48 protein-coding genes, 1 tRNA gene and 3 pseudogenes (2 of these 52 cut by a window edge) are annotated in these 57671 nt (G+C 73.2%); 31 read left to right on the top strand and 21 right to left on the bottom strand.

Annotated features, from left to right (window positions below):
• Positions 1–1387 carry the 5' portion of a GAF domain-containing sensor histidine kinase gene (locus HOP40_RS36370; RefSeq protein ID WP_172156967.1) on the bottom strand. The gene continues 560 nt to the left of window position 1, outside the view, so 1387 of the gene's 1947 nt are visible here — the first part of the coding sequence; its start codon is at positions 1385–1387; the stop codon falls past the left edge of the window.
• A 136-nt stretch (positions 1388–1523) separates the two neighbouring features.
• Here HOP40_RS36370 and HOP40_RS09995 point away from each other — a divergent pair, with 136 nt between their 5' ends.
• Complete coding sequence (locus HOP40_RS09995) at positions 1524–2114, top strand: hypothetical protein (RefSeq protein WP_172156965.1); 591 nt, start codon at positions 1524–1526, stop codon at positions 2112–2114.
• 16 nt (positions 2115–2130) lie between these two features.
• Here the strand turns inward: HOP40_RS09995 and HOP40_RS09990 are convergent, their stop codons facing one another.
• On the bottom strand, positions 2131–3147 hold the full coding sequence (locus HOP40_RS09990; RefSeq protein ID WP_172156963.1) for a helix-turn-helix transcriptional regulator: 1017 nt from the start codon (positions 3145–3147) through the stop codon (positions 2131–2133).
• Between the two features lie 62 nt (positions 3148–3209).
• Here HOP40_RS09990 and HOP40_RS09985 point away from each other — a divergent pair, with 62 nt between their 5' ends.
• Complete coding sequence (locus tag HOP40_RS09985) at positions 3210–4352, top strand: epoxide hydrolase family protein (RefSeq protein ID WP_172156961.1); 1143 nt, start codon at positions 3210–3212, stop codon at positions 4350–4352.
• 11 nt (positions 4353–4363) lie between these two features.
• Here the strand turns inward: HOP40_RS09985 and HOP40_RS09980 are convergent, their stop codons facing one another.
• Positions 4364–5935, bottom strand: coding sequence for an FAD-dependent monooxygenase (locus tag HOP40_RS09980; RefSeq protein ID WP_172156959.1), 1572 nt, complete (start codon positions 5933–5935; stop codon positions 4364–4366).
• Positions 5936–5981: 46 nt separating this feature from the next.
• On the opposite strand from HOP40_RS09980, the gene HOP40_RS09975 reads away from it, so the two are divergent.
• Positions 5982–6806 carry an IclR family transcriptional regulator gene (locus HOP40_RS09975; protein ID WP_172156957.1) on the top strand — a complete coding sequence of 275 codons (825 nt, stop codon included), beginning with the start codon at positions 5982–5984 and terminating at the stop codon, positions 6804–6806.
• Here the strand turns inward: HOP40_RS09975 and HOP40_RS09970 are convergent.
• Positions 6757–7440: an FCD domain-containing protein gene (locus HOP40_RS09970; protein WP_172156955.1), complete on the bottom strand. Its 684-nt coding sequence runs from the start codon at positions 7438–7440 to the stop codon at positions 6757–6759. The genes HOP40_RS09975 and HOP40_RS09970 overlap by 50 nt on opposite strands.
• 168 nt (positions 7441–7608) lie before the next feature.
• On the opposite strand from HOP40_RS09970, the gene HOP40_RS09965 reads away from it, so the two are divergent.
• The 6 genes and pseudogenes from HOP40_RS09965 to HOP40_RS09945 all read left to right on the top strand — a co-directional run bounded on the left by HOP40_RS09965 (position 7609) and on the right by HOP40_RS09945 (position 13627).
• Positions 7609–8430, top strand: a complete 822-nt coding sequence (locus HOP40_RS09965; RefSeq protein WP_338053054.1) for a fumarylacetoacetate hydrolase family protein — start codon at positions 7609–7611, stop codon at positions 8428–8430.
• A gap of 37 nt (positions 8431–8467) precedes the next feature.
• Complete coding sequence (locus tag HOP40_RS09960) at positions 8468–9406, top strand: VOC family protein (RefSeq protein ID WP_172156953.1); 939 nt, start codon at positions 8468–8470, stop codon at positions 9404–9406.
• Positions 9403–10383 (top strand): annotated as a pseudogene (locus tag HOP40_RS36755) (AMP-binding protein); the annotation flags it as partial. The gene HOP40_RS09960 and the pseudogene HOP40_RS36755, both read left to right, overlap by 4 nt.
• 103 nt (positions 10384–10486) lie before the next feature.
• Entirely contained in the window at positions 10487–11437 is a 951-nt protein-coding gene (locus HOP40_RS35400; RefSeq protein WP_205347143.1) for an AMP-binding enzyme, read from the top strand.
• A complete protein-coding gene (locus tag HOP40_RS09950) occupies positions 11434–12369 on the top strand; it encodes an alpha/beta hydrolase (RefSeq protein ID WP_172156951.1) in 936 nt (311 codons plus the stop codon). The genes HOP40_RS35400 and HOP40_RS09950 overlap by 4 nt, the downstream gene beginning before the upstream one ends.
• Before the next feature lie 43 nt (positions 12370–12412).
• Complete coding sequence (locus HOP40_RS09945) at positions 12413–13627, top strand: cytochrome P450 (protein ID WP_172156949.1); 1215 nt, start codon at positions 12413–12415, stop codon at positions 13625–13627.
• A gap of 28 nt (positions 13628–13655) precedes the next feature.
• Here the strand turns inward: HOP40_RS09945 and HOP40_RS09940 are convergent, their stop codons facing one another.
• Positions 13656–15317: an AMP-binding protein gene (locus HOP40_RS09940; RefSeq protein WP_172156947.1), complete on the bottom strand. Its 1662-nt coding sequence runs from the start codon at positions 15315–15317 to the stop codon at positions 13656–13658.
• 25 nt (positions 15318–15342) lie between these two features.
• Complete coding sequence (locus HOP40_RS09935) at positions 15343–16836, bottom strand: FAD-dependent monooxygenase (protein ID WP_172156945.1); 1494 nt, start codon at positions 16834–16836, stop codon at positions 15343–15345.
• Between the two features lie 70 nt (positions 16837–16906).
• Here HOP40_RS09935 and HOP40_RS09930 point away from each other — a divergent pair.
• Positions 16907–17200 (top strand): annotated as a pseudogene (locus HOP40_RS09930) (maleate cis-trans isomerase family protein); the annotation flags it as partial.
• A 195-nt stretch (positions 17201–17395) separates the two neighbouring features.
• Here HOP40_RS09930 and HOP40_RS09925 read toward each other — a convergent pair.
• Positions 17396–18145 (bottom strand): TetR/AcrR family transcriptional regulator, encoded by a 750-nt coding sequence (locus HOP40_RS09925; RefSeq protein ID WP_172156943.1) that lies wholly within the window; start codon positions 18143–18145, stop codon positions 17396–17398.
• 24 nt (positions 18146–18169) lie between these two features.
• Positions 18170–19633, bottom strand: coding sequence for an aldehyde dehydrogenase family protein (locus tag HOP40_RS09920; RefSeq protein WP_172156941.1), 1464 nt, complete (start codon positions 19631–19633; stop codon positions 18170–18172).
• Positions 19634–19755: 122 nt separating this feature from the next.
• On the opposite strand from HOP40_RS09920, the gene HOP40_RS09915 reads away from it, so the two are divergent.
• The 5 genes from HOP40_RS09915 to HOP40_RS09895 all read left to right on the top strand — a co-directional run bounded on the left by HOP40_RS09915 (position 19756) and on the right by HOP40_RS09895 (position 25477).
• Positions 19756–21102: an MFS transporter gene (locus HOP40_RS09915; protein ID WP_172156939.1), complete on the top strand. Its 1347-nt coding sequence runs from the start codon at positions 19756–19758 to the stop codon at positions 21100–21102.
• A 35-nt stretch (positions 21103–21137) separates the two neighbouring features.
• Positions 21138–22604, top strand: coding sequence for a GMC family oxidoreductase (locus HOP40_RS09910; RefSeq protein ID WP_172156937.1), 1467 nt, complete (start codon positions 21138–21140; stop codon positions 22602–22604).
• 131 nt (positions 22605–22735) lie between these two features.
• Entirely contained in the window at positions 22736–23926 is a 1191-nt protein-coding gene (locus HOP40_RS09905; RefSeq protein WP_172156935.1) for a cytochrome P450, read from the top strand.
• Positions 23927–23930: 4 nt separating this feature from the next.
• Complete coding sequence (locus HOP40_RS09900) at positions 23931–24248, top strand: 2Fe-2S iron-sulfur cluster-binding protein (protein WP_172156933.1); 318 nt, start codon at positions 23931–23933, stop codon at positions 24246–24248.
• Entirely contained in the window at positions 24245–25477 is a 1233-nt protein-coding gene (locus HOP40_RS09895) for an NAD(P)/FAD-dependent oxidoreductase (protein WP_172156931.1), read from the top strand. Before HOP40_RS09900 ends, HOP40_RS09895 begins: the two co-directional genes overlap by 4 nt.
• Positions 25478–25607: 130 nt before the next feature.
• Here HOP40_RS09895 and HOP40_RS09890 read toward each other — a convergent pair whose 3' ends face one another.
• From HOP40_RS09890 to HOP40_RS09855, 8 genes are all read right to left on the bottom strand, one after another.
• On the bottom strand, positions 25608–28217 hold the full coding sequence (locus HOP40_RS09890; protein WP_172156929.1) for a flavin-containing monooxygenase: 2610 nt from the start codon (positions 28215–28217) through the stop codon (positions 25608–25610).
• A gap of 56 nt (positions 28218–28273) precedes the next feature.
• Complete coding sequence (locus HOP40_RS09885) at positions 28274–30508, bottom strand: LuxR C-terminal-related transcriptional regulator (RefSeq protein ID WP_172156927.1); 2235 nt, start codon at positions 30506–30508, stop codon at positions 28274–28276.
• A 50-nt stretch (positions 30509–30558) separates the two neighbouring features.
• The gene (locus tag HOP40_RS09880) at positions 30559–31269 is read right to left on the bottom strand and encodes an alpha/beta fold hydrolase (protein ID WP_205347142.1); all 711 of its coding nucleotides are present in this window, start codon (positions 31267–31269) and stop codon (positions 30559–30561) included.
• A complete protein-coding gene (locus HOP40_RS09875) occupies positions 31266–32480 on the bottom strand; it encodes a CaiB/BaiF CoA transferase family protein (RefSeq protein WP_172156925.1) in 1215 nt (404 codons plus the stop codon). Before HOP40_RS09875 ends, HOP40_RS09880 begins: the two co-directional genes overlap by 4 nt.
• Positions 32477–33238: an enoyl-CoA hydratase/isomerase family protein gene (locus HOP40_RS09870; RefSeq protein ID WP_172156923.1), complete on the bottom strand. Its 762-nt coding sequence runs from the start codon at positions 33236–33238 to the stop codon at positions 32477–32479. Before HOP40_RS09870 ends, HOP40_RS09875 begins: the two co-directional genes overlap by 4 nt.
• 20 nt (positions 33239–33258) lie before the next feature.
• The gene (locus tag HOP40_RS09865; RefSeq protein WP_172156921.1) at positions 33259–34272 is read right to left on the bottom strand and encodes an acyl-CoA dehydrogenase family protein; all 1014 of its coding nucleotides are present in this window, start codon (positions 34270–34272) and stop codon (positions 33259–33261) included.
• A complete protein-coding gene (locus tag HOP40_RS09860; protein ID WP_275691345.1) occupies positions 34269–35405 on the bottom strand; it encodes an acyl-CoA dehydrogenase family protein in 1137 nt (378 codons plus the stop codon). The genes HOP40_RS09865 and HOP40_RS09860 overlap by 4 nt, the downstream gene beginning before the upstream one ends.
• A gap of 91 nt (positions 35406–35496) precedes the next feature.
• On the bottom strand, positions 35497–36222 hold the full coding sequence (locus HOP40_RS09855; protein WP_172156917.1) for a GntR family transcriptional regulator: 726 nt from the start codon (positions 36220–36222) through the stop codon (positions 35497–35499).
• A gap of 421 nt (positions 36223–36643) precedes the next feature.
• Here HOP40_RS09855 and HOP40_RS09850 point away from each other — a divergent pair, with 421 nt between their 5' ends.
• The 3 genes and pseudogenes from HOP40_RS09850 to HOP40_RS35825 all read left to right on the top strand — a co-directional run.
• Positions 36644–36895, top strand: coding sequence for a hypothetical protein (locus tag HOP40_RS09850; RefSeq protein ID WP_172156915.1), 252 nt, complete (start codon positions 36644–36646; stop codon positions 36893–36895).
• The gene (locus HOP40_RS09845) at positions 36867–37307 is read left to right on the top strand and encodes a type II toxin-antitoxin system VapC family toxin (protein WP_205347141.1); all 441 of its coding nucleotides are present in this window, start codon (positions 36867–36869) and stop codon (positions 37305–37307) included. The genes HOP40_RS09850 and HOP40_RS09845 overlap by 29 nt, the downstream gene beginning before the upstream one ends.
• 444 nt (positions 37308–37751) lie before the next feature.
• Positions 37752–38081 (top strand): annotated as a pseudogene (locus HOP40_RS35825) (transposase); the annotation flags it as partial.
• Here HOP40_RS35825 and HOP40_RS09835 read toward each other — a convergent pair.
• A complete protein-coding gene (locus tag HOP40_RS09835) occupies positions 38032–38712 on the bottom strand; it encodes a TetR/AcrR family transcriptional regulator (RefSeq protein ID WP_172156911.1) in 681 nt (226 codons plus the stop codon). The pseudogene HOP40_RS35825 and the gene HOP40_RS09835 overlap by 50 nt on opposite strands.
• Before the next feature lie 339 nt (positions 38713–39051).
• Between HOP40_RS09835 and HOP40_RS35395 the strand changes: the two genes are divergently transcribed.
• The 8 genes from HOP40_RS35395 to HOP40_RS09795 all read left to right on the top strand — a co-directional run bounded on the left by HOP40_RS35395 (position 39052) and on the right by HOP40_RS09795 (position 50272).
• Entirely contained in the window at positions 39052–40767 is a 1716-nt protein-coding gene (locus tag HOP40_RS35395) for an SMP-30/gluconolactonase/LRE family protein (RefSeq protein WP_205347140.1), read from the top strand.
• A complete protein-coding gene (locus HOP40_RS09825; protein WP_172156909.1) occupies positions 40764–42131 on the top strand; it encodes a spinster family MFS transporter in 1368 nt (455 codons plus the stop codon). Before HOP40_RS35395 ends, HOP40_RS09825 begins: the two co-directional genes overlap by 4 nt.
• Positions 42132–42237: 106 nt before the next feature.
• Positions 42238–44025 carry an SDR family NAD(P)-dependent oxidoreductase gene (locus HOP40_RS09820; protein ID WP_172156907.1) on the top strand — a complete coding sequence of 596 codons (1788 nt, stop codon included), beginning with the start codon at positions 42238–42240 and terminating at the stop codon, positions 44023–44025.
• A gap of 1 nt (position 44026) precedes the next feature.
• Positions 44027–44878: an SDR family NAD(P)-dependent oxidoreductase gene (locus HOP40_RS09815; protein WP_172156905.1), complete on the top strand. Its 852-nt coding sequence runs from the start codon at positions 44027–44029 to the stop codon at positions 44876–44878.
• A gap of 143 nt (positions 44879–45021) precedes the next feature.
• Complete coding sequence (locus HOP40_RS09810; RefSeq protein ID WP_172156903.1) at positions 45022–45369, top strand: hypothetical protein; 348 nt, start codon at positions 45022–45024, stop codon at positions 45367–45369.
• Positions 45370–45457: 88 nt separating this feature from the next.
• The gene (locus tag HOP40_RS09805) at positions 45458–46399 is read left to right on the top strand and encodes an alpha/beta hydrolase fold domain-containing protein (RefSeq protein WP_172156900.1); all 942 of its coding nucleotides are present in this window, start codon (positions 45458–45460) and stop codon (positions 46397–46399) included.
• A 130-nt stretch (positions 46400–46529) separates the two neighbouring features.
• On the top strand, positions 46530–48296 hold the full coding sequence (locus tag HOP40_RS09800; protein ID WP_172156898.1) for an aromatic acid exporter family protein: 1767 nt from the start codon (positions 46530–46532) through the stop codon (positions 48294–48296).
• A gap of 47 nt (positions 48297–48343) precedes the next feature.
• Positions 48344–50272, top strand: coding sequence for a heparan-alpha-glucosaminide N-acetyltransferase domain-containing protein (locus HOP40_RS09795; protein ID WP_172156896.1), 1929 nt, complete (start codon positions 48344–48346; stop codon positions 50270–50272).
• 361 nt (positions 50273–50633) lie between these two features.
• On the opposite strand, the gene HOP40_RS09790 is transcribed toward HOP40_RS09795, so the two are convergent.
• Positions 50634–50708: transfer RNA gene (locus HOP40_RS09790), tRNA-Thr, on the bottom strand.
• Between the two features lie 13 nt (positions 50709–50721).
• Positions 50722–51177 carry a MarR family winged helix-turn-helix transcriptional regulator gene (locus HOP40_RS09785; RefSeq protein ID WP_172156894.1) on the bottom strand — a complete coding sequence of 152 codons (456 nt, stop codon included), beginning with the start codon at positions 51175–51177 and terminating at the stop codon, positions 50722–50724.
• A 42-nt stretch (positions 51178–51219) separates the two neighbouring features.
• Here HOP40_RS09785 and HOP40_RS09780 point away from each other — a divergent pair, with 42 nt between their 5' ends.
• From HOP40_RS09780 to otsB, 4 genes are all read left to right on the top strand, one after another.
• On the top strand, positions 51220–52425 hold the full coding sequence (locus HOP40_RS09780) for a multidrug effflux MFS transporter (protein ID WP_172156892.1): 1206 nt from the start codon (positions 51220–51222) through the stop codon (positions 52423–52425).
• 61 nt (positions 52426–52486) lie between these two features.
• A complete protein-coding gene (locus HOP40_RS09775; RefSeq protein ID WP_172156890.1) occupies positions 52487–53899 on the top strand; it encodes a threonine/serine exporter family protein in 1413 nt (470 codons plus the stop codon).
• Between the two features lie 39 nt (positions 53900–53938).
• Entirely contained in the window at positions 53939–55330 is a 1392-nt protein-coding gene (locus HOP40_RS09770; RefSeq protein ID WP_172156888.1) for an alpha,alpha-trehalose-phosphate synthase (UDP-forming), read from the top strand.
• Positions 55327–56070, top strand: coding sequence for a trehalose-phosphatase (gene otsB, locus HOP40_RS09765; RefSeq protein ID WP_172156886.1), 744 nt, complete (start codon positions 55327–55329; stop codon positions 56068–56070). The genes HOP40_RS09770 and otsB overlap by 4 nt, the downstream gene beginning before the upstream one ends.
• Here the strand turns inward: otsB and HOP40_RS09760 are convergent, their stop codons facing one another.
• Entirely contained in the window at positions 56071–56454 is a 384-nt protein-coding gene (locus HOP40_RS09760; RefSeq protein WP_172156874.1) for a DUF3291 domain-containing protein, read from the bottom strand.
• A gap of 80 nt (positions 56455–56534) precedes the next feature.
• Here HOP40_RS09760 and HOP40_RS09755 point away from each other — a divergent pair, with 80 nt between their 5' ends.
• Positions 56535–57068 carry a TetR/AcrR family transcriptional regulator gene (locus HOP40_RS09755; protein WP_240157769.1) on the top strand — a complete coding sequence of 178 codons (534 nt, stop codon included), beginning with the start codon at positions 56535–56537 and terminating at the stop codon, positions 57066–57068.
• 23 nt (positions 57069–57091) lie between these two features.
• Here HOP40_RS09755 and HOP40_RS09750 read toward each other — a convergent pair whose 3' ends face one another.
• A protein-coding gene (locus HOP40_RS09750) for a LacI family DNA-binding transcriptional regulator (protein ID WP_172156870.1) crosses the window boundary here: on the bottom strand, positions 57092–57671 show its 3' portion. The gene runs 524 nt beyond the window's last position; only the last 580 of its 1104 coding nucleotides appear in the window; its start codon lies beyond the right edge, outside the window; its stop codon occupies positions 57092–57094.

Genomic DNA, 57671 nt, shown 5'->3' with positions numbered 1-57671 from the left:
GGCGCCGGGCCTCGTCCCCGGCCGCGACCAGCCGCTGGGCGCTCGCGCGCAGCTCCAGCACCAGCCCGGCCTGGGCGGCCAGGTCGGTGAGCAGCCTGCGCTCACCGCTCGTCAGCGAGCCCCGCGCCCCCGTCGTCACGGCGAGCGCCCCGACCGTCCGGCCGCCGTGCGCCACCGGCACCGCGGGCCCGCCGACCGTCAGCTCGTCGAGGGTGCGCACGTCGTCCGGGACGGGGGCGTCCGCCGGCCACACCGACGCCGCGCGGAGCTCGTCGTCGGCACCCGTCCACAGCACGACCCGCCGGGCGCCCGTGCCCTCGGCGACCGTGGCGCACAGCCCGTCGAACAGGCCGCTCGACGGCCCGGTCAGCTGGGCGGACAGCCGCGACAGGGCCTCGTAGGGGGTGGCGCGGCTGCCGTAGACGATGCGGTCGGCCAGCCGCTGGGCCCGCAGGCGCAGCGGCTCGAACGCCACCGCGACGAGCGCCGTGGCGAGCAGCGCCAGCAGGGTGCCCGAGCCGCCGACCAGGCTGCCGACCCCGACCACCACGACGGCGTACCCGAGCGTCACGACCGCCGCCATCGCGCCCCACACCAGGGTCGTGACGATCACCGGGTCGATGTCGTAGAGGCGGTACTTCAGGATGGCGGCGCCCGCGGCCACGGGCACCAGCGGCACCGCCAGCAGGCCGGGCACCGGCGTCCCCCACCCGACCAGGCCGACGACCATGACCGCCGCCGTCGCCGCGACGGCGTAGACGAACCACCGCAGCTGCCGCACCTCGTCGCCGCGCGCGCGGACCAGCCGGACGACCACGCACACCACCCAGACCGCCTGGAACGCCGGGTAGCCGATCGCCGCCGCCCACCCGTGGACCGCGGCGGCGGTCGCGGCGCCCGGGAGGTCCAGCGGGTGCGGCGCGGCCAGCGGCACCCGCTCGTACTCGACCGGCCACAGCGCCGACACCGCCGACAGCCCGACCCCCAGCACGGCCAGCGCCCCGACGACCGGACGCCAGCCGGGCGAGGGCAGCCGCCCGGTCGGGAAGCTCATCAGCGTGACCGCGGCCAGCACGAGGACCAGCGGCAGCGGCCACACACCGAGCCAGCCGATCCATCCCGCGCCGGGCAGGGCGGGCACGTGGAGGCCGTACTGCCGGGCCGCGTACATCGCCGCGTGGACGACCCCGGTGGCGACGAACAGCCAGGCCTCGCGGTTGCCGGGCCGCTGCCGGACCACGTAGAGCCCGACCGCGGTGAAGGCGACGGCGAGCAGTCCGTTGTGCAGGTTGCCGAGCTGGAACCCGAGCGCGGACCCGCCCGCCACCAGCACGGTGACGCCGGCGCCGATCGCCGGCCCCGAGACGTGCGCGGGGATCCGGGGCATGGCCGCATGGTGCACCGCGCGCGCAGCCGGCGGAACCGGGACAACCCTGCGATCCCGCCGGGTCGGCTCGGATGTGGCCCCGGCGCGCGGGGGCCACCGTGGCCGTACCGATCCGCCCCACCCCTGGAGGTCCACCGTGAACACCGTCCCCGGCTCGCACGTCGACCGGCTGCTGACCGCCTCGCTCGTCGTCGCGCCCGCACTCTCCCTGGTCTCCGCCGTCCTGTACGCGCTGGGCGGATGGGAGTCCGACCCCGCCGGCGCGGTCTTCCACGTGCTCGGCGCGCTCGCCTTCACCCTCGTCGTCGTGCGGGTCGCGACCTGGGCGTCCGACGGCATCGCCGCGGTGCTGCTGGTCGTCGGCTCGATCGGGGTCGCCGGCAACGTCGCCTACGGCTTCGACGCGATCCACGTCGGGCTCGGCGACGTGTCCCTGGTCGACCAGGGCGGCGCGGCCGTCCTGATCAAGCCCCTCGGGCTCGCGTTCCCGCTTGTGCTGCTGCTGTGCGCGGTCGCGCTGCGCCGGGTCGCGCCGCGCTGGGTGGTGGCCCTGATCGGTCTCGGCGGCCTGGCGTTCCCGATCGCGAACATCGGCAACATCCCGGCACTCGGGGTGGTCGTCTGGGTCCTGCTGGCCGTGGGCTTCGGCGCCCTCGCCGGCCCGCGGAGCCCGTCGGCTCAGGCCGGACGCACGCCCGCACGAGCCGTGGAGGAGTCGCCGCGGTAGGGCGTCGTGCGGCCCCTCACCGAGACCCGTGCCGTCCCCCCGACCCGTGCGCTGCGGAGGACCCGCTCGCACGGGTCGCGGTCGTGCCACCCGCCGCGCGGCGGAACCTCGTCGCGAGGCGGTCGAACGCCGCCGCGAGCTCGTCCCCGTCGACCACCTCGACGTCGACGCCGAGCTGCGCCAGCACCAGCGCGAGCCGATCCGGGTCGCCGGCACCCAGCTCGACACGGCAGGTGGACGCGTCGACCACCTCGACGTCGACCACGGCGGGGATCGTCGCGGCGACCTCGGCGGCGGGGGCGTGCACGAGCACCCGGGCGCGGTACGTCCACGCCGCCGTGCTGACGCGTCCGACGACGTACGCGACGACGGCGTCCTCCGGGAACGCGCGCGGCGCGAACCGCGCGCCCGTCGGTGCGTGCGGGACCATGCGGTCGACGCGGAAGACCCGCCAGTCGTCACGGTCGAGGTCCCACGCGAGCAGGTACCAGAGCCGCCCCCAGCACACCAGCCGCTGCGGTTCGACGTGGCGGGCCCCGTCGCCGCCCCCGGACTTCGTGTACCCGAACCGGAGCCGCTCGTGGCCGCGGACCGCGGCGGCGACCGCACCCAGGACCGAGAGGTCGAGCGGCCGCTCGACCCCGGGGACGACGCTCGTCGATCCGCGCACCGCCTCGACGCGCCGGCGCAGGCGCGCGGGCAGCACCTGCTCCAGCTTCGCGAGCGCGGTCAGCGAGGTCTCCTCGACCCCGAGCCTCTGCGTCGCGACCGCACCCAGTCCGACGGCGACGGCGACGGCCTCGTCGTCGTCGAGCAGGAGCGGCGGCATGGCCGTCCCGGCGGCCAGCCGGTACCCGCCCGCGGCGCCGGGACGCGCGTCCACGGGATAGCCGAGCGACCGCAGCCTGGCGACGTCGGCGCGCACGGTCCTCGTGCTCACGCCGAGCCGATCGGCGAGCTCGGAGCTCGTCCGGTCGCGCCGGAGCTGGAGCAGCGACAGCAGTTCGAGCAGGCGGGCGGAGGTCTCCAGCACGGCCCGATCCTCCCAGCCATTGCGGAAGCTTCTCTGCCGCATCTCCTGACACCGTCGTCGTCATGACCGAGGACACCGCACTCACGCCGTTCCGCATCGACGTCCCGCAGGCCGACGTCGACGACCTGCGCGACCGGCTGGCGCACACGCGCTGGCCGTTCCCCGTGCCGGGCCGCGACGACCGCACCGACTTCAGCCGCGGCATCCCGCAGGCGTACCTCCAGGAGCTCGCCGCGTACTGGCGCGACGGGTTCGACTGGCGGGCGCAGGAGGCGGAGCTCAACGCGTACGAGCAGCTCACGACGGTCGTCGACGGCCAGACCTTCCACGTCGTCCACGTGCGGTCGGCCGACCCGCAGGCCACCCCGCTGGTCCTGAACCACGGCTGGCCGGGCTCGTTCGTCGAGTACCAGCGGCTCGTCCCGCTGCTGACCGACGCGTTCCACGTGGTCATCCCGTCGCCGCCCGGTTTCGGGTTCTCCACCCCGCTGTCGGGGACCGGCTGGGAGCTGGCGCGGACGACCGACGCCTGCGCCGAGATCATGACGAGGCTGGGCTACGAGAGGTTCGCGGCCCACGGCACCGACGCCGGTGCGGGTACCACCGGCCGCCTCGCCGCGCTGCACCCGGAGCGCGTCATCGGCGCGCACCTCGGCGCCGACCCCCGGTGGCTCGGGCTGGTCGGGGACAAGTTCCCGTACCCGGCCGGCCTGTCCGACGACGAGATCGCCCGGATCGAGGCGGTGCGCGCCGAGGACGCGGCCGACCGCGGGTACCTCGAGGTGCAGAACCACCGTCCCGACACCATCGGCCCGGCGCTCACCGACTCGCCGGTCGGCCTGCTCGCGTGGATCGCCGAGAAGTTCCGGAGCAGGGCCGCCGGGGACCACCGGACGCCGGACGAGTCGGTCGACCGCGACCAGCTGCTCACCACCATCAGCCTGTACTGGTTCACCCGCAGCGGGGCGTCGAGCGCGCAGTTCTACTACGAGTCCGAGCACTCCGGGCTCGACATCCTCATGCCGTCCGGCGTGCCGTACGGGTACGCCGTGTTCGACGCCCATCCGCTCCTGCGCCGCGCGATGGACCCGGGGAAGGCGGCCGACCACTGGAGCGAGTTCACCGAGGGCGGCCACTTCCCCGCGATGGAGGTGCCGGAGCTGCTCGCGGAGGACATCCGCACCTTCTTCCGCGGCGTCTCCTGACGGACACGGGATCAGCTCCTCTGCGCGGTGGCCGGGGGCCGGCCGAGCACGCGCGTGAGCACGGAGGCGTCCGGCTGCTCGCCGCGCCAGGCGATGTGCTGGTCGGGGCGGACCAGGAGGTACGGCTCGTGCGCCAGCGCGGTGGGGGCGGGCAGCACGGTGAGCGGGACGCGCAGCACCGCTGCCCCGGCCGCGAACGTCGTGGCGTCGGCGGGGTCGGCTCCCGGCGGGCAGAGGAGCGTGAACCCGCGGCCGAGGTCGTCGAAGAGCGAGTGGCCCGGTCCGATCCAGGTGTGCGGCAGGCGGGAGCCGGGCGTCGTCGACGGGGTGTAGGTCACCACGTCGACCGGCGGGGCGTCGCCGGCGCCGACGACCGCGGGCGAGCCGTGGTAGGTGTAGCCGAGCACCAGGCCCAGCGAGTGGAACTCCTCGAACTTGGTCTCCTGGATGCGCTCGGCGGTCCGTGCGATCCCGGCGCCGGACGACGCCATGTTGCGCACCGCGGAGTCGATCGTGCGCTGCGCGACGTCCCGCCGCTCGACCTCGTAGGAGTCGAGGAGTCCGGGATCGGCCCAGCCGTGCAGGACGGCGGCGAGCTTCCAGCCGATGTTGACCGCGTCGCCGACACAGGTGTTGAAGCCGTGGCCCCCGAACGGCGGGTTCACGTGCGCGCTCTCGCCCGCGAGGAAGACACGGCCGGCGGCCCACCGGTCCGCGATCAGCGCCCGCGGGACCCAGGGGTCGGTGGCGAGGAGCTCGATGTCGGTTCCCGGCTGCCCGGTCAGGGCGGAGATCAGCTCCACCGCGCGCTCCGGGGTGCACGTGGCGTCGACCCCGCCGAGCCCCGCCCACCAGGTCCCCTCGAGGTCGAGCCGGCCCATGGTCGCCTTCACCTCCGGGCCGATCACCCAGTAGTGGACGGCGTCGCCCATCGCGGGGCGCAGCCCGGGAGCGCGGAAGACGGTGTTCAGGTTCGAGCGGGTCGCCGACGACCCCACCAGCGTGGCGCCGATGGCGTCGCGCGTGACGCCCTTCGCGCCGTCGCAGCCGACGACGTACGACGCCCCGGCCCGGTAGGTCGATCCGTCCGCGCGCTCGATCTCGCAGGTGACCGCGTCGCCGGTCGCGCGCAGCGCCGTGACCCGCTCGCCGAGCCGCAGGTCGACGAGCCCGGTCGAGAGCAGGTGCTCGCGCAGCACCTCCTCGACGACGGGCTGCGCCACCTGCTGTCCCCCTTCGGCGACGAGGTCGCCCGGCTCGGCGCGCAGCCCGAAGACGTCGTCGAAGCGGGTGACGACCTCGCCGTCGAGGGTCTCGCAGAACACCACCGTCCGGGACCACGCCGGCGTGAGCGGCGCCCGCTCGCGCAGGGTGTCCGCGACCCCCCACCGGCGGAGGATCTCCATGGTGCGGGCGCTCGTCGTCTTGGCGCGCGGCCGCGAGTGGGAGACGGCTGCGCGCGGCTCGACCAGGACCGAGCGGATGCCGTGGTGCGCCAGCTCCGCGGCCGTGGCGAGCCCGGCGGGGCCGCCTCCGGCGATCAGGACCGGGGCGTTCGAGGTCGGGCTCGGCGAGTCGGGCACCTGCGTAGGATCGGCGCGCCATGGCTCACCCGCGCGGGAGATTCCGATGAGTGGCACGGAGAGCGCTCCGCGACCGTCGGGGCGCCCGCCCGTCGGCGAGCCGATCGTCGACCGGGCGTTCCGGTTGCTGCGGACCTTCGCCGCCGCCGGTGAGAGCCTCTCGCTGCAGGCGCTCGCCGCGCGCTCCGGCCTGCCGAAGAGCACGGTGCTGCGGATCGCGGGCCAGCTCGTGCACGTCGGGGCGCTCGAGCGTCGCGAGGACGGCGAGTTCGTCGTCGGGCTCGGGCTGCTCGAGATCGCCTCGTTGGCGCCCCGCGGGCACGGGCTCCGTGCCGCGGCGCTGCCGGTGATGGAGGACCTGCACCACGTCACCCGCCAGCACATCCTGCTGGCGGTGCGGGAGGGCGACGAGGGCGTGCTGGTCGAGCGGCTCAGCGCCGCGGACGCGACGCCGGTCAAGTACCGGGTCGGGGGCCGGATCCCCCTCGGCGAGACCGGCATCGGGATCGCGCTGCTTTCCGGCGCGCCCGACGACGTGCGGCAGGGGTGCCTGGCCCGGGCCGCGGAACCGGACCGGCTGCGGGACCTCCTGGCGATGGTCCGCAGGGAAGGTGTCTGCGCCCTCACCGCCTCCAACCCCGTGACGGGTGGCCCGGACGTCATCTCCACGGTCGCCGCCCCGATCCCGGGCGCTGCGGGAACGGTGATCGGCGCGATCTCGCTGGTGGCCCCCGGTCCGGACGGGACGCAGATCGCCCACCGGGTCGCGATCCGCACCGCGACGCTCGCCATCGCCCGCGCGGTGCGCGGGCGCGACCCGGTCAGACCGGCGCAGCGGCCGGCCGGGACGCGATCAGCAGCTCGGTGGTGAGGCGGATGTGGCGCTCGCCGAGGCGGACCGCCAGATCGGCGTCACGCCCGATCGTGGCCTGCATGATCGCGCGGTGCTCGCCCTCGACGTCACGGTGCGTCCGACGGTGCTCCGCTGTGGACCAGCACCGGTAGACCACCGAGATCGACCGCAGGCGCGCGGCGGCTCCGTAGAGGTAGCTGTTGCCGCAGCCGGCGAGGATCGCGAGGTGGAAGGCCTCGTGCGCCGCGTGCCAGGCGTCGGAGACCTCGTCGCCGGTGACCGTGCGCCCGACCCGCTCCAGGGTGTGGTGCCTCGCCACGACCTCGGACTCCCAGGCGATGTCGCCCGTGGCGATCGCGTCCCTGATCACGATGCTCTCGAGCACGACCCGCGCGTCGGTGAGCTGCATGAGCTTGTCGACCGACACGTCGACGACGCGGAAGCCCAGCTGGGCCTCCGAGGTCGCCAGACCCTGCTCGACCAGGCGGGGCAGCACCTCGCGGAGCACCCCGGTGCTGACCTCGTAGCGCTCGCCCAGCTCGGCGAAACCGAGCTTCGACCCCGGCGCGAGGCGTCCGTTGAGGATGTCCCCGCGCAACCGGCGCAGCACCGCGCCCGCCCTCGTGTCGGAGCCGGAGCTCGCCCGTGCCATGCGACGCACTGTAGTCGATGATGTCGAAACATCGCCGCCGACCGACGTGCTCACCGAATTTCGAAATAGCATTGACTTGCCGAACGTCACCGTGGTTGCGTGGGCGCCACACCGGACGAGAGGCAGGCACGGATGCGCGTCGGTTCGAGAGCGGGACGAGCGGTTCTGGTGTCGCCCGACGCCACCGCGGTGATCGACCTCGCCACGGCGAGCGGCGGACGGTTCGGCCCCGACCCGCGGGACGTCTTCGACGCCTGGGACGAGGTGGTCCGCTGGCACGCGACGGCCGACGTCGACTACCCGGCCCACGGCGACGGGGTCGAGCTCGCCGAGCTCGATGCGCCGTCACCCGCCCCGCGGCAGGTGTTCGCCATCGGGCTCAACTACCGGGACCACGTCGTCGAGTCGGGTCTCACCCTCCCCGAGGCGCCGACGGTCTTCACGAAGTTCGTCGGCAGCTTCGCCGGGCCGGTGGGGGACCTCGTGCTGGCCGGGGAGACCGTCGACTGGGAGGCGGAGCTCGTCGTCGTGATCGGGAGGGCCGCCCGCGACGTCGCGATCGAGGACGCGTGGTCGCACGTCGCCGGGCTGACCGTCGGACAGGACTTCTCCGAGCGGACGGTCCAGCTCGCCGGCCCGGCGCCGCAGTTCTCGCTCGGCAAGTCCTTCGCCGGCTTCGCCCCGCAGGGTCCCTGGCTCGTCACCCCGGACGAGCTCGCGGACCGCGACCGGATCCCGATCGCGTGCACGGTCAACGGCCGGACCGTCCAGTCGAGCTCGACCGGGCAGCTGGTCTTCTCCGTGCCCGCGCTCGTCGCGCACCTGTCGTCGGTGCTGGAGCTGTTCCCCGGCGACGTGATCTTCACGGGCACGCCGGCGGGGGTCGGCGGAGCGCGGAAGCCGCCGTGGTTCCTCGCGGAGGGCGACGTCGTCGAGACCACCATCGGTGGGATCGGCAGCCTGCGCCAGGTGTGCGTGCAGGCCACGTAGAGCCCGACCGACCGACCGAGCGAGGACAGGGACCGCCATGGCACTGCACCGACTGACCGGCATCACCATCGGCGTCCCCGACGTCGCAGCGACGGCCCGGTACTACTCCGAGTTCGGGCTGACGCGGATCGCGGCGGACGCCGGCGACCCGGTGGCGCGCTTCGGCACGCAGGACGGTGGCGAGCAGCTCGCGCTCCGGCGCACGGACGTGCGACGGCTCCTGGACCTCGGTGTCGGTGCCGACGACCCCGACGACCTGGACCGGGTCGCCGGCAACCTGCGGCGGATCGGGGTGGCCTTCGAACGGACCGGAGGACGGATCTCCGCCGTCGACCCGGGGACCGGTGTCGTGGTCCACGTCTCGATCGCCGGCCGCATCGAGTCCGCGCCCGCTCCGGCGCAGCACTACAACGCGCCGGGGCGACCCGTGCGCACGAACGCGCGTGCGGAGGCCGTCCTGCGCGAGGGGCCCGTCAGGCCGCGCAAGCTGGGCCACGTCGTCGTGGGCACGACCGACTACGCCGCGACCGAGCGGTTCTTCGTCGAGGGCATCGGGTTCCGGACTAGTGATCGCGTGTCCGACGTCGCGGCGTTCCTGCGGTGCTCGACCGACCACCACAACCTCCTCGTGCAGAAGGCACCGGTGTCGTTCCTCCACCACACGTCGTGGATGGTCGACGACGTCGACGAGATCGGCCGCGGAGCCCGTTCCATGCTCGCCGCCGACCCCGCGCGCCACGTCTGGGGCCTCGGACGCCACGCCGTCGGCTCGAACTTCTTCTGGTACCTCAGGGACCCGGCCGGCAACTTCTCCGAGTACAGCTCCGACATCGACTGCATCGTGGACGACGCCCTGTGGAAGCCCGAGGTGTGGGAGGGGGTGCGGGCGCTGTACGAGTGGGGCCCGCCGCCGCCGGCGTCCTTCCTGCGCCCGGACGACCTGGCCGCGCTGATGGCGGGCGCGCACTCGTCATGAGCGGACCCGTGGCACCCGAGGGACTCGCCGAGGCACCGTTGGCCCGCGGCACGAGGATCGGGGAGTTCGGCGCCCGGGCCGCCCGGCGGCACGGCATCGTCCTGGACGACTACTGGCAGCTGCACGAGTGGTCCGTCACCGAACCGGAGCAGTTCTGGGCGGAGGTCTGGGACCAGCTCGGCGTCGTCGCGTCGGTGCCGTACCGGTCGGTCCTCGACCGCCGCACGATGCCCGGAGCCCGGTGGTTCGACGGCGCCCGCCTCAACTACGTCGACCAGGTGCTGCGGTTCGCCGACCGGCCCGGCGCCGCGCTCGTCTCGATCGCCGAGGACGGCGGACGCACCGAGCTGAGCTGGTCGCAGCTGCGGTCGGCCGTGGCCGGCGTCGCGTCGGCGCTGCGGCGCCTCGGCGTCCGGAAGGGCGACCGGGTCGTCGGCTACCTGCCCAACGCGCAGGAGTCCGTCGTCGCGTTCCTCGCCACGGCGGCGCTCGGGGCGGTCTGGGCGGGATGCGCGCCGGACTACGGGGTCCCGGCCGCGGCGGGCAGGCTGCGGCAGCTCGAGCCCGCCGTGCTGGTGGCCGCCACCGCGTACGCCTTCGCCGGGAAGGTGCACGACCGGCGCACGGAGGTCGCCGCGCTCGTCGAGGAGCTCGGGGTGCGCGCAGTGGTCACCGTGTCGCGGCCCGGGCTCGACGTCGGGCCGGGCGCCTTCGGCCCCGTGCCCCACGAGCGCTGGGGCGACGTCTGCTCCCCGGACTCGACGGCGGAGCTCGTCACCGAGCAGGTGCCCGCCGACCACCCGCTGTGGGTCCTGTTCTCCTCCGGCACGACCGGCGTCCCGAAGGGGATCGTGCACGGCCACGGCGGCGTGGTCGCGATGAGCCTCGCCTCCACCGCGCTGCAGAACGACCTGGGGCCGGGCGACACCTTCTTCTGGTACACCACGACCAACTGGATGCTGTGGAACAGCGTCGTCTCCAGCCTGCTCTCGGGCGTCACCGCCGTGACGTACGAGGGCAGCCCCACCTTTCCCGACGGCCGACCGGCTGTGGCAGATCGTCGCCGACGAGGGCGTCACCGTGTTCGGCACCAGCCCCGGGCACCTGCTGGCCTGCTCGTCGCAGGGCCTGCGGCCGGGCGAGCGCCACGGGTTCCCGCGGCTCGCGCGGATCATGGTCAGCGGAGCGCCCGCACCCGCCGGGCTGAACGCCTGGGTGCGCGAGGCCGTCTCGCCGTCCGTGCCGGTGATCTCGAGCAGCGGCGGCACCGACGTCGTCGCCGCGTTCGTCAGCGGCGCGCCGCCGCTCCCGGTCGTGCCCGGCGAGATCTCCGGCCCGGTGCTGGGCACGGCGGCGGCGGCCGTCGACGGGAGCGGCAGGCCCGTGCGCGACGCCGTGGGCGAGCTGGTCGTCACGCTCCCGATGCCGAGCATGCCGGTCGCCTTCTGGGACGACCCCGACGGCTCCCGGTACCGCGCCGCCTACTTCGACACCTTCCCGGGGGTCTGGCGCCACGGCGACTGGGCCACCCACACCGCCCGCGGCTCGTTCGTCGTGCACGGGCGCTCCGACGCGACCCTCAACCGCAACGGCGTGCGGATCGGCTCGGCCGACCTGTACCAGATCGTCGAGGGGCCGGGCGGGGTGGCCGAGGCGCTGGTCGTCGGCGTCGAGCGCGGCGACGGGACGTACCGGATGCCGATGTTCCTGGTGCCGCACCCCGGTCAGGTCCTCGACGAGCAGGCGATCGACGTCCTGCGGCACAGGCTGCGCACCGAGGGGTCGCCGCGGCACGTGCCCGACGAGTTCCACGTCGTGGCCGCCATCCCGCACACCAGGACCGGGAAGAAGCTGGAGGTGCCGATCAAGCGGATCCTGCAGGGCGCGCGCCCCGAGGACGTGATGAGCGACGGCGCGGTCGACCGCCCCGAGCTGATCACCGAGTACGTCGGGCTCGCCGCGCGGTGGGATGCGGCCGAGGCCGACGACCGACGACGCACGGAAGACCGTTCAAAGGAGAACGCACGATGACCCACGTCCCGTCCGACGACACCTTCGTCCCGCACGCCTTCGCCGAGAAGCAGGTCGACCTCGGCGAGATCACCATGAACTACGCGGAGGCGGGCTCCCCCGACAGCCCCGCGCTGCTGCTCGTCCCGGAGCAGACCGGTTCGTGGTGGAGCTACGAACCGTCGATCGGGATGCTCGCCGAGCACTTCCACGTCTTCGCCGTCGACATGCGGGGGCAGGGACGCAGCTCGTGGACCCCGCGCCGCTACAGCCTCGACAACTTCGGCAGCGATCTCGTCCGGTTCATCGCGCTCGCCATCGGCCGGCCGACCATCGTCTCCGGCTGCTCGTCCGGCGGCGTGATGGCGGCGTGGCTGTCGGCGTACGCCATGCCGGGCCAGATCCGCGGAGCCGTCGTCGAGGACGCCCCGCTCTTCTCCTCCGAGCTGGTCCCGGCGTTCGGCCACAGCATCCGCCAGCACATGGCCGGCACGCTGTTCGAGCTGTGGAACCGGTACCTCGGCGACCAGTGGTCGGTCGGCGACTGGCACGGCTTCGTGGAGGCGAGCGCGAACTCCCCGATCGCGGACGCGGTGAAGGCCATGGTGCCCGACCCGGCGCAGCCGCCGCAGAACATGAAGGAGTACGACCCCGAGTGGGCGCGCGCGTTCGTCGAGGGGACGGTCGCGCTGAACTGCCCCCACGACGTCATGCTGTCGCAGGCGAAGACGCCGGTGCTGCTCACCCACCACATGCGCGCGGTGGTCCCGACGACCGACGTCGCCTTCGGGGCCCTGACCGACGCCCAGGCGATGCGCGCCAAGCAGCTCATCGAGGCGGCCGGCCAGCGGTGCGACTACCAGGACCACCCGACGGCGATGCACATGATGCACCAGTTCGATCCCGAGCTGTTCACGAAGGTCGTCGTGGAGTGGGCGGCGACGCTCTCCTGAGGCGCCGGCCACCCTGCCACCACCGCCCACCAGGAGACCCGGGATGAGTCGAACACGCAGCCAGCCCACCTCGGACGTCGACCTGTTCGGTCACGACCTCCTCGAGGACCCGTACCCGGTCCTGCGGGAGCTCCGCGACCTCGGCGGCGCCGTCCACATGCGGGAGCACGACTACTACCTCCTGTCCCGCCACGCCGACGTCCGGGCCGCGCTGGGCGACTGGCGGACGTTCAGCTCGGCCCGCGGGACCGGGCTGGAGGCCCGGCTCAACGCCGGTTCGCTCGGCGGGCTCCTCAGCTCGGACCCGCCCGACCACGACCTGCTCCGCTCGGTGCTGTCGGAGCAGGTCGGACCGCGCGGGGTCAACAGGATGCGCGGCGCGATCGAGCAGCGGGCGGTCGAGCTCGTGGACGCGGTCGTGCCGCTCGGGACGTTCGACGCCGTCCCCGCGCTGGCGCAGCGGTTCCCGGTCGAGGTCGTGGCCGACCTGATCGGGGTCCCCCAGGAGGGGCGCGAGAACCTGATCCCCGGAGCGGACGCAGCCTTCGCCACGTTCGGGCCGCTCACGCCGGAGCTGGAGGGGCGCCTGCCGTTCCTCTTCTCGTTCCTCGAGTGGATCGCGCAGGTGGGGACCCGCGACCGGCTCCGCGAGGGCAGCTGGGGAGCCGCCGTGCTCGACGCCGTCGACGAGGGCCGGATCCCGGCCGACAAGGCGTTCCCGCTCATGCGCGCCTTCCTGGTCGCCGGCATGGACACGACGGTCAACGGGATCGGGTCGATGCTGCGGATCTTCGCCGAGCGCCCGGACGTCTGGGACGAGATCCGCGAGGACCCCCGACTCGGCAGGGCCGCGTTCGAGGAGACGCTCCGGCTCGAGGCACCGGTGCAGGCGTTCTTCCGCGAGACGACGTGCGAGGTCGAGATCGACGGGACGACGATCCCCGCCGACAGCCGGGTGTGCCTGCACTTCGGGTCCGCCAACCGCGACGAGCGGCGGTTCGCCGACCCCGACCGGTTCGACCTGCACCGCGGCGCCCTCGACCACCTGGCCTTCGGCAACGGCGTGCACGGGTGCGCGGGCCAGGGGCTCGCGCGTCTGGAGGCGCGCGCGATCGTGCAGGCGCTCGCGGGGCGGGTCGCCCGGTTCGCACCGGCGGGCGAGCCGGTCCGGCACTACAACCCGGTGCTCCGCGGCCTGCAGGAACTGCCCGTCACGGTCGAACCGCGCCCGCGGACGGAGCCCGCGCCGACCCCGTGACCGGGACCGCGCTGCGGCGGCGGACCGGTCACCTCCCGGCCGCCTGTGCCTCGACCAGTCCCGCGACGGCGGCGCGCATCGCGTTCTTGTCGATCTTCCCGACGGCCGTGCGCGGCAGTGCGTCGACCAGCTCCACCCGCTCCGGCCACTTGAACTTGGCGACTCCGCGACCGGCCAGGTACTCCTGGACGTCGGGCAGGGCGAGGATCTCCCCCGCACGCGGGACGACGAAGGCGCAGCCCCGTTCCCCCAACCGCGGGTCGGGCATGGCGACGACCGCGACCTCCGCGATCCGCGGGTGGCCCGCGAGCAGCGCCTCGAGCTCGTCGACGCTGATCTTCTCGCCGCCGCGGTCGATGACGTCCTTGATCCGGCCCTCGATGGAGTAGCACCGGTGGCCGTCCTCGATCCGCACCATGCCGAGGTCGCCGGTGCGGTAGTAGCCCTCGGAGGTGAAGGCCCTCGCGTTGTGCGCCGTGGTCTCCGCCGCCTCGTCGCCGGGCCGCGCGTCGAAGTACCCGGTGACGGTGTAGGGCCCCCGCACGCACATCTCGCCGACCTCGCCGTCCGGCACCTCGGTCTCGGTGCCCGGCCCCAGGATCGCGGCCTCGTCGGACTCGCTGATCGGCACGCCCACCGACCAGCGTCGGACCGCTCGGGGCGCGTCGAGCGGGGTGACGGTGAAGAACCCCTCGGCCATGCCGTAGAGCTGGCCCACCCAGACACCCGCCGACTCGAACAGCTCGAACATGCCCTCGGGCGGCTTGGACCCGGCGATGACGATGCGCTCGAGGTGTCGCCCCTGCCCGACGAGCGACCGGGCCAGCGCCGCCATCGGCGTGCCCGCGATGAGGTCGGTGACCCGTTCCGCCGCCACGGCGGGCAGGACGACGTCCGGGTCCGGCGGCAGCAGGACCGCCGTGCCGCCGACGCTGTGCGGGGCGTGCAGGCCGCAGACGATCCCGGCGTTGTGCACGATCGGCATCAGGTGGGCGACCCGGACGTGGGCGTCCCAGCCCAGTACCGCGGCGTACCGCTCGGCGTTGTACCAGTACTCGTGGTGCCGACGCGGGATCAGCTTCGGCGTGCCGGTGGTCCCGCCGGACAGCTGCAGGACCGCGATGCCGTCCGGGTCCAGCCCGGCCTGGACCTCCGTCACCCCGGCGCGGGCGGTGTGCGGGTCCCCCGCCGCGGCGAGGTCCTCGATCCGGATCCCCGCGGCCCCGGCTCCGGCGCCGAGCGTCAGCGTGACCCGCAGACTGGGGACGGCCGCGGACATCTCCGCGGCGAACCCGTGCACGTCGAACCGGGGCTGCTCCTGGACGAGGTGTGCGGCGGCGCCGGCCCTCCGGCCGACCGCCTCGATCTCGTGGTGCCGGTGCGCGGGCAGGGTGCAGACCGGCACCAGACCCGCTTTCAGCATGCCGTACCACGCCATCGCCGTGGCGACGGAGTTCCCGCTCTGCACGAGCACCCGCTCCCCGGGGAGCAGGCCCGACTCGCGCAGTCCCACGGCGATCCGGTCGGACGCGACCGCCAGCTCGGCGTAGGTCATCCGGCCGTCGGGGGCCACGACGGCCTCCCGCTCCGGATGGGCGTCGGCGACGCGCTGCCACAGGTTCGCGAGGGTCTCCGGGCGCCGGGCGCCGGTGCGCCGGTAGCGGTCGACGAGCTCGGGGTGTCGAGCCATGGTGATCTCCTCGGATCGGTGCGGGTCAGCGGAAGCGGACGCGGTCGACACGGCCCGCGAGCAGCGCGCCGACGGCGTCGGCGCGCGCCGCTCGGGGGACGTCGATCCCGACGACGGCACCGAGGTCGAGCCGGAGCCGTTCGGACAGGGCGCAGCGGGCCAGGACGGCCTCCCGCCCGTCGTCCTCGCCGTCGAGCCAGAGCTCGGTGCGCCCGCGCGCCTGCTCGACCACGGCGTCACCCGCCGGTCCCCAGGCGTCGAGGGGTCCGGTGGCGAGCACGGTGGTGTCCGGACCCGGCTCCGCGGTCCGGCCGGCCAGGACCAGCTCGCCGAGCGTGTGCGGGTCGCGCGCCTGCTCGTCGGTCGGGCGGGTGCCGATGAGCACCCCGACCGCGTCCGCGACGACCTCCGGGTGGACCGCGGCGAAGGCGTCCGCGGTGATGTTCCCGGCCCGGGTCATGAACGATGTCATGAGCATCGGCGCCGGCAGGTCCAGGCGGCGGGGGAAGGCCTTCCACCAGACGTGGCTGTGCCCGGCGATGCGCTGGAAGCGCTCCACCCGTGGCCTGCGCTCCTGCTCGTAGCGGGCCGCGGCTGCGGCATCGTCCGAGGTGTCGCGCAGCGCCGCGGCCAGGGAGATCGCGTCCTCCATGGCGAGCTTGGTGCCCGAGCCGATGGAGTAGTGGGCGGTGTGCGCGGCGTCCCCGAGCAGCACCACGTCACCGTGCGACCAGCGGCCGCAGCTGATGGTGGCGAAGCGCTGCCAGCGGGTGCGGTTCCCGAGCAGCCTGCGCCCGCCGAGGATGTCGCCGAACACCGCGGAGAGGCGGTCGAGGCTCTCCTCGTCGGAGGCCCCTTCGGGGGTGCGGGCATCCGTGACGTCGAGCCCGGCCCGTCGCCACGTCCCGTCGTCGGTCTCGATCAGGAACGTGCTCCGGTCGGGGCTGTAGGGGTAGGCGTGGACGACGAACACCCCGTCCGGGGTCCGCGCCGGCAGGAAGGTCGCCCGGTCGAGCGCGAAGTCGGCTCCCGCCCACAGGTACAGCGCGTCGTCCACCTCGACGCGGGCGTCGAACTCGGCCGAGAGCTTCTCGCGGGTGGCGCTGCGCACGCCGTCGGCGGCGATCACGAGCGCGTCGTCCAGGTCCGAGGCCTCGACGTGGGCGTCCTCGATGCGGGCCCCGAGCGCGAGGGCGCGCTCACGCAGGATCGACAGCAGGGTCGCGCGCCCGATGGCGATGTTGTCGGCGCCGTCGAGGACGACCCCCTCACCCACTCGCAGGTCCATCCCGCGCCCGGGATGCCCGGCCCGCCGGATCGCCGCCGCCGACACCGGGTCCGCGGCGTCCAGGCTGCCCAGCGTGCTCGCCGTCAGACCGACACCGAACCCGAACGTCTGCCCGTCGGCGTTGTGCTCGTACACCGTGACCTGCCGGTCCGGGCACGCGAGACCGATCAGGGCAGCGGCGTAGAGCCCGCCCGGACCGCCCCCGATGACGGCCACTCGCCGTTCGCTCACCCCGGGTCCTCCTTCGCTCGACTGCTACTTACCATAATGTAGAATCTCTTATGTTCATGTCAATCCAGGCGACTGGCGCACGCTGGGGGTCGGCGACAACACCGCGGTCGGCTGCATCCCGGGCGGTGACGTCATGGCGGCCGCTCGCTCCCTGGACCTGCGCGACGTCGACGCCCTGGTGCTGTCCTGCTGCGTCCAGATGCCGTCGTCGGACCTGATCGCCCCGGCCGAGGAGGAGTTCGGGATCCCGGTGCTGTCCGCGGCGACCGCAGGCGCCTCGAGCGTGCTGCGCGCCCTCGGCCTCACCCCCGTCCTCCCCGGGGCGGGCAGCCTGCTCGGCTCCCGCGCCGCGGCCACCGTCTGAGGGGGAGCACCGTGTCCGAGCTGCGCCACCTGGTTGGGCGGTCCACGGACGGGTCAGCGCCCTGCGGTACGGGAACGGGGAACCGGAGATCGTCCTCGTCCACGGGGGTGGGCTCAACGCCCACACCTGGGACCTGGTCGCGGCCGCGCTGGGCCGCCCGGCCGTCGCGCCGAGGGGCAGCTCCCCGGAACGGGCTCAGGCCGGATCGACGGGGCCGTGGGCACCTCGCCGCTCGGCGGCGAGCAGCTGTTCCAGGTGGTCGATGTCCTCGCGCAGCAGCGCGAGGGCACCGTCGGTCCCCCGCGCCGGCGGCAGCCGCTCGTCGGTGCGACGCAGGCTGGACACCGCCATCTCCGCGAGGTTGTCGGCCAGCGCCTCGATGTCGTCGCCCTCCTGGTACCACCACGCGACCCAGTTGCAGAGGCCGATCACCCCGAGTGCCCCCGTCCGGGGGTCGATCGGACGGAAGTCGCCCCTCTCGACCCCCTCCCGCACGACCCGGACGAAGGCCGCCAGCACCTGGCGGCGCGCCTCCCGGTGGGCATGGGCGATGTCGTCGGGCAGCTCGGACTCGGACTTGATCAGGAGCCGGAACCGCGCCGCCTGGCCCCCGATCCGGGTCACGTTCAACCGGGTGATGGCCTTCAGGCGCTCGGTCGGTGAGACGTCCGCGCGCCCGGTCATCTCACCCAGGTCCGTCGCGGCGGCCTGGGTGATCTCGCCGACGAGCCGGGCGAGGATCTCCTCCTTCGTCTTGAAGTAGTAGTAGACGGCGGGTCGGGTCACCCCCAGCGCGTCGGCGATGTCCTGCAGCGTGGTGCTCGCGAAACCCTTCTCGGCGAACAGCCGGGTGGCGTGCTCGTAGATCTCGTTCTCCACGAGCCCGCGCCGGTGCGTCGGCGCGCCCGTCCTCCCCGAACGTTCGGGATTCTTCGGTTGCGCCATGTGGACAAGGATAGGCAGGGCGCCCTACTGGGCCGGCGGGGCCGCGGTCGCGTACACCTTCAGGTTCTGGAACTCCTCGATCGCGGCGGGCCCGCAGAGCTTGCCGTACCCGCTCTGCTTGACCCCCGCCTCCTCGAAGTGCTCGGTCAGGACTCCCCAGGTGTTGATCCAGACCAGGCCCGCCCGGATCTCCCGGCCGACCCGGCGTGCCCGCAGGTCGCTCCCGGTGAAGACCGAGGCTCCCAGCCCGAACTCGGTCGCGTTCGCGCGACGGATCGCGTCGGCCTCGTCGTCGAACACCTCGAAGGTCTGGACCGGACCGAAGACCTCCTCCTGCACCAGCGGGACGTCCAGGTCGTCGATCTCGACCAGGCTCGGCCGGTAGAAGGCTCCGGCGGCGAGCTCGGGTTCCACGGGCCTGCCCCCGCGCACGAGCACCTTCCCGTAGGCGCCCGCCTCCTCGACCAGGCGGTCCACCCGGTCGACGGCCGCGGTGTCGATCAGCGGACCGAGCTGGCTCGCCGGGTCGTCCGCGGGCCCCACCCGGACGGCCTCCAGGGCTGCGGAGAGCTTCGTGCGCACCTCGTCGGCCACCGCCCGGTGCACCAGCACCCGGGAGCCGGTCACGCAGAACTGCCCGTTCATCACGGTGCACGCCCCGACCAGGGCGGGCAGGACGGCGTCGATCGGCGCGTCGTCGAAGACGATCAGCGGCGTCTTGCCGCCGAGCTCGAGGCCGAGCCGCTTGACCGTCGGTGCCGCGGCGGCGGCGATGACGCGTCCCACGGCGGTGCTGCCCGTGTAGCTCAGGACGTCCACGGCAGGCGAGGAGACGAGCGCCGGAGCGGCCTCGTTGCCCGCCTCGGTGAGCAGGTTCAGCACGCCGGCGGGGATCGAGGGGGTGGCCTCGACGACCTCTCCGAGCAGGGCGTTGGTCAGTGCGGTCTGGCCGGGGAGCTTGACCACCACCGTGCAGCCTGCGCCGAGCGCCGGTCCGATCGCCCGAGCGGTCAGCACGATCGGCGAGTTCCACGGGGAGATGACCCCCGCGACGCCGGCGGCCTCCGGCACCGAGTGGAAGTAGGTGCCCGGCACGGGCTCGGCGGCCCGTCCGGCGATCTGGGTCAGCGCGGATGCGGCGCTGTAGCGCAGCCAGTCCACGGCGAGGGCGACCTCCCACGCGGTCTCGTTCCGCAGCTTCCCGTTCTCCCGCGAGAGCATCGCCGCCAGGTCGTCCGCCCGGGCGGCCAGGGCGTCCGCGAGGTCGTGCAGCGCCCTGGCCCGGGGGGCGGCGGCCCGGGACCACCCGGTGCTGTCGAAGGCCGTGCGCGCGGCGGCGATCGCCGCCTCCGCCTGCGCGCGGCCTGCCGAGTGGAAGGTCCCGACGACCTCGCCGGTCGACGGGTCGATCGACCGGTGGACCGGTCCGTCCGTGTCCCACCGCCCGTCGATCCAGTTTCCCGCGGGGTTCGCACCGATCGTCGTCATGGGAAGTCCTCGTCGTCGCAGGGTTTGACGTCTATGGTTAAGATTCGTCATTGACGTAAGACTGTCAAGCGTGGAGCTCGCTCCGGGCTCCTCCGCCGCTCCTCCCGGAAGGCCACGACGCCGTGACCGCACCTCGGATCCACCGGACCCCGCGCTCCGTGCTCCTGCTGTGCCTGCTCTGCATGACCTTCGAGGGGTACGACGTCATCGCCTTCGGCGCCTCCGTGCCGTTGCTGCTCGCCGACGCGACCTGGGGCGTCGACATCGCGCAGGCCGGGCTGCTGGGCGCCCTGACGCCCGTCGGCATGCTCCTCGGTGCGGTCGTCGTCGGACTGCTGACCGACCGGCTGGGTCGCCGCCGCCTGATCCTGGTCAGCACCGCCGTGTTCTCGGTGGCGATGGTGCTCTGCGCGGTGGCCCCCGGGATCCCGCTGTTCGGGATCGGCCGGCTGCTGGTCGGCCTCGGCGCGGGCGGGGTGCTGCCCTCCATCGCCGCGCTGGTGTACGAGTACTCCGCCCCCGGGAGGCAGAACATCGACACCGCCGTCGCCTTCGCGGGCGTCGGCGCCGGTGGCGGGCTGGCCGCCGCGGTCACCGGCCTGCTGGGGCCGCAGTACGGCTTCCGGGTCGTCTACCTGATCGGCGGCCTCGCCGCGATCGTCGCCCTGCCGGTGATCGTCCGGTTCCTGCCGGAGTCCCTGGTGTTCCTCCGCGGGCGCGGTGACACCGCGACCGCGCGGCGGTGGGCGTCCCGGCTGGGCCTCGATCCGGCGCTCGCCGCACCGGAGGCGGACGCGCCCACCGCCGTCGAGCGCACCGTCGGACTGCTCCGCGTGGTCTTCTCCCGCACCCACCGCCGGACCACCGCACTGTTCTGCCTGGCGACGTTCGTGTCCCTGCTCGTCGTGTTCGGCCTCTACACCTGGCTGCCACAGCTGATGCGCTCGGCGGGTTACGAGCTCGGCTCGGCCCTGACGTTCCTGATCGTCCTCAACGTCGGCACGGCTCTCGGCCCGCTCGTCGTCGGTCGGATCGCCGACCGGATCGGCTCGCGCCCGACCACCGTCGGCTCGTTCCTGCTCGCGGCGCTCAGCATCGCCGTGCTCAGCCAGCCGCTGCCCGGGCCCCTCCTCTACGCCGCCGTGGTCATCGCCGGGGTCGGGACGGTGGGGACGCAGATCCTGATCAACGTCTTCATCGCGAGCCACTACCCCGTCCAGGTCCGGGCCACGGCGATCGGCACCGCCCTGTCGGCGGGGCGGCTCGGCGGCATCCTCGGGCCGCTGTACGGCGCGGCCCTGCTCTCGGCCGACCTCCCCACGGCGACCCTGTTCTACGCGTTCGCCGCCCCCGCCGTCCTCGGCGCGCTCGTCATCGCCGCCGTGCCGACGTCGACGACCGCGCCCGTACGGGCCACCCGACCCGACGCAGCGCCGTCGGTCCAGCACCGGCGGTGCACCTCGACGTGAAGCCGGCACCCACCGCTCGACCCTGAGGAGTCCCCTTGCGCCCGAACGTCATCGTCGTCGGTTCCGGCGCCGCCGGTGCGGCACTGGCCCACCGCCTCACCGCCGATCCGACCATGTCCGTGCTCGTCCTCGAGGCCGGTCCCCGGCTGCGCCCCGACGTCGTCGCGACCCCCGCGCGGTGGCCCGAGACCCTCGGTGGCCCCTTCGACTACGGCTACCGCACCACCCCGCAGGCCGCTCTCGGTGGCCGCGTCCTGGACTACCCGCGCGGGCGGCTGCTCGGCGGGACCACCATGCTCAACGCGATGATCCACGCCGTCCCGCCGGCGGCCGACCTCGACGCCTGGGGCCCGGACTGGTCCGCGGACCAGCTCCGCGGCGCGCTGGCCGCCCTCGACGGCGGGCAGCGGCGGGGGGCGACGGGGCCGGCGTTGAACCGCCCCGTCCCGGAACCCAACCCGTTGTCCGTCGCGTTCGTCGAGGCGTGCACCGAGGCCGGGCACGAGCGCGTAGCCGATCTCAACGACACCGACGAGGACGGCGTGGGGTGGATGGATCTCGCGCTGACCGACGAGGGCTCCCGGGCGGACGCGGCCCTCACCTACCTCGACCCGATCACGGCCCGCCCCAACCTCGAGATCCGCAGCGACTCGACCGTCGAGCGGATCCTGTTCGAGGACGGGCGGGTCCACGCCCTGCAGCTGCGCACCGGGGATCGCGGGCACAGCGAGCTGCCGGTCGACGGCGCCGAGGTGATCCTGTGCGCGGGCGCGATCGACTCGCCCGGTCTGCTCCTGCGCTCCGGCATCGGGCCCCGTGCCGAGCTGGCCGCGGCGGGCGTGCCCCTCCGTCACGACCTCCGCGGCGTCGGCAGGAACCTGCACGACCATCCCCTGGTTCCCGTGGTGTGGCGCTGCGAGCAACCGGTCGAGCCGCCCACCGCGCAGTTCTTCGAGTCCCAGCTGGTCCTGCGCCACGACCCGCGGAGCCCGGGAGCCCTCGCGATCGCGTTCGGCCACATCCCGTTCGGTGCTCCCGACGTCGAGCACGGAGCCAGTGCCCTGATCGGGCTCTACGGCCCGCACAGTCGCGGGTCGCTCCGGCTCGACCCCGACGATCCCGACGGCGCCCTGCTGATCGACCCTGCGCTGCTGGCCGACGATCGGGACCTCGCCGCGGCTCGTCGGGGCGTCGAGGTCGTCCGCGAGGTCGCCACACGGTCCGCTCTGGCGCCGTTCGGCCTGACCGAGCTCGCCCCGCTCGCCGAGGGCGCCGACCTGGACGGGGCGATCGCGCAGCTCACCGGCTCGTTCATGCACCCCGTGGGCACCTGCGCCCTCGGCGACGGCCCCGACGCCGTCGTGGGCCGCGACCTCCTCGTCCGCGGCTTCGCGAACCTGCGGGTCGCCGACGCCTCGGTCATCCCCCGGATCCCCTCGGTGGCGACGAGCGTGAGCGCCCAGCTGATCGGGTGGCGGCTCGCCGAACGGATGGTCGGCTAGCCACTGCCACCGTCCTCGCCCATCGGGACCGTCCTCGTGGCGACCGGCCTTGACACGGCTTCGGCGCGTCCGCAGAATGCGCCGAAGCAATCGAAGTATTCGTGTCTTTTACCGATCGTCGAGGAGGACGAGTGGCCACCCCGTCGGGAACCCTCTGGGTCGACGCGATCGACGTCGCCGCGCTCGAAGCCGACCCGTACCCGCACTACGCACGGATGCGGGCCGAGGCGCCCTGCGTGTTCGTCCCTGCGCTGAACGCCCACCTGCTGACGACCTACGACGACGTGCGCGCCTTCCTCGCCGACACCGGTCTCGGTCGGGCACCGAGCGTGCAGCCGGTGCTCGAACGGACCTTCGGGCCGGGGAACATCCTCGTCGCCGACGGCGAGGTCCACCGGGACCGCCGGGCCTCCGTCGACCCGCCGCTGCGGCGGAGCGCGGTGGCGGGGTACATCGAGGACCTCGTCCGCCCGATCGCGGCGGCGGAGGCGGCGAAGCTGCCCGCCCGGGGTTCCTACGACCTCGTCGCCGAGTACCTCGAGCCGGTCAGCACGACGGGCCTCGCCGCCATGCTGGGCATCGGTGACGTGCCGTCGGAGACGCTGCGCCGCTGGTTCCACACCATCATCGGGGCAGCGGGCAACTACACCTTCCTCGAGGAGCCCTTCCGCCGCAGCGACGAGGTCATCGCGGAGATCAAGGACGTCCTGGAACCCATCCTGACGCGGCTCGGGACCGACCCGGACGACTCGGGACTGTCGCACCTGCTGCACGCCGGGATGCCGCCCGGGCGCACGCGGTCGCGGGAGGACATCTACTCCGCGTTCCTGATCGAGCTCACCGGCGGGATGCAGGAGCCGGGCCACGCCGCGGCGACGACCGTGCTCGGCCTGCTGCAGGAGGGGACGTACGGCGAGGTCGTCGCACAGCCGGGCCTCATCCCCACCGCGCTCGCGGAGGGGCTCCGCTGGATCGCGCCGATCGGGGCGGTCTTCCGCGAGACGACCCGCGACGTCACCCTGCACGGCCAGGAGCTGCCGGCGGGGTCGGTCGTCTGGTGCGTGGTGGCCTCGGCGAACCGCGACGAACGCCGGTTCGACGACGGCAAGCGCTACCGGCTGCACCGCTCCGGCCCCACGCACCTCTCGTTCGGCGGGGGCAGGCACTTCTGCGCCGGGAACGTGTTCGGCCGGGAGCTCGCCCGGATCGCCCTCGAGGAGCTGGTCGCGGTGGCGCCCGCCCTCAGCCTGGCGGACTGGTCGATGACGGGCTGGCTCTTCCGCTCCCCGCAGCAGCTCCGCGTGACCGCCGGGGAGGCCTGAGCGCATGCCCTCCCTCATCTTCGTGCTGCCCGACGGGACCCGCCGCACCGTCGAGGGCGAGGCCGGACTCTCGGTCATGCAGGTCGCGCTGGCCGAGGACCTGCCCGGGATCGTCGCCGAGTGCGGTGGGAACGCCATGTGCGCCACCTGCCACGTGTACGCCGCCGCTCCCGAGCGGCTGCCCCCGGTGAAGGACATCGAGGACGAGATGCTCACCTCCACCGCCGCACCCCGCAGACCGACGAGCCGGCTGTCCTGCCAGGTCGAGGTCGTCGACGACTGGGGCGAGATGACCTTCGTCCTCCCGGAGACGCAGCTGTGACCGTCGTCGTGCTCGGCGCCGGCCACGGCGGGGTGCAGGTCGCCGCCTCGCTGCGGTCCGAGGGGCACCGCGGCCCGGTGGTCCTGCTCGACGCCCAGGAGCACCTCCCCTACCACCGACCGCAGCTGTCGAAGGAGTACCTCGGACCGGGAGCCGGGCAGCCGCAGCTGCTGCGCAGCGCGTCGTTCTTCGCCGACCAGGACATCGACCTGCGGCTGGGCACCGCCGCGGTCGCGCTGCACCCGGCGCGGCGCCGGGTCGAGCTGCACGACGGCGGCGCGCTCGCCTACACGCACCTCGTCCTGGCGCTCGGGTCGACCCTGCGCCGGCTGCGGGTGCCCGGCGGCCACCTGGACGGGGTCACGCAGGCCGCCACGCTGGCCGACGCCGCCGCCCTGCGCGAGCGGCTGGGCACGGCCCGCGACGTCGTCGTGGTGGGCGGCGGGTTCCTGGGACTCGAGATCGCCGCGGCCTGCGCCGGTAGCGGGCTCCCGGTCACCGTCGTCGAGCCCCAGGACCGGCTCCTCGCCCGGGCCGTGACGCCGGCGGTCTCCGCGGCGGTGCGCCGGACCCACGAGGCCGCGGGCACGGTCCTGCGCCTGGGCGTCGGGGTCGCGTCGTTCACCGGCCGGGACGGGCGGGTGCGCGGCGTGGTGCTCTCCGACGGTGCCGAGCTCCCGGCGGACCTCGTCGTCGTCGCGGTGGGCGCGGTCGCCAACAGCGGCATCGCGGCGGCCGCCGGCCTGGCCGTCGACAACGGCGTGCTCGTCGACCCGTGGCTGCGATCGTCCGTCCCCGAGATCGTCGCCGTGGGCGACTGCGTCGCGCGCCCGGACCGCGAGCTCGGCGCCCCGCGGCGGATCGAGTGCGTCCAGAACGCGATCGACCAGGCCCGCCACGTCGCGTCCTCGATCACGCACGGACCCGGCGAGCCGTACGACAGGACGCCCTGGTTCTGGACGCACCAGCTCGGACTCCGCGTGCAGACCGTGGGCCTCGGCTTCCCCGGGGACGAGTGCGTGGTGGTCGGCGACCCGGACGGCGACGGCTTCTCGGTCTGCCGCTTCCACCGGGGCCGGCTCGTCGCCGTCGAGTCGGTGAACCGCCCGCGCGACCACATGGCGGCGCGCCGGCTGCTCGCCGGTGGGGTGCTGCCGGGGCCGGCCGCGGTCCGGTCCGCCGGGTTCGACCTGAAGGAGCACGAGCTGGCGACCCGCGGGGCGGCGTGACCTCGGCGCCGCCAGGCGAACGACGCTGTTCCGGCCCCGGCCTGCCGCACGGTGAGTCGCTTCCCCGTTGCAACGGAACGCGGAGCCGCCGAGCGTTCTGCACGCTCGGCGGCTCCCGTTCCGGTCGCCGTCAGGCCCGCGCCGCCTCCCGCGACGTGCTCGCGAACCGCGGGGCGAGGAAGGCCACGATCGCGTCCGTGATCTCCGAGGTCCGCGGGACGAAGCCCGACATGTTCAGCGCGGCGTGGATCAGGCCCGGGATCCGGACGATCTCCGTGGGTACGCCCGCCTCCTGGAGCGCGCGGCCGTAGGCCTCGGCCTCGTCCCTGCTCGGGTCGAGCTCGACCGTCAGCACCAGGGCCGGCGCCAACCCGGCGAGTGACTCGGCCCTGCTCGGCACGGCCAGGGGCGACGAGCGGTCGGTGTCGGCCTGCAGGTAGCGGTCCCAGCACTGCTGTGCGGCGGCCGCCGTGAGGATCGGCCCCTCGCGGTACCGCTCCTTCGACCCGGTCTGCTCGTCGGGGTCGATCGGCGGGTAGAGTAGGACCTGCCCGACCAGCTCAGGACCGTGCTCGTCGCGCGCCCGCTGTGCGGCCACCGCCGCCAGCGTGCCGCCGGCGCTCTCACCGAGGACCGCGATCCGGGTCGGGTCGCCGCCGTACTCGGTGATCGCGGCCGCCGCCCACGTCACGGCCGCGTAGCTGTCGTCCGTCGCCGCGGGGAACGGGTTCTCCGGGGCGAGTCGGTAGTCCGGGGACACGACGACCGCGCCGAGGTCCTCGGCGAGTCCCGTGCAGGGCCCCTCGGACAGGGCGGGACTGCCGCCGTACCACCCGCCGGGGTGCAGGAACACCAGGACGGGCAGCGGCCCCTCGGCGTTCTCCGGCACGTAGACCCGGACCGGACGCTCACCTCCCGGGGTCGGGTAGGTGGTGTGGTGCACCGCGACGTCCTTGCGCGGAGGCAGCTGGAGCTGGGCGAAGTTCTCCAGGACCACCCGCTGCTCGTCCAGCGGGATGGCGTCGAGCGGTCGCTGGTCCTGGGCGAGCACCGCGCCGAGCAGGTGCGCAGCCATCGGGTCGAGCGTCGTCAGCGTCGGGATCGCCTCAGCGGCGCCGTCGAAGGCGAAGCCCGCGAACCCGTTGCCCTCGACCTGCGCGAAGATGGCCCGGTAGAGCACCGCCCCGCCGGCGAAGAACAGCGGGGCGCGCGGCTTGCCCGGCACGTTCGAGCCCATGTACCAGGACTCGACCTTCGTCATCAGCGTCGAGTCCGCGATGCCCCAGATGTAGCTGTTCCACTGGTCGGTCGCCTCGATCGTCGGCTCCAGGGCCGTCGTTCCGCGCTCGGTCGCGGCCGCGATGGCGCGGAGCGCGAAGTCGACGTGGTCCTCGATGCCGGGGGGGTTGTTGATGTGGATGCAGACGCTCTGCGGGCCCATCGGCATGAACAGGTTCGGGAATCCGGTGATGGCGATGCCGAGGTAGGTGTGCGGCCCGTCGGCCCAGTAGTCCGAGAGCCGGACACCGTCCCGGCCGACCAGCCCGAGCTGCAGCAGCGGCCCGGTGAAGGCGTCGAAGCCGGTCGCGAGCACGAGGACGTCGAACTCGTACTCGGCGTCGGTCGTCCGGATCCCGCGCTCGGTGATGTCCTCGATCGGGGTGGCGCGGAGGTCGACGAGGCTGACGTTCTCGCGGTTGTAGGCCTCGTAGTAGCCGGTCTCGAACGGCGGGCGCTTCGTGGCGTAGAAGTGGTTGCGCGGGCTGAGGATCTCGGCGGTCTTGGGGTCCTTCACCCGCTCGCGGATCCGCTCACGCAGGTACTCCGAGACGGTCTCGTTCGCCTCCGCGCTGAACATCAGGTCGCCGAAGGTCGAGGTGATCATGCGGAAGCCGCCGCCGACGTAGTACTTGTCGTAGACGCGCTTGCGCTCGTCGTCCGACACGCCCAGGGCGGACGGGTGCTCCGGCAGCGGGTAGTCGGCGCCGATGAACCGGTTGCGGGAGTTCTCCCGGACCTGCGCGTAGTTCGCGATGACGTCGTCGAGTTCGGTGGGGTCGAGCGGGCCGTTGTCCAGGGGCGCGGCGAAGTTCGGGGTGCGCTGGAAGACGGTGAGGGTCCCGGCCTGCTCGGCGATCCGCGGGATGGCCTGGATCGCGGTGGCCCCGGTGCCGATGACGGCGACCCGCTTGCCGGCGAAGTCGACGCCCTCGTGCGGCCACTTGCCGGTGCGGTGGACCTCGCCGGTGTAGTGGGCCAGCCCCGGGAACTCGTTCTCCTTGGGGATTGAGAGCGGGCCGGTGCCGGCGATGACGAAGCGGGCGGTGGTCGATGCTCCGTCTTCGCTGGTCAGCGTCCAGTGACCGGCTGCCTCGTTCCAGACCGTGCTGACGATGCGGGTGTCGAAGGCAAAGCCGCGGCGCAGGTCGAGCTTGTCGGCGACGTGCTCGAGGTAGGCCAGGATCTCCGGCTGACCGGCGAACTTCTCCGACCAGCGCCACTTCTTCGCGATCTCGTCGTCGAACGAGTAGGAGTAGTAGATGCTCTCGATGTCGCAGCGCGCACCGGGGTAGCGGTTCCAGTACCAGGTGCCGCCGACGCCTCCTCCGGCCTCGAAGCCCTGCACGTTCAGGCCCATCACGTCGCGGGCCTTGTGCATGGCGTAGAGACCGGAGAAGCCGGCGCCGATGATCGCCAGGTCGAGGTCGGTCGTCGGGGCTTCTCTGCCGTGATCTGTCATGTGGCGATGGTCACGGCCGGGGTCCGGTGGCGTCGCGGGGAGAAATACCCCAAGGACTACGTGTCCCGCCCCACCACCCACGATGCGACACCCGCCCGTGAGGTCACCCCGAGCTTCCGGATGATCCGCTCCACGTGCCCTTCGGCCGTCCTCCGCGAGATCACCAGCCGCTCCGCGACCGCCTTGTTGGACAGGCCCTGGGCGATCAGCCGCGCGACCTCCTCCTCGCGAGAGGTGAGTGGTCCCGCCGTGGGGGTGGGCGTGGATGCCGGCCCCAGCGCGCGGTCGACGAGCTCGTCGGCGTCCCTGATCCTCGCTGCTCGGTCCGTCGCCGTCCGGTCGTCCGCCCGGTGCCCGGCGAAGCGGACGATCCGCGGGCCGAAGAACGCCAGCGAGGTCCCGATGTCCTCGAACACCGCGTCGGAGAGGGCCTGCAGCTCGGCGGCCCGGGCCTCGTCGCCGCGCGAGGCCGCGATCCAACCCAGCAGGGCCGTGGATGCCGCGGCGCAGAGGAAGTCCCGCGACCGGCGCTGGGTGATGAGCAGCGTCCGCACGTCCCGCTCGGCCGTGTCGAGATCGCCGAGCCTCCAGCGGGTCACTCCGGCGATCCACCGTGCCCAGTCCCGGCTGCGCCACAGGTGCAGGGCGGTGCTCGCTTCCAGCGCCTGCTCGGCGACCTCCAGTGCGCGGGTCAGCTGGTCGTCGCACAGCAGCGCGAACGCGAGCTGGAACAGCGCGATGCACTCGTGGGCCCCGTCGTCGGCCTGTGCGTGGCCGCGCACCGCCCGCTCGAGCGATGCGACGCCGCGGCCGGGCTCGTCGGAGAACGCGTGGTAGAGCCCGGTCCAGTGATCGAGGTGGTTGCGCGGGCGGGGTCCGGCGAGGGTCTCGGCAAGGCGCTCCAGCTCCTCGAGATGGCGCCACGCCCCGTCGCGGTCGTTCTGGATGAGGGCGACCCAGATGACGGCCCAGATGGCGTTCGCGCGCTCGGCCGCGTCGGTGGCCCCTTCCTCGAGGAGGATCTCCAGCCATCGGCGGCCCTCGTCGAGATGGCCCTCCGCCACCCAGTGCCAGCCGAGCAGCACCGCGAGCTCGAGACCGGACTTGGCCTCGCCCTGGGTCGAGGTCGACCAGTGCAGCGCGGTGATGACGTCGGCATGGGACGTGTGAGAGGCCGTCACACGGCCGTGGAAGACCTCGGCGGCCTCTGCCAGCACGAAGTCCCGGTGCCTGCGCCGCAGCTCCGGGTACTCCCCTGAATCCGTGAGCTTCTCCAGCGCGTACTCGCGGACGGCGGCCAGCAGGCGGTAACGGATCACCCCGACGTCTCGCTGCGTGAGCAGGATGGACTGCGAGACGAGCCGGTCGATGGCGTCGAAGACCTCCGCGCGGTCGAGCGCGCCGAAGCCGCAGACCTTCTCGGCTGCGTCGACGTCGAACGAGCCGGGGAACACCGCGAGCCGGTTCCAGAGGAGGCGGGTGGAGGGCGCGCAGAGATCGTGGCTCCAGTCGATCACGGCACGCAGCGACCGCTGCCGGGGTGCTGCGGTGCGGTCACCCGCGCTGAGCAGCGTGAAGCGGTCCGCGAGCCTCTCGACCATCTGCGCGGGGGTGAGGCTGCGCAGCCGGGTTGCGGCGAGCTCGATGGCGAGCGGGAGGCCGTCCAGCTGGATGCACAGCCGGCCGACGGCCGCGGCGTTCTCCGGGGTGATCGCGAAGCCGGGATCGATCTGGCGGGCGCGGTCGCGCAGCAGGACGACGGCGTCGAACGTCTCGAGGTCGCGGGGGGAGTAGGCGCGCTGCACGTCGGGCACGCTGAGCGGCGGGACGTGCAGCACCTGCTCCCCTGCGACTTGCAGGGCTTCGCGACTGGTCGCGAGGATCCGCAGGTTCGGCGCCTCGCGCAGCAGGTCCGAACACAGCTGAGCGGTCACGGTGAGCAGGTGCTCGCAGTTGTCGACCACCAACAGCAGCCTGCGGTCCGCGACGAGCTCGAGGAGCCGCTCCCACGTCCCGCGCGAGGCCTGGTCGCTCTTGGTCAGCACACGCAGGACCACGGCTGCGACGGTGTCGAGGCCCGCCCCGGCGTCCACGTCGGCGAGCGGCACGAACCACACCCCGTCGGCGAACGCGCGGCCGGCGTGCTCGGCGCTCTCGACCGCGACCCTGGTCTTGCCGACACCGCCGGGCCCGGTCAAGGTGACCAGCCGGGACTCCCCCAGGGCACGGCGGGCCGCCTCGAGCTCGTGGCGCCTGCCCACGAAGGTGGAGGGGGATCGGGCCAGGGACATGGTCGCGCCGTCCTCCGTTGGGCTCTGGAGCGGACCGGACGACTCGCAGACTATTCGTCGGCGAGGGACACGAGCTCCGCGACGAGCAGGTCGGGATGGGTGATCATGGCGTCGTGCGGGGCGGCGAGGTCGAGCACCCGTCCGCCGTGGCCGAGGACCACGTCGGTGACGCCGGCGACCCCGGGGAACACCGGGTCGGTGCAGCGCAGGTAGGTCACGAGGAGTCCCGCCGTCCACGGGCCGTCGGGCATCGGGTCGGTGTAGGTGCGCAGCGGGTGGGCCGTCAGCCTGCGCTCAACCCAGGCCCGGTCGGCAGGGTCGATCACGCCGAAGAACTCCGCGGGTGGGGGCGGGATCGCGAGCCCGGAGGGGTGCCGCCGCGCCGCCTCTCGTCTGGCTTCGACCAGGTCGGCGGACAGTCCCGCGAACCCGTGGCTCCCCGGCTCGACCACGATGCCGTCCAGGATCACCGGTCGCCGCAGCCTGGGCGCGAGTGGCCCGGTCGCCCCGAGGACGGGCAGGGCACCGAAGCTGTGCCCGACGAGCACGACATCGGTCAGTTCCTCGGCCTCGACCACCGCGACGACGTCGTCGATCATCGTGGTGAGCCCGACCTCCGGCCCGAGAAGGTGAGCGCGCTCGCCCAGCCCGGTCAGGGTCGGGGTGAACACCGTGTGGCCCTGGCGCCTCAGCAGATCGGCGACCCGACGCCAGCACCATCCGCCGTGGTAGGCGCCGTGGACCAGCACGAACGTCGTCACGATGCCCTCCGATCCGGTGCTGGAGCCCCGACCGTGCCGTCGGCGAGCAGGGCCGCGATCCGTTCCGGCGAGTACCCCAGCTCGGCCAGCAGCTCGGCTGTCTGCTCTCCCAGCAGGGGCGCCGGCCTGGTCTGCGCGACGGGACTGTCGCTGAGGTCCACCGGGGTGCGGGCGGCGAAGTACGGCCCTTCGGTGGGATGCAGGGCAGGTTCCAGCAGGCCACGGTCGAGGACGTAGGGATCCTGGTGGGCCGCAGCGAGATCCCGCAGCGGCGCCGCCGGGATGTCCCGCTCGGCGCAGATCCCCAGCCAGTCCGCCGTCGTCCGGGTCGGGGTGACGGCGTCGACGAACCCGAGCAGCTCCCCCATGTGGCGATGGCGGTCGTCGACGGTGCGGAAGCGCGGGTCGTCGGCCAGTTCCGGCCGCCCGCCGAGGGCGAAGAAGTCCTCCCAGTTGCGGCGCGAGTACGGCATCAGGCAGATCCAGCCGTCCGCGGTGCGGTGCGGTCTGCGCTCGGGAACGAGCACCCGCGGCCAACCGAAGGGACCCGCGGGCGGGTCGAACGTGTGCCCGGCGAGGTGCTCGACGAGGGTGAACGCGATCATCGTGTCGACCATGGGCACGTCGACGTGCTGTCCGCGACCGGTGCGCCGGCGGTGCTGCAGTGCGGCGAGCACCCCGATGACGATGTGCAGTCCGCTGATCTTGTCGGCCACGACGTTCGGGGTGTAGGCGGGCCGCCCGTCGAGCAGATCGCTGATCATGGCGAAGCCCGAGGCGGCCTGGACGATGTCGTCGTAGGCCGGCTCGTCACGCTGTTCCGTAGCGGAGCCGTAGGCCTGCGCCGTGCACACGATCAGCCCCGGATGCGCGTCCAGGAGATCCTGCGGGGCGAGGCCGAGCTTGGCACGCGACCGCGGCCGCAGGTTGGTCACCAGCACGTCCGCGTCGCGCAGGAGGTCCTGCAGCACCGGGGCCCCTCCGGCGGAGGCGATGTCCAACGCGATGCTGCGCTTGTTGCGCTGCAGGGTCAGCGTCATCGCGGTCATGCCCAGGTGCCGAGCAGCACCGATCCCCCGCGTCATGTCCCCGGTCGGTGGCTCCACCTTGATCACGTCCGCGCCGAGGTCGGCCAGGATCGCGGTGGCGTACGGCCCCATGATCACCGTGGTCAGGTCGACGACGCGGACCCCGGCGAGCGCGCCGCTCATCGGCCCGCGAACGACGGGGCGCGTCGCTCGATGCTCGCGGCGATGCCCTCCACGCTGTCGGCGGTCTCCCACAGCCGCGTCTGCTCGGCCAGCTCGTGGTCGAGGGCGGCCTGGACGAGGTCGGCGAGGTCCGCCCGCAGCGTCGCACGGATCGAGGCGACGGCGAGCGGCGCCGCCGCGGCGATCTCGCGCGCCCACGCGACGGCGGTCCCCCGCTGCCCACCGGGTTCGGCCAGCCGGTCGGCGAGGCCGATCGCGTGGGCCTCCTTCCCCCGGACCGTCGCGCTGCGCAGGAGGAGGTCCGCCGCGCGCTGACGTCCGACGATGGCCGGGAGGGTGACGCTGAGCCCGAAACCCTGGTGGAAGCCGAGGCCGGCGAAGTTCGCCACGAACCGGGTGTCGGCGTCCGCGACTCGGAAGTCCGCGACGCAGGCCAGTCCGAGACCGCCGCCGACCGCGGCGCCCTGGACGGCGGCGATGATCGGTTTCCGGGTCCGGAAGAGAGCGAGGGCGCGGCGGTACAGCCGGGCCGCGGTCTCGGCCCGCCCCGAGGCGAACGTGCCACCGAAGTCGGCTCCGGCGCAGAAGTGCTTGCCCTCCGAGCAGAGCACGACGGCCCGGCACGAGGCGTCGTCGTCGAGCCGTTCGAGGGTGGCGACGAGCTCGCCGATCAGCGCCTCGTCGAAGTAGTTGGCGGGCGGGCGGCAGATCTCGAGGACGGCGACGTGATCCTCGATCGTCAGGTGGGTGTCGGACATGTGGTTCCTCCAGGACTCGGTCAGCGGGTGAGTGCGGGCCACCAGGCGTCCGCGGCGAGCACGAGGTCGGCGAGCACGTCCTGCCAGAACGATTCGTCACCGAACTCGTCCCTCCACGACCACAGGCGGGTGGTCGACGCCCCCAGCCGGTGCTCGCGGGAGAAACCGAGGGCTCCGTGCACCTGGTGGCCCACGGTGGCCACGACAGCCGCGGAGGCGGAGGTGGTCGCCTTCGCCGCGGCGATGGCGAGATCGGCACCCGGGGCGCACTCCTGGACGGCCAGCACGGCAGCCATCGCCGAGGTGCGCATCATCGTCGCGTGCGCGGCGAGCGTGGCGAGGGACTGCTGCACGGCCTGGAACCGGTTGAGCGGCCGGCCGAACTGCACCCGTTCCCCCGCGTAGCGCAGGGACAGGGCCAGCACGGAGTCCGCGGCGCCCGCGAGCTGCACGGAACGGGCCAACGCACCTCGCCGCAGAACGGCTGTGGGGTCGACACCCGCCGCAGCCGGCGCCGTCAGCAACGGGAGCGGGCAACGGTCGAGGGTCAGCACGTCGCGCGGTTCGCCTGCGAGGTTCGCGCCCTGGGTGAGGGCGAGGTCGGCACGCGGGAACGCCGCGACGAGCAGTTCCCCCGCCTTCAGGACAGGGACGACGACGTGCCCGGCGTGCCGGGCCCATGCGGCCTCGACCTGCCCGGAGACGGTGCCGTCGGCGTCCGCCGGAAGGGCTTGCGCGGAGACGGCCATCGGGCCGAGGTCCGGGATCGCCAGCCCGGCGCCCGCCAGCAACCAGCCCGCGACGAACGCGGTGTCGGCGAGGGGGACGGGTGCCGCGCACCGCGCCGCGGTCTCGACAGCCACCGCGAGATCGTCGAGATCCCCACCGCTTCCGCCGGCCTGTTCGGGGACGCCGAGCAGGGTGAACCCGTTGTCGGCCAGGCCGGCCCAGAGCGCCTCGTCGAACTCGGCCGCCGGGTCGGCACACATGCCGCCCACCGCGGCCCGGATGTCCTCGTGCAACTCCTTGCTCACCGTGCCCCCAGCCCGCGTGCGACGACGGACCGCAGGATCTCGTTCGAGCCCCCGCGCAGCGTGAACGCCGGACCGTGCAGGACACCCTCGGCGAGCAGCCGCGCGAAGTCGGCCCCACCGACCGGCGCGGTGCGCCGGGCGGCCTGCACGACGTCCTGCTCGAACTGCGAGCCGAGGTCCTTGACGATCGCCGCCTCGGTGTCCGGGCTGGATCCCCGGGCCAGCGTGGCAGCCACCCCGACCGACATCTGACGCAGCGACCACGCCGCCGCGGTGATCCGCCCGATCTCCCGGCGCGCCACCTGGTCCACCCCGCCACGGCGTGTCCCGTCGATCCACGCTTCCGCGAGCGGGACGGTGCTCATCAACCGCTCGGGCCCGGACCGTTCCTGCGCGAGCTCGGCGGTCACCTGGCGCCACCCGTGGCCACGGTCTCCCAACAGGCTGCCCACGGGGACCACTGCGTCGTCGAACACCACTTCGTTGAAGTGGTGCTCACCGTCGATGGAGGCGATCGGGCGAACCGCGATCCTCGGGTGCGGGAGATCCACCAGGAACTGGGACAGCCCCTCGTGCCGTTCTCCCGGGTCGGTCCGGGCCAGCAGGACGACCGCGTGGGCGAACTGCGCCCCGGTCGTCCAGACCTTGGTGCCCGACAGGGACCAGCCGTCATCGACCTCGCGGGCTCTGGTGCGGACCGACGCGAGGTCCGATCCGGAGTCCGGCTCGGACATGCCGATCGAGATGAAGCACTCCCCCCGCGCGATCGCGGGCAGGTAGCGCTGCTTCTGCTCCTCGGAGCCGTGCCGCAGGATGCTCGGCGCCATCTGCCGGTCGGCGATCCAGTGCGCGGCGACGGGCGCGCCCGCCGCCAGCAGCTCCTCGGCGACGACGAAGCGCTCGAGCGGTGTCCGTCCATGTCCGCCGTACTCCGGCGGGATCGTCATCCCCACCCACCCGCGGGCGGCGAGCCTGCGGGTGAAGGCTGGATCGGGCGCCGACATCCAGCTGTCGCACCGCGGCTCGAACGAACCCGCGGAGCGCTCGGCGGCCAGGAACCCGCGCACCTGGCTCCGCAGGTCTCGTGCGCCGGCAACAGCCTCGGAGGCCGCCGGATCGAGTGTTGTGGTCATCGCCATCCCTTCGTCGGGAGCCAGGCTACAGTATTGGATCCCATAACGGATCCGTCAGATGGCCCGGCTGGCTCTCCGACGGCGACCAGGATCAGGCGGGACGGTCCTGCACGCGGGCCTGCAGCAGCCCGAGCTGGACCTCCGATCCCTGCCGGTGGTCGTCCATGACGGTCACGAGACGTTCGTGGTCGCCGACCCGGAGCGCCTCGATGATCGCGGCGTGCTCGGAGAGGATCCGCTCGCGGCCGCCGTGGTCGTGCAGGGAGACCGTCTGATAGGGCATCGCCCACGCCCAGATCCGCTCGATCTCGGCGACCACGAGCCCCAACGGACTCAGGCCGAAGATGGCGAAGTGGAACTCCTTGTTGAGCGCGCGGGCGGCGGAGAGGTCCTGCGTACGCCCCGCGGCCTCGATCGCGCTGTTCAGCTCGACGAGCCGCTCGAGGAGCGCAGGCTCGGCGGGCCGCAGGGTGCGCAGCACCTGAGCCTCCAGGACCTCGCGCATGAGGTAGATCTGATCGAACTCCTCACGACTGAGTCGAGAGACGGTGAAACCCACGTTGTGCTGATGGCTCACCAACCCGTCCGACATCAGCTGGTGCAGGCCCTCGCGAACCGGGAGCCGGCTGACGCCCAGCCGTGCCGCCATCTGAGCCTGGCGGATCTGCTGCCCCGGCAGCAGTTCTCCACCGAGGATCATGCGACGGATCGCGGCGGTCACCTCGTTCACGGCGTTCGCGTCCACAAGCCCACCCTTCACTGGATCCAGAATGATAAGCAGTGCTGCGCTACCGAGCCGTTCGTACGGCACGGCCATGCCGGCACAGTCGCGGCGGGGTCGGACTGAACTCTGAGGCGAGAACCCGTGGCCCCGAGCGCCTGAGCAACCACCACAACTCTCCGAAAATGATCACCGTGAGGATCTTGCTCCGCCGATGCGCGCAGGTCGAGGCGTGGAGCCGGGGGTCGGGATCGACCTACCGCTTACAAGACGCCCGTTCTGTGACCACCAGGGCATCTACCGGCACCAACTGCGCGAGCTCGCCTCATGGGTGCCGTTGGTAGGACCGGATGCTCACGAGTTCGCGGCACATCCCGTGGCACGCGGAGGGTACCCTCCTTGGTCACAGCGAGTGACGGCCAGCTTGCCTGACGACGGTGTCGCGTGTCCACGTCGCCGGCGGCCCCATCCACGACGCTGGTGGTGCGATGATGGCTCGACGAGGGAGGTGGCGACCATGAGCGTGTCCGCTTCGGACGGCGCGCACGAGTTCGTCGTAGCGCCGGAGTTGGCCGAGGTCGCCGAACGCCTGGGCGTGCCTCTGCACGCGGGTGACCGTGTCCGCTTCGAGGTGATCGACGGTGAGCGCCAGACCGCGCCACGTCGTCGGCGGCTGGGGTGGCTCGGCAGCGTCAGCACCGGCGAGCACACCCTGAGCGAGCGGGCCAAGGACGACATCCGTGACGGGATGGGCCGGCGCGCTGAGTGAGATCCTCGTCGACTCCGGTCCGCTGATCGCCGGTTTCGACGACACCGACATCTGGCACGACGAGTGCTCACGCCTGCTGGAGACCCTTCCTGGTCCGTTGTTCGTGCCGGCGACGATCGTTGCCGAGGTCTGTTACATGATCGGGCGCTACCGCTTCGGCGCCGCGGCTGAGGCCGCCTTCCTCCGGTCGTTCGCCTCACGCGATCTCGTTGTCGCCGATCTCGTCGAGGACGATTTCGAGCGCATGGCCCAGCTCGTGGAGGAGTACGAGGACTTCCCACTCGGCGGGTCGGACGCGAGCGTCATCGCGATCGCCGAGCGACGCTCCATCACGACGATCCTCACGATCGATCGACGTCATTTCGCCGCGGTCCGGCCGCGGCACGTCGAGGCGTTCCACTTGCTGCCGTAGCCGGCCCGCGACACGCCGGAAGCTGCGGCGACTTGTCGGCAACTCGTGCCGGGTCACCCCGGCGGCGGGCTCCACGTCCGAGCGCGCATGGTGGGCGGTGCGACCAGCACATCGCGCTTCAGATGCTCCTGGACGAGCCAGCGAAGCCGCGGACCGTCGATCAGCTCGACCCGACCGTTCCCGCTCACAAGGCGTCCGTTCGACGCCCCTCAAGGCTTCTACCAGCGCCGACTGTCGCTGTGCGAGTCTCACCGGACGCCCCTGGGCACTCCGGCGACAAGGGTTTTCGCGGCACATCCCGTGGCATGCGCGCGACCCAACCGGTGGTGACAACGGTGAGCGGCGAGCGAGCCGGTCGCCGGCCGCAGCATCTGTGGCGCAGTGTCCGAGGCGCAGCTGTGGACCGCCCGCGTGGCTGCATCGACTCGATGTCGGTGCGGGCGAAGAGGGGGTCGAGCCGACCGGGCCGAAGGCCTCGGTCGGTCGGCGGAGCTGCACGCCGACAAGGGCTACGACTTCCGTCGCTGCCGCACCTAGCTGCACCGACGCGGCATCGAGATCCGTACCGCCCGGCGCGGGATCGAGGACAGGAACAAGCTCGGACGCGTGCGCTGGGTCGTCGAGCGCACCATCTCCTGGGTGCTGCGGTTCGAGCGCCTCGGGCTGCGCTACGACCGCACCGAACGGACCTCAGCCCCGCTGCTCACCCTGACCATGGTCGTGATCAACCGTCGCCGCCTGGTCCAGAACGAGTGCCGAGACCAGGTCCTATGAGCAGTTGCGCCCCGCCGATGATGAAATCTGTGTAGTGCTGCACCACGCGGTCGCGGGGGATGTGCGGGTTGGCGATCCACCAGCGGCCGAGCTGCTCTCCCACACCGGAGATCGCGTGCGCGAACGCGTGGATGCGTTCCTCGTCGACGGCAGAGCCAGCGCTCGTCACTGCATCGTGCAGGTGGGCGATGGTGTGGTCGACCGTGCGGAAGCGCAACTCGGTCAACTGATGTCCCAGTTCCCCGATCATCGGGACGGCCGCCCCGCCGAACAGCACGATCCAACGGTCGGGATCGCGCTCGAGCTCGGCGAAGAACACCTCACCGGATATCCGCACCTGCTCGCGGGGGTCGTCGACGCCCTCCCGGGCTGCCGCCAGACGGACGGCGAACAGGTCCCGGGCGCGCTTGACGCAGGCCAGGTAGAGGCCCTCCTTCGAACCGTGGTGCTGGTAGACGATCGGCCTGCTCACCCCGGCGGCCCGCGCGACGTCCTCGATGGACGTCCGGTCGTATCCCTTGTCGATGAACAGCTGCTCGGCCACGTCGAGCAACTGCTGCTCGCGCGCTGCCCGAGGAAGGCGACGCCGAGGTGCCGAGCCGGGTGAGGTCTGCAGGGCGTTCGCGGGCACGGCTGGATTCTACCCTTGGCAACTTACAGGTCGTAAGTTACAGTTCGTAATATCGCTGGAGTCGGGGGCGGCCGGTCGGCCGTCGGCGAGTGACCGGACTGCAGCGCACGCGCCGTCCGCCGTACGCCCGCGATGAAGCGAGAGCCGATGCCACCCCGCAGCTCCACCTCCTCTCCGTCCGGGCCCCTCGGGCCGGGCCTCCGCGTCACGGATGTCGTCCCGGGGTCCGGAGAACCCTCGACGCCGACCAGGACGACGGCGTGCTCGGTGCTCCTGTGGGTTCGCGACGATCTGGACCGCGAGCAGGCGCGGGCCTACTGGGCAGGTCCGCACGCTCAGTTGGTCGCCCGGAGTCCGGGGTTCCGGGAGTACCGCCAGCACCACTTCGCCGCTGCCAGCCCGGGCCTCTGGCCCGCGACCGACCGGGTCGAGACGGACATTCCCGACGAGCGCCGCATCGACGGGATGCCCGAGGTGACGTTCCAGCGGCCGTGGTCGCCGCTCGTCGGCGGGAAGCACAACCGCCGCGTCCACGAGGACGAGCGCAACGTGTTCGGCCGCACGATCGCCCACCTCACCGCCCCGGGGGGAGGTCGCTGGTTCCGCAGCGGCGACCACCGGGCGGTGCGGGCGCGGGTGGTCGTACTGCTGCGACGCCGCACGGGAACCACCAGGGCCGCCTTCGCGTCCTTCGTGCACGACGTCCTCGGGCCGGCGCTGAACAGAGCACCCGGCACTCTGGAGCTGCGCACTCAGGTCTTCATGCCCTGGGCGCAGGCGCTGTGGGACACCCCCGGCGTCGCCCACGACTACCCCGTCGAGCACCAGTTCCACGGCATGGTCGTCCTCGGGGCCGCCGACCGGGAGACGCTCCTCGAGGTCCTCGCCTCGTCGGGATCGGACGCGGTCGCCGACTCACTCCGCCGGCACTGCGTCGCCGCCCACGCCTACGAGGTCGCCCGCACCTACACCTACACCTACGACGGACGCCCGACCTTGCCCCAGCAGCAGCGTGAGCCCAAGCCGCGCCTCGACCCGGTTCGCCGCTCCGACATTCCCACGCCACCGGCACGCGCCGCGGAAACGACCAGCCCGACGCCCTTCCCCCCGGCTCGACTGGTGCCGCTGAGCGGCAACGGCGCCGAGGACGTCGTCATCGACGCCGAGGGCCGTGTCCTCTGCGGCGTGGAGGACGGCCGCATCCTGCGCCTGGACGTCGACCGCCGCCTCGAGGAGACCATCGCCGACACCGGCGGCCGCCCGCTCGGACTCGAGGTCCTGCCCGACGGCCGGATCGTGGTCTGCGACGCCCACCGCGGCCTGCTCCGCCTCGACCCCGCAACGGGCGCCGTCGAGACGCTGGTCGACATGGTCGACGACGTGCCGCTGCGGTTCTGCTCCAACGCCACTGCCGCCGCCGACGGCACGATCTGGTTCACCGAGTCCTCGTCGCGCTACGACTTCGAGCACTACCTCGGGGCCCTCCTCGAGCACCGCCCCTCGGGACGCCTGCTGCGCCGCGATCCCGACGGCCGCGTGGAGGTAGTCCTCGACGCCCTCCACTTCGCCAACGGCGTCGCCCTCACCTCCGACGGATCCGCGCTGCTCTTCGCCGAGACCAACGGCCCCCGCTTGAGCCGCCTCGACCTGGGGACCGGCGCGGTCACCGTCATCGCCGACAACCTCCCCGGCTACCCCGACAACATCTCCCGGGGCGCCGACGGGCGCTTCTGGGTCGCCTTCCCCACGTCCCGCAACCCGGGGCTGGAGAAGCTGGCAACGTCACCGGCGTGGGTGCGCAAGCTCCTCTGGAGCCTGCCCGACGCCCTGCTGCCCGACGGGCCGTCCACCACATGGCTGATGGCGTTCGACGAACAGGGCCGCCTCGAGGCCGACCTCCAGGACGACCGGGCCGACTTCCACACCGCCACCGGTGCCGCCGAGCACGACGGTCGGCTGCACGTCGCCAGCCCGCAGCACCGCGCGCTGCTCGTGCTCGACCTGGGCGATGTCGCGGCGGGACCGCGTCGCACTCCTGCCGGGAGCACGCCATGACCGGACCCGATGTCGTCGCCGCCGACGAGCACAGGCACCGGTCGCGGCAGGCGCCCCACGCCTGGCGCGCGGTCGCGGTCCTGGCGCTCGCCAACCTGCTGAACTTCTACGACCGCACCATCCCGGCCATCGTGGTCGAGCCCCTGAAGGCCGAGTTCGGACTGTCCGACACCGACGTCGGGGTGCTCGGCGGCGCCTTCACCGTCGTCTACGCCGTCGCGGGGATCACCCTCGGACGAATGGCCGACCGAGGCTCCCGACGACGCATCATGGCGGCGGGTCTGATCGTGTGGAGCCTGTTCACGGCGGCCAGCGGTGGTGCCTGGAGCATCGCGTCGCTGCTCATCTTCCGTCTGGGTGTCGGTGTCGGCGAAGCGGCCTACGCACCGGCCGCGAACTCGTTCATCGCCGACCTCTTCCCGCCCGACAGGCGCTCCCGGGCGGTGGCGGTGTTCCAGTTCGGGCTACCGCTGGGGCTGACGCTGGCGTTCTTCACCACGGGGGCGTTGGTGGAGGCGTTCGACAGCTACCGGGCTCCGTTCTTCCTCGCCGCCGTCCCCGGGATCGTGGTGGCGGTCGCGCTGCTGCTGATCCCTGAGCCGCGACGTGGTGCCTCGGAGACCCGGAGCGTCGGGACCGGATCCGTCGCCCGGCCGATCCGCACCGTCCTCGCCATCCCGACGATGTGGTGGCTGATCCTGAGCGGTATCGGTCTGCAGATCGCCGCCTACGGGGTCACGACCTTCCTCGTCCCGCTGTTCCAGCGCTATTTCGGCCTGTCGCTGACCCAGTCGGCGGTGAACGCCGGAATCGTCCTGGGGCTCACGGGGCTGGTCGGACTGGCCCTCGGCGGCGCCGCCGCCGACCGCGCCGCCCGCCGGTCGCGTCGAGGACGCCTGCTGGTCGCTGCGGTGAGCCTCAGTCTGGCGGTGCCACTGACCCTGTGGGCCCTGAGCCTGCCGCCCGACGCCTCCGGCCTGTTCGTACTCGTCTTCTCGACCGGATGGCTCCAGCAGTTCACCTTCCACACCTCAGCGCTGCCCGCGGTCTCCGATGTCGTCGAACCCCGGCTGCGGGCCACGGGCATAGCACTGTTCTTCGCGGCCTTCTACTTGCTCGGAGGCGCCTTCGGGCCGGTCATCGCCGGGGCCCTGTCCGACACCTTCGCCGCCGCGGCGCCCGCTGGCGCGGCCGGTGCCCTCAGCAGCGAGGCCGTCGGCCTGCACGACGCGCTGCGCCTGCTCGTGCCCGCTGCGCTGGCCGTTGCCGCCCTCGGGATGTTCGGCGCCTCGCGGGCCGTCGAACGCGACCACGCCCGCATGAACGACGCGATGCAGACCTCCACCACACGCGCAGTCCCGTGATCCGGCGGCGCCCGGGGCCGCGAGCGAGAGCCGGGCGCTGCCACCCACCACCTGATCAGCCCCTTCCGGTCCCCGCCGCTTGGGCCGCACGTCTCGAGGAGAACTCATGAAGCTGGGCATGGACACCGGCCGCCTGGTCGCTCTCGACGAGGAGACCGACACGTGGGTCGTGGTCGGTGAGCCGTGGAACCACGACCTGTTGGCGTTCCTCGCCGACGGCGAGGACGCCGTCGGCCGGGCCCGCGAGGCCATGGCCCGAGCCGGCCGGGTCACCGCGGATCCCCCGGCCGGGCTGCCGTTCGCCCCGGCGTCGCTGCGGGCGTTCGCCTTGTGGGAGTCGCACATGGTCAACGGGGCGCGCGGCATGGTGAGCACCTTCGCGCCGCCCGCGCTGCGGAATCTCGCCGCGGGCTTCGAGAAGGTGACGGGCAAGCCCTTCCCGGCGCTCAAGCCCAAGCCCAACTACTACCGCGACCCGCAGTTCTACATGGGCAACCACCGTTCGGTGCTCGCCGACCGCGCCACCGTCACCTGGCCGTCCTTCGCCGACGTCCTGGACTTCGAGCTCGAGCTCGGTGCCGTGATCGCCCGCCCGGTCAACGACTGCACCCCGGCCGAAGGCCTCGCCGCGATCGGCGGGTTCGTCGTGATGAACGACTGGTCGGCCCGCGACACGCAGTGGGACGACACCCGCGCCGGCACCTTCGGCGGGGTGGTGAAAGCCAAGACCTTCGCCGGCGCCATGTCCGCCGTCGTGGTCACCGCCGACGAGATCGTCCCCCGCTGGACCCGGCTGACCGGTCGAGTGCTCGTCAACGGCGAGAAGTGGGCCGAGAGCACCACCGCCGGACCCCTGCACGACCTCGGCGCCGCCGTCGTCTACGCCGCACGCGGGGAGTCGCTCGGCGCGGGCGACGTCCTCTCCAGCGGCACCCTGCCCGGCTGCTGCGGGCTGGAGATGCGCCGGTTCCCCTCGCCGGGCGACGAGGTCCGTCTCGAGATCGACGGCCTGGCCACCCTCACGAACGTCATCGGACCCCGGACCCACGCCCCGGACGTCAGCCGCACTGTCACCGTCGTGACCGGGTGCGACTCCGGGATCGGCAAGGCCCTCGCCCTGGAGTTCCACCGGCGCGGACGCACCGTCTACGCCACGGGGCTGCGCCAGGAGGCCATGAGCGACCTGGCCGCCACCGGTCTGCGGGTCGCCGAGCTCGACGTCACCGACACCGCCAGCATCGCCGCCCTGGTCGAGCGACTCGCCGAGGACGACGTCCGCGTCGACCTCCTGGTGAACAACGCCGGCTTCGGGGCGATGGGTCCGGTCATCGAGATGCCGATGGACGCGGTACGCCGTCAGTACGAGGTCAACGTGTTCGGCCTGCTGGCCACCACCCAGGAGTTGGCCAGGGGGATGATCGACGCCCGGTCCGGCACGATCGTGAACGTCGGATCGACCTCGGGCGTGCTCACCTCACCGTTCGCGGGCGTCTACTGCTCCACCAAGTCCGCCGTGCACTCCCTGACCGATGCGATGCGCATGGAACTGGCGCCGTTCGGCATCTCCGTGATCCGCGTCGAGCCCAACCAGATCCGCACCAACTTCGGCGACACGGCCGCCACCGCGATGACGGCGCGGATCGCGGAGGACTCCCGCTACCTCCCTGTCCAGGACGCGATGACCGCTCGGGCCCAGGGATCGCAGAAGGAGGGGTCGATGCCGGCCCCGGAGTTCGCCGCCAAGGTCGCCGACGGCGTTCTGGCGACCAGTCCGGCGCTCAGGCTGCGCGTCGGCCGCGAACTGTGGCCCTACACGATCTTCAAGCCGTTCCTGCCCTCCCACCGCATCGACCGCATCCTCAGCAAGCGCTACGACCTGGACAGGCTGGCCTGACATGACCGACTTCCCGTTCCGCAACCGCCGCGGCTCCGCCGTGATCACCGGGGCCGGCTCCGGCATCGGCGCCGCCACGGCCCTCGAACTGGCCCGGCGCGGAAGCGACCTCGCGCTGGTCGACCGCGACCCGGCCGGACTCGAGCGGACCGCCGAGCAGGCGCGTGCCCTCGGCACCGAGGTCAGCACCCATCCGATCGACATCACCGACACCGACGCCGTCGCTGCCCTGCCCGCCCTGGTCGAGGAGCACCACCGCGGCGCGCACATCCTGGTCAACTGCGCCGGAGTGTCGCTGATGGGTTCCTTCGAGCAGTTGACGCTCGACGAGTTCCGGTGGCTGCTCGACGTCAACCTCTGGGGCACCATCGCCATCACGAAGGCGTTCTTGCCCCTGCTGTCGGCCCAACCCGCCGCGCACATCAGCAACCTCTCCAGCGGATACGGCCTCGTCGCACCCGCCGGCCGAACCCCGTACGCCACCTCGAAGTTCGCCGTCCGCGGTTTCACCGAGACACTCACCCACGAACTCGAGGACACCGGCGTGTCCGTCAGCGTCGTGCACCCCGGCGGGATCAAGACCCGCATCGCACTCACCGCCCGCGTCGCCGCCGCCGCCCCGCCCGAGGTGGCCGCGGCCGCAGCGCAGGCCCAGACCGACCAGTACCGCACGACCCCGGAGACGGCCGCACGGGCGATCGTCGACGGCATCGCGCGGCGCAAGGGCCGCGTGCTCATCGGGAACGACGTCCGTCTCCTCGATGTGCTGGCCCGAGTCACACCCGCGCACTACTGGACGCTGCTACGACGCCGACTGTCCGGCGCGACGACCACCTCCCGCACCCCGGTCTGATCGAGATCGCCCGGCCGAGTTCGAGAGGCGGTCAACGCATGGCCGAGTCGCTACCGGACCGCTACCCCACCGACCCCGAGTCCCACCAGGCAAGGCGCGGTACACCGCTCCCTCTGTTCGTCGAGATGTCGAGGCTGCGGCAGATGTGGGAATCCCTGGGGGGCGCGATCGTCACCGGGGCCGGCTGCGGCGTGCTCCTCGGCTTCACCGTGTGGGGGTACCTGGCCGGCGTGCTCGTCTCGTTCGTCGGCGGGTTCCCCGCCGGGGGCCAGCACCGCACGCTGCGGGGTGCGCTCGCCCGGGGGTTCCTCGGCGGCTTCCTCTGGGCCGCGTCGGTTGTGGTGGTCATCGGTCTCTCGGGGCGGACCGCGACCGTCCCCCTCCCCGTGCCGCCGATCGCCTTCCTGCCCTGGGGCATCGTCCCCGCCTGCATCGTCGCGGTGACGGGATGGTTGATCACTCGGTGCCGCGAGGCGGCGTCCCGAGCCTGAGTTCCGCTGCCAGGACGGGCGTCGGGCCCGCGGCGAACGACACAGTGGGGCGTCGAGCCCCACGACAACGACGAAGAGGCGAGTTCCCGTGACCGCGTTGATGCGTGTCGCCGACCGGCTGCTGCACCTCCAACCCAACGTGCTGCGCTCCCGGACCGAGGCGGAGAAGATCGGGACCCGGCCCCGGGTCGCCGCGCCTCCCCCGCGCCGGCTGCGCCGGCGTTGGCGGATCGACGAGGACGTCGTCGACGGTCGCCCGGTCCTGACGCTGGCACCGCGAGGCACCACCCGCGACGTCACGCTCGTCTACCTCCACGGCGGGGCCTACGTCAATGAACTGGTCGCACCCCAGTGGAGGATCATCGACGAGCTCGCCCGGGGCACCGGTGCGACGGTGGTGGTGCCCCGGTACGGGCTCGCTCCCGAGCACCACGTCGACGATGCGTTCGCGCTGATGTCGGAGCTGATGGCCGGTGTCCGTCGCGAGCGCCCCGCCGACCGGGTCTTCCTCGCCGGTGACTCCGCTGGGGCAGGGCTCGCTCTCGCCCTCGCGGTCGAGGGTTCCTCGAGCCGGGCCACCGCGGCGCGCTCTGATCTCCGCCCGGACGGCCTGTTCCTGTTCTCGCCCTGGGTGGATGTGACGATGACGAACCCCGCCGCGCGACGCATGGAGGCCGGCGACGCGATGCTCGGGGTCGACGGCCTACGCCTCTGGGGCCGGGAGTGGGCCGGGACCCGCGACGTGGACGACCCCCGGGTGAGCCCGGCACTCGGTGAGCTCTCGGGCCTCCCGCCGACCTGGGTCTACCAGGGGGGCCGCGACCTCTTCCTGCCCGACGTCGAGATCTTCGCCGGCAACGCGCGCGCGGCAGGCTCGCCCGTCACCCTCCGCGTGTTCGAGGACGGCTTCCACGTCTTCGTCGGCTTCACGCTCGCGGCGGAGTCCCGCAGCGTCTTCCGGGAGGTCCGCGAGACGATCCGACGGTCGACCATGACGGGACCGGAGGCCGGCCGTGGCCACGAGCAGTGAGGGGACGGCCACGGCGGCGCCGGGTTCCCAGCCGCTCCGCCGGCTGTTCCGCGACCTGCCCCGGCCCTCACCGTCGCTCCTCGGTGCCATCGTCGTCGTCATCGGCGCCACCGCCGGGGTCGGCCTGGTGATGGGGCTGGGCGACGTCGTGATCTACATGAGCCTGGTGGCGCTCTACATCGCCATGGGGGCGTTCGGAGGCACGCTGCGAGCAGACCTGTCGGTGGCGCTGCTCTACGCCGCGGCCCTGACCATCCTGGTCGTGCCACCAGTGGCGGTCTCGGCGTGGTCCGCGCCGGCCGGCTCGGCGCTGCTGGTCCTCGCGGTCGGGGTGTGCGGCATCATCCCCGCGCTCGGTGACCGCTACGGATCGGTCCGGCTCGGTATCGGCCTCATCACCGTCTACGCCTCGGGCTACTACCTGACCCGCGCGGTGAACGTGTGGCACATCGTCATCGGCTCGTTCGTGGCCTTTGCGATCATCCTCGTCGTCCGGCTCCTCGCCGCCGTCCCGGGCCCGGACGCGCCGCTGCGGGCGAGCATCGCGCGCGTGCTCGCCGACCCGTCACGCAGCTCGGCCGAGGCGGCGGCCCGCATGTGGTTACGCGGTCCGGCCCGCGTCTGGACCGGCCGCATCCTGGCGGGCTCCGTCCGCTACCGGGCAGCGACCTGGGCCTTTCAGGAGCGCCTCGCGAGAGTTCACGACGACCGCGCGCGCCCCGTGGCCGAGGTGCTCGCCCGCACCGAGGTCGTGGCACAACGTCTTGCCGGGATCGTGCGCGCTCCACGCCCCCGACCGGACGCGGTTCACGAGGCCCTCCAGATGGTGGACGGCCTCGACGTCGAGGACCCCACGGTTCACCCGTCCGACCGGGCGGTCATGCACCAGGCAGTGTCGGGACTGCGAGACGTCGTCGAGGCGTCCACCACCAGGGACGGCACGATCGTGGCGGGCGCCCGCGCCATCCGCCGGGCCGCCGCCCGCAACGCGATCCGCGCGGCGCTGTCCCTCGATTCCGCCTACTTCCGCAACGCCCTGCGGGCGATGCTCGCCGTGGCCGTCGCGCTCGTTCTCGTCCATGTCGTGGACCGCCCCGCGTTCGCGCTGCCCCTGCTCCTGGGCGCGTACGGGGTTCTGCAGCCCACTTTCCAGGGCAGCGTGAGGCAAGCCCGCAGCAGGGCCGCCGGCGTGATCACGGGGGCGGTCATCGCGATGGTCGTCGTCGCGTTCGCCACACCTCTGGCCGCCGGGATCCTCGCAGCGCTCGCGCTCGTCATCGCGTTCGCCTACATCGCCAGCAGCATCGCGGTCTTCATGGGCAGCCTCGTCGTGGCGCTCACCGTCGCCGTCGCACCACTCGTCCACGAAGCGCCGATCACCTATGCCGTGGGCTACGCCCTCGCGGTGGTCGTCGGAGCCGTCATCGCCACCACCGTCGGATTCCTCTCGATCCCGCTCGACGACCCGCGGAGACGCCGGCGCGTTCTGTCCCGGGCCATGCACGCGACCGGCGCCGCCCTCGACGGCATCGGGCACAGCTCCCCCGCACAGCTGCAAGCACGGATACTCGCGGCCCTCCGCGAACAGCAGAACACCGTCGTCGCCGCGTCCGGCGCGAGCGGGCGGAACGCCGAAGCCCGAGCCGCGGAGGCGCTCGCGGGACTCAACCTCCTCGGCCTGGCCATCACCCTGGGCATCGCGCCACGCTCGGCTTCCGTGGACAGCACCCTGGCGTTGATCGCGGGCCACCTCCACCGCGACGCCGACGCGCCGTTGGCCGATGAGCTGGTTCCCGAGAGCGACAGCATCCTCGACGGCGTCGACCAGCTGCTGCAGTCCGAGTACGGCCGGCTGCACGCTGCTATCCAGACGCATCGGGCCACCGAGACCCCCTGAGCCGCGGGCAATGGAACCGGTCTCGGTCACCGGCCCCGCGGACGGGGGTGGCCGACCTGGTGTCGACTCATGTGCGCAAGTCTTCTTGCGAGGAGGCTCCTCCGCGCAGCCGAGTTGACGTGGGGCTGCCCCTACCTGCAGAACGGGGGGTGACTCACCACGATTGTCGGGACTGCCCGATCGGCCTGCTCAAGGATCACGAGCAAGCTGATTCCTTCAGCGGAGCCGGGCAGAAGGTGCCGCCCAGGCTGCTGCGAAGCCTAGGAGAGGCGACAGCGGTGTCATCTGAGTCATCGGTACTGCAACGACCGGCCGCGCCGTCGGCGGACCTGCCCTCCAGCGCTGGCTTCGGCGTCGCCGACAACGAGTCCCGGGTGACCGGCGGCAAGCCGCGGGTGATCGGCGTGGACCTCGCCCGGGGTCTCGCCCTGATCGGGATGATGGCCACGCACGCCTACGGCGCCGCACTCGACGACAACGACAACCCCACGCTGGCGACGGTCGTTGCGGGCGGACGGGCGGCGACGTTGTTCGTTCTGGTGGCCGGGGTGAGCCTGGCGTTCCTGTCCGGCGGACGCACCCGGGTCCGCGGAGCCGAGCGGACCGGCGCGTCGGCCGGCCTCGCCGTTCGTGCGGTGCTGGTCGGCGCGATCGGTCTCACCCTCGGCTATCTCGGGGAGCTCAATGGGATCGACGGGATCCTGCCGCTCTACGGTGTGCTGTTCCTGCTGGCCATCCCGCTGCTGCGCTGCCCGCCGGTGGTACTGCTCGGGATCGCCGCCGCGGCAACTGCCCTGGGGCCGGTACTCATCGTGGCGACAGCCGACGCCGGATTTCCCGGCAGCGGCGGTGCCGACGACCCGACGTTCACCGCACTGTTCACCGATCCCCTCGGGCTGCTCATCCAGCTGTCCCTGACCGGCGCCTACCCCGCCGTGATCTACCTGGCCTACCTGTGCGTCGGGCTCGTGATCGGACGGCTCGACCTGAGCTCCCGCCGCACCGGATGGTGGCTGCTGGCGGGCGGGGCCGCGCTCGCGGTCGTCGCCCGCGCCGTCTCCGCTCTGCTGCTCTACCCGATGGGCGGGCTGGCCCGACTGATCGAGCAGGGCGAGCTGGGCACCGACCCGGCCGAGGTCGCGACGCTGCTGTGGGAGCCCGACCTCTCGACGTCGTGGTGGTACCTGGCGCTGCCCGCCCCCCACTCCCACACCCCGGTCGACATGCTGCACATCGTCGGCTCGGCCGCCGCCGTGCTGGGCACGGCCCTCCTGCTGACCCGGGTACCGGCCATCGCCCGGCTGCTGTGGCCAGTCGCCGCCGCCGGCAGCATGTCGCTGACGGTCTACTCCGCGCACCTCGTCTTCCTCGCCACCGGTGTCCTGGAGGACGACCCACTGCTGCTCCTGCTGGCGATGGCCCTCGGAGCACTGGTGCTGGCCACCCTGTGGCGGCAGTGGTTCAGCCAGGGCCCGCTCGAGAAGGTGGTGGCGACGCCGGCCACCGCGGCGCGGTGGGCTGCCATCCGTCGGGCCGAGGGCCGGGACACCGCGTCCACGTCAAGCCGAGGGCGGTTGCTCGGCACCGCCCGCAGCGCGGCCCAGTTCCTCGCCCCGCTGGCCTGTGCCGGCGTGCTCGCCCTGATGTTCTTCGCCGGCGTCCGGGCCGCCGCGCCGGGTGACACCGGCGGCGATGTGACCGAGCCGCCGGGTGTGTCGCAGGTGTCGGACGGGTCCAACGACGGCGTGCCGGAGGCCGAGGAGCCGGACCCGGCCGCAGAACAGGCACCCGACGCCGACGCGACCGAAGCACCGTCCACGACCGCGGACGAGCCGTGGATGCCCGCTTCGACCCTGTGGGTTCTGGGCGGAATCAGCGCGGCGTTGCTCGCGATGATGTTGCTCATCGGCCGGCTCTCTTCAGAATCGCCTGTAGCGGACTCACGGGACGACCACGCCCGGGAGGCGAGGCGCTGAGATCTGGAGCGGCGGGCTCTCAGAACGCGGGAGGAAGGCCCGCCGGAAGCCGAACTGGTCGACCGTCGCGGAGGTTCGCGGATCTCGCTGCTCCACGATCTCGTGCAGGAACCGGTCGAGGGTCCGCTCGGCCTCCCGGCGCGCGTTCGGCCCGGGAGGGATCACGGCCACCAGGTCGTGGCGCTGCTTCCTCACCGGGTCGACGCCGGCGTACACACGCACCCTCATGGCACCGCACGAAGAGTGCCGCCCGCTGCTGGACGCCCTGCCATGCCGCCCATCGTCCCGCGGCTCGCGGCACATCCCGTGGCACGACTGTCGCAAATACGATCTTGCTGGAGGAGGAACTGCTGGTCAGGCGTGGAGCCGGGGGTCGGGATCGAACCGACGACCTACCGCTTACAAGGCGGTTGCTCTACCACTGAGCTACACCGGCCGGTCCACCGATCCTAGTGCGTGCGGGCGGGGTCCGCGGTGATGGCCCGCGCCAGGCGCCCGAGGGCCGGGGCGGCGGCGCGCAGGGCGTCGGCGTCGTCGGGGGGCAGGTCCCGCAGGAGGTCGGCCAGCAGGCCGGCCCAGGCGTCGTCGAGCAGGCGGCGGTGGCGGACGGCGGCGGGGCTCGGGTGGAGCAGGGTGCGGCGCTGGTCGTCGGGGTCGGTGGTGCGGTCGACCAGGCCGCGGGCGACGAGTCCCCGGACGGCGGTGCTGACGTTGCTGGTCTGCAGGCGCAGGGCGCGGGCGATCTCCGAGACCGACGATCCCGGGCGGGAGCCGATCTGCGCGAGGACCTCCGACTCCGACGGCGGCAGCACGTCCAGCCCGACCTGCGCGACGCCGCGGCGGTGCAGGGACCGGGAGAGCACGTGGACGGCGGCCGCGAGGGTGCGGAGGTGGTCGTCGGTCACAGTCCGCAGACTACCGCGACAGTTATATCTAAACTCATAACCATGTCTCGAGCCGAACGCGCCCCGCTCGCGGTCTGGATCACCGTCCTCGCCCTGCTGACCTCGATCGCGCCGCTGGCCACGGACATGTACCTGCCCGCCCTCCCCCGCGTCGTCGACGACCTCGGCACGACGGCGTCGGGCGTCCAGCTGACCCTCACCGCGTTCCTCGTCGGCCTCGCGCTCGGCCAGCTCGTCATCGGCCCGCTCTCCGACGCGCGCGGGCGGCGGCCGCTGCTGCTGGCCGGCGCGGTGGTGTGCGCGCTGGCGGGCGTCGCGGTGGCGCTGTCGCCGAGCATCGGGTTCATGGTCGGCGCACGGTTCGTCCAGGGCTTCGCGGGTGCGGCGGGGATCGTGCTGGCGCGCGCGGTGATCGTCGACCGGACCACCGGGCGCCGCACCGCCCAGCTGTTCACGCTGATGATGGCGATCAACGGGGTCGCGCCGGTGGTCGCGCCGCTGGTCGGCAGCGGGCTGGTCGACGGCATCGGCTGGCGCGGCATCTTCGTGGTGCTGGCCGGGCTCGCCGTGCTGATGCTGGTCGGGGTGCTGGCCGCGGTCCCGGAGACGCTGCCGGTCGAGCGGCGGCGCACCGGCGGCCTGCGGCGCACCGTCACCGACATCGGCGCCGTCCTGCGCCGCGCCCCCTACGTCAGCTGGACTCTGGTCCTCGCGCTCTCGTTCAGCACGATGTTCGCCTACATCTCCGGGTCGTCGTTCGTGCTGCAGGACGTCCTGGGCCTGTCGACGGCCGGGTACGCCGCGGCCTTCGCCGCCAACGCGGGCGGCCTCGTCCTGACCTCGGTGCTCGGCGCGCGCTGGGACGTCGAACCGCGCCGCAAGGCGACGATCGGCGTCGCGATCCTGGTCACCGGCGCGGCCGCGCTGCTCGTCGTCACGCTGCTCGGATCGCCGACGTGGCCGGTGCTGGGGCTGCTGTTCGTCGCCGTGTCGAGCCTCGGCCTCGTCATGGGCAACGCCACGGCACTGGCGACGACCCACGTCCGCGACGTCGCCGGCACCGGCTCCGCACTGCTCGGCGCGCTGCAGTTCGGGTTGGGCGCAGCAGTCTCGCCGCTGGTCGGGTCGAGCGCGGTCACGATGGCCGCGGTGATGGTCGGCGCCTCCGCCCTCGCGACGGTCGCGCTGCTGGTCGCGCGCCGCGTCACCGTCGACGAGCCCGAACCGGTGGTCGCGACGGCGGCGTGATCGTCCGGACCTACCCTGGCCCCATGCCCCGCAGTACCCGCGCCGTCACGAGCGGCTGACGATGCCCGACCACAGCCCGCACTTCGCCCGGCGCGTGCGCAGCAAGCTCCGCCGCGAGGCGCACGAGCTGCTGCAGCCGGGCCCGCCGAGCATGCAGCTGCTCTGGCCGATCGGGCCGCAGGTGCCCGACGACGCCCGCGTGCAGGAGGTCCTCGACCTCTGCATGCGCATCGGCGAGGTGCTGATGTCCAGCGGCGAGAGCGTCGACGAGACGACGCACGTGATGCTGCGGATCGCCGCGGCGTGCGGGCTGTCGGCGGTCGACGTCGACATCACCTTCACCTCCATGACGATCTGCTGCCACCGCGGCATGACGGCGGCGCCGGTGACGTCGATGCGGCTCGTGCAGTACCGCTCGCTCGACCTCACGCGGCTGCTCGCCGTCGGCCGCGTGATCGACCGCATCGAGGCCGGGGTCGTCGACGTGCGGACCGCGGCGACGGAGCTGTCCGAGGCCGTCAGCGCGCGGCACCCGTACCCGCGCTGGGTCGCGACCGTCGGGTGGGCCGGGCTCGCCGCCTCCATCGCGATCCTGCTGGGCGGCGCGCTGATCACCGGGCTGACCGCGTTCGCCGTCACCGCGGTGATCGACCGGATCGGCCGCGTCCTCAACCGGCGCGGGCTGCCGCAGTTCTTCCAGCAGGTCGTCGGCGGGGCCCTGGCCACCGGGGCGACGGTGACGCTGTTCGGCCTCGGCGCGTTCCCGCCGGGCACGCGGCCCTCGCTCGTCATCGCCGCGACGATCACCGTGCTGCTGTCGGGGCTCTCGGTGGTCGGCACGGTGCAGGACGCCATCACCGGCTACTACGTGACGGCGGCCGGGCGCGCGGTCGAGATCGCGCTGCTCTCCGCGGGCCTGCTGGTCGGGGTCGTGCTCGGCCTGCGCGTCGGGCTGGAGTTCGCGCCGCCGCTGGAGGTGGCCGGCGAGCTGCCCTCGGGCGCCGGTCGGTTCGGCCTGTCGCTCGCGGCGGCCGCCGTGGCCGCGGCCTGCTTCGCGCTGGCGGGCTACGCGCCGGCCCGGTCGCTGCTCGCCGCCGGCATCGCGGGGGCGGCGGGCTGGGGCACCTACGGGCTGGTGGTGCAGGTCGTCGGCATCGGCCCGGTGCCCGCCACCGGAATCGCGGCGGTCGTCGTCGGGCTCGCCGCGGGGCTGTTCCGCCGGGGCGGCGGGGTGCCGCCGCTGGTGATCACGCTGGCCGGCATCACGCCGCTGCTCCCCGGGTTCAGCGCCTACCGCGGCTTCTACCAGCTCGCCGTCGAGGGCGTCGCCGACGGCCTGGTCACGATCACGCTCGCGCTCGGCATCGGCCTCGCGCTGGCCGCCGGCGTGGCGTTCGGCGACTTCCTGACCGGCCCGCGGCGGCCCGGCGGGAGGACCGTCTCGGACCCCGCGCCGGACGCCTCCCCCGCGTAGGCTCACGCCCGTCGAAGCCCCGCACGACGAGGAGAGTCAGTGGCCCAGCAGAACGCCGAGTTCGTGGTGGTGGCCAACCGGCTCCCCGTCGACCTGGAGAAGCTCCCGGACGGGACGGAGCGCTGGAAGCGCAGCCCCGGGGGCCTGGTCACGGCGCTGGAGCCGATGCTGCGCAGCCGCGAGGGCGCCTGGGTCGGCTGGCCCGGGCTCGCCGACGCCGACGCCGAGCCGTTCGTCGAGGACGGCCTGGCGCTGCACCCGGTCCGGCTCTCCGCGCAGGAGGTCGAGGACTACTACGAGGGCTTCTCCAACGGCACGCTCTGGCCGCTCTACCACGACGTCGTCGCCCCGCCGGCGTTCCACCGGCACTGGTGGCAGGCCTACGTCACCGTCAACAAGCGCTTCGCCGAGGCGGTCGCGCAGGTCGCCGCGCCGGGGGCCACGGTCTGGATCCAGGACTACCAGCTCCAGCTGCTCCCGGCCGAGCTCCGCGCCCTGCGCCCCGACCTGCGGATCGGCTTCTTCCTGCACATCCCGTTCCCGCCCACGGAGCTCTTCCAGCAGCTGCCGTGGCGCAAGGAGATCGTCGAGGGGCTGCTCGGCGCCGACCTCGTCGGCTTCCACACCCCCGGCGGCGTCCGCAACTTCCGCTGGCTCGCCACCCGCTTCACCGACGCCAAGCCCGGCGCGCGCAACGAGGTCCACTACGGGGAGCGGACGGTCAAGCTCGGCGCCTTCCCGATCTCCATCGACTCCGCGCACCTCGACGAGCTCTCGCGCACCGCCGAGGTGCAGCAGCGCGCCAAGGAGATCCGCAACGACCTCGGCAACCCCGAGCGGATCATCCTGGGCGTCGACCGGCTCGACTACACCAAGGGCATCGACGTCCGGCTGCGCGCGTTCGAGGAGCTGCTCCAGGAGGACCACGCGGGCGACGCGGTCATGATCCAGCTCGCCACGCCCAGCCGCGAGCGCGTCGAGCACTACCAGACGATGCGCGCCGGCATCGAGCAGTCGGTGGGCCGGATCAACGGCACGTTCGCCCGCGTCGGGCACCCGGTGCTGCACTACCTGCACCAGTCGCTGCCGCGCGACGAGCTCGCCGCGTTCTTCGTCGCCGCCGACGTCATGCTCGTGACGCCCCTGCGCGACGGCATGAACCTCGTCGCCAAGGAGTACGTGGCCTGCCGCGGCGACCTCGGCGGCGTGCTCGTGCTGTCGGAGTTCGCCGGGGCCGCGATCGAGCTGAAGGAGTCGGTGCTGGTCAACCCGCACGACACCGACGGCGTCAAGAACGCGCTGCACCGGGCGCTGACGATGCCGCCGGAGGAGAGCCGCAAGCGGATGCGGGCGCTGCGCCGCCAGGTGCTCTCCCACGACGTCGACCGCTGGGCCCGCTCCTTCCTCGACGCGCTGGGACTCCCCTCATGACCGACCTCGACGCGGCGGTGCGCGAGCTCGCCACCGTCCCGCGGCTGCTCGTCGCGCTCGACTTCGACGGCGTCCTCGCCCCGATCGTCGACGTGCCCTCCGACGCGCGCCCCCTCCCGGAAGCCGCGGCCGCGATCGGCGCGCTGGTCACGCTGCCCGACACGGTCGTCACGCTGGTGTCGGGCCGCGGGCTCGCCGACCTCGCCGCCACCTCCGGCTTCGGCGCGCCGGTCCGGATGGTGGGCAGCCACGGCGGCGAGTTCGACGACGGCGGCGCCGTCCTCGACGACGGCCAGCACGCCCTGCTCGACGCCCTCACCGCCGACGTCACCGCACTCGTCGCGGGCGAGCCCGGCGTGAAGCTGGAGCACAAGCCGGCCGGGATCGCGGTGCACGTGCGCGGCACCGCGCCCGAGGTCGGCGCCCGCGTGCTGGAGGCCGTGCGCACCGGCCCGGCCGCGCGTCCGGGCGTCGACGCCACCCCGGGGAAGGACGTGCTGGACCTCGCCGTCCTGCAGGTCACCAAGGGCATGGCCATCGACGTGCTGCGCGAGAGGACAGGGGCCGACGCCGTGCTGTTCGTGGGCGACGACGTCACCGACGAGACGGCGTTCGTCCGGCTCGGCGACGGCGACGTCGGGGTGAAGGTGGGCCCCGGCGACACCGCGGCCGGTCACCGCGTCGACGGCCCGCCCGACGTGGCCCGGCTCCTCGAGCTCCTGCTGGAGCTGCGCTCCTGATCAGGCGGCGGTCAGGCGGGCACGGGCGTCGTCCCAGCTCACGGGCAGGGCGTCGGCAGGCGCCGTCCAGAAGGTGAACGCCGACTCCTCGGTGGCCTCGCGGTAGCGGGCCATCACCGCGCGGTGCGGCTGCGCGCCGACCATCGCGTCGAGCGACTCCCGGTCGCGCCACGCGCTCAGCGTCAGGAACTCCCGGCGCAGCGGGTGCGCGTCCAGGGCGAGGCCGAGCACGCCGTGCGCCTTCCGGACCTGGGCGTGGACGCGCAGCGCGTCCAGGAAGAACGGCAGGACGTGCCGGAACCGCGCGACACGGAACCGGGAGGCCATCACGAGCACCTCGCCGGCGGGCGGGGGTCCGACGGCGGTCCAGGGCAGTGCGGGCATGGCCGGCTCCTCGCAGGCTCGACGAACTTGTCACCGTCAAGATGCCCCGTCGCTCGCGTCTTGTCAACGTCAAGATTAGGCTGGCGGCCGTGCCCTACCACCACGGCGACCTCCGGCGGACGCTCCTCGACACCGCGCTGGACGCCGTCGCGGAGCACGGGCCCGCCGCGCTGAGCCTGCGCGACGTCGCCCGGCGGGCGGGCGTCTCACACGCGGCTCCGGCTCACCACTTCGGCGACAAGACCGGGCTGCTCACCGCGCTCGCCGCCGAGGGCTGGGCCGGCCTCGCCGACGCCCTGGAGGCGGCCGGGGGGTTCGCCGAGCAGGGCGTCGCCTACGTCGTGTTCACCACCGGGCACCCCGCCCACTTCGCGGTGATGCGCACGCCCGGCCTCGTGCGCGGCGACGACCCCGCGCTGGCGGCGGCGGCCGCGCGGGCCGGGGCCGCGCTGGAGACCGGGGCCGGGGAGGTCGACGACGACCCCACCACGGCCGTCGCCGGCTGGGCGCTCGTCCACGGCCTGGCCAGCCTCCTGCTGGAGGGCGCGCTCACCCCGGAGGAGGGCACCGACGTCGCCGACCTGGCCCGCGCGGTGACCGGCCGGCTCCGCTGACCCCCGACGGGGTCACGCAGGAGTCACCAGCCGGAGAACCAGCGCTCCGGCGTGCGGGGCTTCGCGCTCGTGGCGGCGACGACCAGCTCGGTGGGCAGCGTCACGGTGCGGGGGCGGTTGCGGTCGCCGCGCTCGAGCAGCAGCTCGCCCGCCGCGCGCCCCTTCTCCAACACGGGCTGGCGCACCGTCGTCAGGCCCGCGCGCTGCGCCTCCGGCACGCCGTCGAACCCGGTGATCGTGATGTCGTCGGGGACCGACAGCCGGCGCTCGGCGGCGTGGCGCAGCGCGCCGAGGGCGAGGATGTCCGAGGTGCAGGCGATCGCGGTGATGTCCGGGTGCGCGGCCAGCAGCTCCGCGGCGGCCGACTGGCCCGCGTCGACGCTGTGCGCGAACCGCTCGTGCACCGGCACGCCCGCCCAGTCGATCCCGGCCTCGGCCAGACCGTCGCGCAGGCCGCCCAGGCGGTTGCGCTGCACCGGGTAGGTGGCGCCGTTCTGCCGGGCCACGTCGGCCGGGCCGTCGTAGCGTCCGGTGCCCAGCCGCATGCACAGCACGCCGATGCGCCGGTGGCCCAGCTGCGTGAGGTGGCGCGCCATGCCGAGC

Source organism: Pseudonocardia broussonetiae (genome assembly GCF_013155125.1).
Taxonomy (GTDB): Bacteria; Actinomycetota; Actinomycetes; order Mycobacteriales; family Pseudonocardiaceae; genus Pseudonocardia; species Pseudonocardia broussonetiae.
Note: the sequence above shows the minus strand (reverse complement) of the source record. Positions and strands in the feature narration are given on the sequence as shown.

Bases quoted from the DNA above. Each gene is read 5' to 3' on its own strand.
- HOP40_RS09825 (WP_172156909.1), top strand. From the start codon at position 40,764: ATGACCGGACCCGATGTCGTCGCCGCCGACGAGCACAGGCACCGGTCG.
- HOP40_RS09945 (WP_172156949.1), top strand. From the start codon at position 12,413: ATGAGTCGAACACGCAGCCAGCCCACCTCGGACGTCGACCTGTTCGGT.
- HOP40_RS09855 (WP_172156917.1), bottom strand. From the start codon at position 36,222: ATGGCCGTGCCGTACGAACGGCTCGGTAGCGCAGCACTGCTTATCATT.
- HOP40_RS09760 (WP_172156874.1), bottom strand. From the start codon at position 56,454: ATGCCCGCACTGCCCTGGACCGCCGTCGGACCCCCGCCCGCCGGCGAG.
- HOP40_RS09820 (WP_172156907.1), top strand. From the start codon at position 42,238: ATGAAGCTGGGCATGGACACCGGCCGCCTGGTCGCTCTCGACGAGGAG.
- HOP40_RS09900 (WP_172156933.1), top strand. From the start codon at position 23,931: ATGCCCTCCCTCATCTTCGTGCTGCCCGACGGGACCCGCCGCACCGTC.
- HOP40_RS09920 (WP_172156941.1), bottom strand. From the start codon at position 19,633: ATGACGACGATCGGTGCGAACCCCGCGGGAAACTGGATCGACGGGCGG.
- HOP40_RS09780 (WP_172156892.1), top strand. From the start codon at position 51,220: ATGTCTCGAGCCGAACGCGCCCCGCTCGCGGTCTGGATCACCGTCCTC.
- HOP40_RS09870 (WP_172156923.1), bottom strand. From the start codon at position 33,238: ATGTCCGACACCCACCTGACGATCGAGGATCACGTCGCCGTCCTCGAG.
- HOP40_RS09815 (WP_172156905.1), top strand. From the start codon at position 44,027: ATGACCGACTTCCCGTTCCGCAACCGCCGCGGCTCCGCCGTGATCACC.
- HOP40_RS09925 (WP_172156943.1), bottom strand. From the start codon at position 18,145: ATGGCGCAACCGAAGAATCCCGAACGTTCGGGGAGGACGGGCGCGCCG.
- HOP40_RS09985 (WP_172156961.1), top strand. From the start codon at position 3,210: ATGACCGAGGACACCGCACTCACGCCGTTCCGCATCGACGTCCCGCAG.
- HOP40_RS09975 (WP_172156957.1), top strand. From the start codon at position 5,982: ATGAGTGGCACGGAGAGCGCTCCGCGACCGTCGGGGCGCCCGCCCGTC.
- HOP40_RS09860 (WP_275691345.1), bottom strand. From the start codon at position 35,405: ATGACCACAACACTCGATCCGGCGGCCTCCGAGGCTGTTGCCGGCGCA.
- otsB (WP_172156886.1), top strand. From the start codon at position 55,327: ATGACCGACCTCGACGCGGCGGTGCGCGAGCTCGCCACCGTCCCGCGG.
- HOP40_RS09890 (WP_172156929.1), bottom strand. From the start codon at position 28,217: ATGACAGATCACGGCAGAGAAGCCCCGACGACCGACCTCGACCTGGCG.
- HOP40_RS09850 (WP_172156915.1), top strand. From the start codon at position 36,644: ATGAGCGTGTCCGCTTCGGACGGCGCGCACGAGTTCGTCGTAGCGCCG.
- HOP40_RS09940 (WP_172156947.1), bottom strand. From the start codon at position 15,317: ATGGCTCGACACCCCGAGCTCGTCGACCGCTACCGGCGCACCGGCGCC.
- HOP40_RS09810 (WP_172156903.1), top strand. From the start codon at position 45,022: ATGTGGGAATCCCTGGGGGGCGCGATCGTCACCGGGGCCGGCTGCGGC.
- HOP40_RS09775 (WP_172156890.1), top strand. From the start codon at position 52,487: ATGCCCGACCACAGCCCGCACTTCGCCCGGCGCGTGCGCAGCAAGCTC.
- HOP40_RS09950 (WP_172156951.1), top strand. From the start codon at position 11,434: ATGACCCACGTCCCGTCCGACGACACCTTCGTCCCGCACGCCTTCGCC.
- HOP40_RS09960 (WP_172156953.1), top strand. From the start codon at position 8,468: ATGGCACTGCACCGACTGACCGGCATCACCATCGGCGTCCCCGACGTC.
- HOP40_RS09875 (WP_172156925.1), bottom strand. From the start codon at position 32,480: ATGAGCGGCGCGCTCGCCGGGGTCCGCGTCGTCGACCTGACCACGGTG.
- HOP40_RS09885 (WP_172156927.1), bottom strand. From the start codon at position 30,508: ATGTCCCTGGCCCGATCCCCCTCCACCTTCGTGGGCAGGCGCCACGAG.
- HOP40_RS09800 (WP_172156898.1), top strand. From the start codon at position 46,530: ATGGGGCTGGGCGACGTCGTGATCTACATGAGCCTGGTGGCGCTCTAC.
- HOP40_RS09970 (WP_172156955.1), bottom strand. From the start codon at position 7,440: ATGGCACGGGCGAGCTCCGGCTCCGACACGAGGGCGGGCGCGGTGCTG.